Source organism: Bacteroides sp. 3_1_13 (genome assembly GCF_001185845.1).
Lineage (GTDB): Bacteria > Bacteroidota > Bacteroidia > Bacteroidales > Bacteroidaceae > Bacteroides > Bacteroides xylanisolvens.
Window position 1 is genome coordinate 2,421,490 of sequence record NZ_KQ236955.1, and the last position, 57,671, is coordinate 2,479,160.

Below are 57,671 nucleotides of genomic sequence, written 5' to 3' on the forward strand. Positions count from 1 at the left end.
GGGTATTTCAGCCTCAATTTATCTGCTAATTCAGTGATGAGAGGACGTTTAGACGCAAGAAGGACGCTGAAGAGCTTAGTTGCGGATTTGAGGGTGAATAATTTTTATAAGCCGGGGCCTGCCACTCCTACTGGCACTTCTAAACGTGGACGTATTATTGCCATTGACAAAAAAGTGAGTGATTCGGATAAGAAATCATATCCGGCCATTTTTGACACTTGGGGAGATTTCTTTATCCAAGGAAATGTGGTGGATGATGGGCAAATTAATGGTGCGGCTGATTACGATCGTTGTATGAAGGCTACAAAGGATAACTGGGAGTACGGAGTTTATAATCAGTTTGATAAAAAGTATGGAACGTTGGATGAAAGTACAAAAAAAGCTCTTAAACGTACTACTCCTGTAGAAACAGGTACTGTTACCACTCATGATGCCCGTATGGCTTTTGAGCGTGTTATGGATTATGCAGGTTGTTCTTTGCACAGGGATAGAGTGGATGAACGTATTGTTCAGGAGACTCGTACCGGGACTGCGAACTATCAGGGAATGAACGAGCACAATGGTCAGGGAGTTGTTGAAGGTATTGATTGGAAAAGCGTGGGGTATCCAAAGAAAGGTATCATTGATAGTCAGGATGATGTGATTCCTGTTGGAGAATCTTCAGCATGGCCTGAATTGGTACAAGGTGTTATTCTGAAGGATTCGGATAATGATGGTATGCCTGATGAATGGGAAAAAAAGTATGGTTTGAATCCGAATGATGCTTCTGACCGAAATGGTAAAACAGTAGATGAGGAAGGAACATATACAAATCTGGAGATGTATATGAATAGCTTGGTACAAAAGATTGTTGAGGAACAGAATAAAGGAGGAGTACAATAAATAAATTTGGTGTATTTTTGTATTATTCCATAAATAAAAATATGAATATGAATTTGATCTTTCGTTGTTTAACCGTTTTATTAACTCTGATCGGAAATGAGGCTGTTTTTGCCTTTTCTGGTATTGGTAACACTCTTGATTTTGGAGAGTTGGCTGCTTTTCCCGGAGCAGAAGGATATGGACGTATGACTACAGGCGGACGTGGAGGTGAAGTGTATATTGTTACTTCTTTAGCAGATGATGGGATGCCTGGCACTTTACGTTATGGTATAGAAAAGTTGGATGGTCCTCGTACTATCATTTTTCAAGTGTCCGGTACAATATTTCTGCATAAAGACCTAAAAATACGGAAAGGGAATTTGACTATTGCGGGACAAACTGCACCGGGAAACGGTATTTGCATAGCGGGTTATCCGGTGACAAATTATGCTAGTAATGTAATTCTCCGTTTTTTACGTTTCCGTATGGGTAATAAAGAATGTGTGCATCCTGACGGTGCAGATGCTTTAGGAGGAAAAGGGGCAAGGAATGTGATTATAGACCATTGCTCTATCAGCTGGTGTACAGATGAATGTGCCTCTTTTTATGAAAATGATGATTTTACTATGCAGTGGTGCATTATTTCTGAAAGTCTTAGATTAGGTGGACATACCAAAGGTCCTCATGGATATGGAGGAATTTGGGGAGGTGAACACTCTTCTTATCACCATAATTTATTAGCCCATCATGATAGCCGGAATCCCCGTTTCGGATTAGGAGCTAAGGTACGTAAGAATGGAGAATGTGATGGTGATTATGTAGATTTTCGCAATAATGTGATCTATAATTGGGGTATGAACAGTTCGTATGGTGGTGAAAGGATGAATATTAATATAGTGAACAATTATTATAAACCTGGTCCTGCAACGGTGACAGGCTCTAAACGTGGACGGATTTTTGCTATAGATGCAACAGAAAATAGGAATGGGGGGTATCTGTGGGGAAAGTATTATATTGATGGTAACGTTGTAGATGGAGGGGCAGATGATAAAAACAGCCAAAAGGCTACAGCTAATAATTGGGAATATGGAGTTTACAATCAATTTTCGAATAATTATAAGAAAGTAGTTACGCAAAAAACTAAAGACTCGATTCGATTGGACAAACCTCATGAATTTGCATCGGTAACGACACATTCTGCTTTCAATGCTTATAAACAAGTGTTGGATTATGCGGGGTGTTCATTGCATCGAGATGATGTGGATGCACGTATTGTGAAGGAAACACGTACGAGAACAGCTGGATATAAAGGTTTGAATATTCATAATGGAGAAGGAGGTATTTGGAAAAGTGAAGGATATCCGAAACCAGGATTGATAGATAGTCAGGATGATTTGCTCTCGTTAAATACTTCGGAAAATGTTTCCGCATGGCCAGTTCTTTTACAGAGAAGTACCTTGATTGATTCTGATAATGATGGTATGCCTGATGCATGGGAGAGAAAATTCGGATTAGATCCTCATGATGCTTCTGATGGCAATGGAAAAACGATAGATAAATATGGCCAGTATACAAATCTGGAAATGTATATGAATAGTTTGGTGCATGACATTATTGAAAAACAAAATAGCGGTGGAAAGAAGTAATCTGCAAACATCGTATTAAGAATTATCTTTATCAGGTAAGATACTTTATAGTCAGTTTCACCGGTTTTTATCCGGTATTCATCGGAATTTATACCGGAAATCAACAGAAAAGGCTGTAGAAGCAGTGGGAAATGATGTATCTTTGAACCATTAATCAATTAATAATAGAGACAATGGAAGAGAAACAAAAATTTCCCACTGCTACAGGCTTTTCCGGTAAAATACTGATAGCTTCGCTTTTTATCCTTTCCGGGATTCTGCTGTTTGCCCGTAATATGGGATGGATTACATCTGAAGTCTTCGATATGATCGTATCCTGGCATTCACTCCTTATTATATTAGGTATATATTCTATGATTCGCCGCCATTTCATCGGTGGAATCATCCTTTTGTTGATAGGTGTGTATTTTTTGATTGGAGGGCTTTCATGGTTGCCTGAAAATTCGCAGGCAATGGTATGGCCTGTCGCTCTGATAACAGCAGGTGTCTTATTCTTTTTTAAATCCGGCAAGAACAGGCGGGGGCACTGGGCGCACCATCATGCCATGCAGCACCGTCAGAAGTGGATGAAGATGCATCAGGGACAACCCGGCATGAACTTTGAAAGTGAACAACAGCAGTCAGAGTCAGTAGATGGTTTTCTGCGTGCCGAGAATGTTTGGGGAGCTGCCCGTCACGTGGTACTTGACGAATTGTTTAAAGGAGCTGTCATTCGCACATCTTTCGGAGGAACAACGATTGATTTGCGCCATACCCATATTGCACCCGGAGAAACATACATAGATTTGGATTGCAGTTGGGGAGGAGTTGAGATATATGTCCCTTCTGACTGGAAAGTTGTGTTTAAATGCAATGCTTTCTTTGGAGGATGTGATGATAAACGTTGGCAGAATGGAAATATAAATAAGGAGAGTGTATTAGTAATTCGGGGAACACTTTCTTTCGGAGGCTTGGAGGTTAAAGGCTAGCGTATGAAAGCACATCCGATTATAGAATCTCCTTTTCGTTGGATTCCGATGCTGGTGCTGGCATTGATTCTGGTTGCATTCCAGGTAGCTTTGGTCTGTGGATACACCGGAAACGATTATCTTCCCGCTTTGGTAGATGGAATAGTAACGATCGGTTGGCTGGCGGCTATCGCCTATCTGGCATGGTTTGTGGTCGGTCTTGTCTCGTTGTTCCAGACGGATGTAATTATGATTATCGTTGGAAGTCTGCTTTGGCTGGCAGGAAGTTTTATGGTCTGTGACATAATGGTGAGAATTGTAGGAGTGTCCTATGTTCCTTTTGCGCAGACAATCCCTTTCCGGTTATTGTTCGGACTACCGGTTTTAATTGCTATTACTCTATGGTACCGCTTGATAGTCACAAAAGAAGAAGTACAAAATCAGGAACTGGAAAAAGAACTGGCTGTACATCAGGTGAATGTGGCTGAACAGCAGGAAGAATCACCCATTGAATGGATAGATCGTATTACAGTGAAAGACGGCTCCCGGATTCATTTGGTGAAGGCAGACGAATTGATTTACATACAAGCATGTGGAGATTATGTGATGCTGATAACCCCCACAGGCGAATACCTGAAAGAGCAGACCATGAAGTATTTTGAAACTCATCTCTCTCCGGATACATTTGTTCGGGTGCATCGTTCTACGATTGTGAATGTTACGCAGATTTCCCGGGTCGAGCTTTTCGGAAAAGAAACCTATCAGTTACTATTGAAGAATGGAGTGAAACTTCGGGTTAGCCTTTCCGGCTACCGGTTGCTGAAAGAACGATTGGGGATATAGATAGAATCTACCTGATGACTGGATATTAATTTCTAAATGGTTTGATGGAAAAGATAGACTCACAAGACAAATAGTAACTGGATAACTTTCGTTTAATAGGATTATTTTTGTACTTATACTCCCTGAATGTTAGATGATAACATTCAGGGAGTAGGACGTTTATATGTATCTGTATAGGTAATGTGTATTATTTGAACCAAGTCCGTTTTTTACTCCTTTTCTACTAAATCTTACTCTTTGTTTCTCATCTATTTTCTCAAATTTGCACTCGTGAAAGACTAGAGAATTTACTTTAGTGAGAATAGAACCATAAATGTATAATGAAAATCTAATCAAATGAGAAACATGAATTTATTGCGCCTGATAGCAAAGCCTCCTTAGAATTTTATTTTCCTTTTATAAAAAGGCAATAGAATTATCACTTATAATTATATTTTTAAAACTATACAAACTAATATTTATGAAACATCTAATTAATACATTTCTTGTATTGTGTCTGTTTCTTGTCTCTTGTTCGCAGAACTCGGATGAGGAATGGAATTCTGATACTTCAAATGTACCTGAAGTTCAAACCGTTGGTTTCCGTTTTACAAGAGCAAGCCTTGAAACGTTTGCTGCTCATGGAATAACCGAAATTGGTATTTATGTGTATTTGTCAGATTCTCTGGTTTATGGAGAGAATCTTCCTTTGAATGACGGTAATTTGGAAGTGGACGTTCCTTTAGGAGAAAGACTTCAAACATTTGCCGTGGCTAATGCAGACCGTTTGGAAAGAACAGACAGTCTTTCTAAAGTGATTCTTTACCAAGATTTACAGGCTCAAAAAGAAATTTATCTTTCGGAAGTGACCGAGTTCATGTCAGATCGGACGGTCAGCCGGGTAAACTTGGAATTAAAAAGAATTGTGGGGCAAGCTACTTTTCAACCAGCCGAAAGCGGAGAAGATATTGCGGCTATTACTCAATTTGACAGGCTGAACATGGTATTTACCAATGTTGGCATCGGTTATATGGTGAACACTGGGGAGTGTATACAAGAAGATGTGGAAGTCAGTGCAGATCTTGCATCAGGTTTCAGTGCATCCGTTTATTCTTTTCCGACTACCGGTCAGAATTCTACCGGACTAGATCTTATTTATATAAAGGATGGGCAAGAAGTGAATCGTACAAAGCGTGTATTAGATACGAATATTACATTTGAAACTTCTAAACATACGGTAGTCAGCATACCGGTTCTGGACGAAAGTTATTTGCAGGAGTCTTTTACTCGTAATCGTATATTAAAGACTGCTATTAATCAAGGATTGACTATCAAGGAATATAATTTTTAATTGAAAGCTTTATGAAGAAAAATATACTATATTCTTTAGTGGGATTAGCCGTCCTGTTTGGTATGTCTGCCTGTTCGGAAGACAGATATGAAACTTCTGTCGTGAAGCAGATCGAGTTGTTTTTGAATGATGATGAATGGTTTGTGAATGTGGGAATTAATACAAAGCCGCTTTTCATCTATAATGCCGGTAGCGGAGAGTATGTGGCGAATTATACTTCTCATTATCGTTTTCCGTTGGAGAATGGCACTTATAAGGTGGTGGCTACTCCTTCTCCTGAACAGTTGATTCCCTCGCCTGTCAATTTGAATGAACTGGTTATCGAGCAAGACCCCGAAGCTAGAAGAAAGGTGGAAATCTCCTCTCCGGTAGAGTACAGTTCGCCTTTCGATACTCCTTTGAGTATCCGTATGTATAGCCGTACCGGTGTACTCCGGTTGAGAGCGACGGATAAAAAGTCCGACAAGAGTTATTCGACGGTACGTGCCATTGTTTCTGCTCCTATATCGGGCTATCGTGTGGCGGATGCCTCTTTCATAGAGTCACCGGTCGAATTGGTACGCGACAGAGCTACCTCCACTGGTGGTGTAAACTATACGGATGATTTTGTCACTTTTGAAACCTCTACTATCGGGCAGGCAGTAAATGTCCGTATCGATTATTTGGACAATCAGGGAAATGTCATTCAATCCAAGCCGATGGACGGTTCTTTCCCTATTCATCCTAATGATACGACACAAATTGATTTCCCGTTAAATGATACGGAACACCCGATTATTCAAGATTACACAGTAACTATACTTTCTGAAGGCTGGAATGAAGAAACAGTAGTTCCGGAGGTGCCGATTATTGTACCGGAAGGATATACTTATGCAGCTCCCGGCACTAATTTGCGCAACCTTTGCAATGAAATGTTCGATAATGAGGAAGTGACAGAAGTACGACTTTTCCTGAAAGCAGGAACTACCTATGAACTTGGCCGTTTGGAAATAAAGAAGCCGCTTTCAATACTAGGACAAGAGCCTTCAACAGGCGAAACACGGACCGTTATGAACATGGGTAATGCTTCTATCAATGGAGAGTTGGATTATTTACGTTTCGAAGGCATGGACATTAATGTCACGGACGACTATATGTTCAGACTGGCACAACTTTCTTTCCATGTAAAAGAACTGACAGTTAAGAGTTGTGATATAAACGGCCTGCGACGTAGTATGTGGTATGCCGAGATTTCAACAGACGACCAGCAAATAGTGGATCATTTTGTATTGGATGACTGCCGGTTACTGAACTTCAATGCAGGTGACAGGAATTATTCGATGATAAGTCTGGGAACCAATAATCCGATTTATAATATTACTATACGAAATTCTACGGTTCATACAGCGACACAGGGCTTGAGAAACACGTTAATCGGCGGAACCAGAAACCAAAAAGAGAATATGAATATTACGTTAGAGAATAGTACATTCGTCCGTTTAGGTCCTGCCAATATGACTTTCTTTGATTTGCGTACAGGTAGTGCAATGACGGAATTGAAATTGACAGTTAAGAATTGTCTCTTCTCGGGAACCACAGAATCGGGACAAGGAAGATGGATGTATCTTGACGGAAAAGCGGTGAAAGATTTTTCTGATAACTATCGCACCAGTGATTTTGTCCTAAGTAACTGGGGAGTTGATACAACTGAAGTACCTGTTGCTACGGTAACTAAAAACGAATTGTTCGAAGATGCCGCAACCGGAAATCTGATTGTCAAAGATAAGAGTTCGGAGATATATACGAAACGTATCGGAGATCCGCATTGGCTTGAGTAATATAAAAAACAGATAAAGAATTAGCACATGAAATCATTTATATTCATATTACTATTATCTTGTGTATTTGGGGCATGTAGTTCCTCGGATGAGGCTGATGAAGCATTGATTGCCAATTCATTGGAACTATCCAAAGAGAGTGTAAAACTTTCTAATATACAAGGATCATATACTGTCTCTGTGACGGCCACCGGTGAATGGAGTGCTTCCGTGACAAGTGGCGGAGATTGGTTGAGCATTTCCCGCTCAAACGGTAACGGCAGTGCCGACTTGCGTCTGTTTTTTACAGACAATACGCAAGGAGAGAAACGCGAAGGCATGATTAAAGTCGTGCAGGAGTCGGGAAACACTACCATTGAAAAAGAAATTGCCGTAGAGCAATTAGGAGGAGACCCGGATATATTACTTGATTATTCAAAAGAAAAACTCTCCTTCAGAGGAGGAGAGTTCTCTGTTACGGTAGTGGCTAATGTAGACTGGGAGGTATCGATTGACGAAGAATACGCTTCTTGGATACGGCCTGTAGAAGAAGATGCTTTGGGAAGAACACGTGCTTTTACAAGTAATGAACGCATTTTTTCCATATCACCGAATAACGGATTGGAAAGAGTAGGAAAAATTGTTTTCAAGACTACCGGTGATTATGTACTTGATAGAACCGTTGAGTTGACTCAAGAAGTATCGCAAGCCTTTCTTGAACTGACGACAAAAGAATTTGTCCTGCCTTATCGTTACCATACGCTGTCGATTCCCGTTGATTTAGGAGAATTTGACGGTGCCGAATACACGATTGAAACAGGAGAATCCTGGATTACTTGGGATCGGGAAGCTTCTACCTCTTCACAGATTGTATTGCAAATAGGAGATAATGAAACGGACTTTCCCCGAAAAGCTAAAGTAACAGTGAAAAATGTCACATTGGAAGAAACTGTTGATATTCTCCAGTATGGTAAAGCCAATATGACTATCGGTGACGATGCGGCTACGGTATTGGCATTTCCCGGAGCGGAAGGCTTTGGACGTGTCACTACCGGTGGACGTGGCGGAAAAGTGTATCATGTGACCACTTTGGAAGACGGTGAGCAGGAAGGAACCTTACGCTATGCCATCAATCAGCGGGACGCCCGTACCATTGTGTTCGATGTGGCGGGTACGATTTTCCTGAAAAGTGATTTGAGGATTCGATATGGTAATCTGACTATTGCCGGGCAAACAGCCCCCGGACAAGGAATTTGTATTGCCAGCTATCCGGTAGTTCTGGCAGCGGATAATATCATTCTTCGTTATTTGCGTTTTCGTGTCGGTAATGAGAGTGGCGGTGAGCCTGACGGACTGGGAGGCATGGAAAACACCAACGTTATTGTAGACCATTGCTCCATTAGTTGGAGTGTTGACGAGTGCTTATCAGTATATGGTGGAGAAAACCTGACTATTCAATGGTGTATTGCTTCGGAAAGTCTCCGTACAGCAGGACACGGCAAAGGTACGCATGGTTACGGTGGAAACTGGGGAGGTACGAATGTGTCTTATCATCATAATTTATTGGCACATCATGGAAGCCGTGTGCCCCGTCTTGGCCCTCGTCCTAAAACACAGGAGAACGAATATATGGATATGCGTAACAATGTGTTCTACAATTGGGGTGGCAACGGTTGTTATGGCGGTGAAGGTATGAACGTGAACATAGTGAACAACTATTATAAGCCGGGACCGGCAACTCCGAACAATTATGTCCGTTATCGGATTGCCGGAATTGGAGTCCGCACTTACGATTATTGTCATGAGGAAGATGGAACACCGAACACATGGTTCCCGATGATGCACAAATGGGGTACGTTCTATGTAGATGGCAACGTGGTAGAAGGCAATGCCGAGGTGACAGCGGACAATTGGACGCAAGGTATCTATGGGCAAATTGATAACTCGAGATGTGATGACACGTTTAATGACCAGGTAAAAGCAGAAATGCATCTCACTACTCCTTTGGCAACCGGTAGAGTAACCACTCATTCTGCACAGCAGGCCTTTGATCTTGTCGTTGATTATGCAGGATGTTCGAAAGGACGTGATCTGATTGACGACCGGATTGCCATGGAAACCCGGAACGGAACAGCAACCTACATCGGTAGTGTGACTCCCAATGCGGGAGATTCACCGGGGCTGATCGATCTTCCGGATGATGTAAAACCTGCGGGTGCGGTGAGTGCCTGGCCGGAGCTATCGGGTAACGGTATATCATCTGCAAACTTGAAAGATACGGATGGAGACGGAATACCTGATATTTGGGAAGATGCGTATGGGCTGGATAAAGAGAATTCGGCAGACGCTTCCGGTTTCACGCTTAATTCCCGCTATTCAAATCTGGAGGTTTATCTCCACAATCTGGTACAGCACATTGTTCATGCCCAAATTCAGGGAGGAACAGTGGAATAAAAGCTGTCTACTTAAATATGTAACTAAAAACTTATACTGTAATGAATAAAATTATCATAAGTATTTTTACTCTCCTACTGGTGGCGGTAGGCACTTCCGCCCAGGTTGTGACCGGTACGGTGACAGATGATTTGGGACCTGTTATCGGAGCTGCAGTGATGGTAGAAGGAACAACCATTGGAGCTACGACAGATCTTGACGGGAATTTTTCTATCAATGTTCCCGATGCGAAAACCGCTGTACTGGTGGTTCGCTACGTCGGGATGAATGAAATAAAGGAGCCATTGAAAGGGCGTACATCAGGTATTCTTATTAAGATGACAGAAGCAGTCGGACAGTTGGACGATGTGGTTGTGATAGGCTATGGCACTCAAAAGAGGGGAAATTTGACCGGTGCAATTGCCAGTGTGTCAGGAAAGGTATTGGAGAAGGTTCCGACAGCTTCAGTGGCTGAAGCCATGGTCGGAAAACTTCCGGGTGTACAGATTACTTCCGTAGACGGTTCGCCGGATGCAGAAATAAAGATTCTTGTTCGTGGTGGAGGATCTATTACGCAGGATAACACTCCGCTTATTTTGGTGGATGGTTTTGAAGTTGGAAGCCTGAATGATATTCCTCCCACTGATGTGGAGTCTATCGAAGTATTGAAAGATGCTGCTTCAACAGCAATCTATGGTGCCCGTGGTGCGAACGGCGTTATTCTTGTTACCACTAAAAAGCCAATGGAAGGACGGGTGAGCATCAATGTAAATGCTTACCTGCAAACCAAGACTTTGTCGAACAAACTGGATGTCATGGACCCGTATGAGTTCGTACTGATGCAGTATGAATACGAGCGTCAGAGAAGTTCTAATCCTACCGGCTTTTTTGATAGGTATGGCAGGGCTAATGAACTGTATATTTATCAGGGTGATGAAGGTACGGATTGGCAAGATGAAGTGTTCGGTACCAATCCGGTGGCTAAGTATGTAGATATCAGCCTGAATGGAGGTACGGAGAAAACGAAATATAAATTCTCTTTTATCCATCAGGATCAGCCAAGTGTAATGGTGAACAACGGACTGAAGCAGAACAACCTGAATATGACGTTGAATACTAAGATTCTTGATAAACTGACCTTTGAATATCGTACGCGTGTGGTACATAAAGTGGTGGATGGTTCCGGAACGGAAGGAGTGAGCTTGCTTTCTGCACTCCGTCAAGCTCCTACAAGGGGATTGGACGAATACATGACCTTGCCGGAAGATAATACCTATTTCGATCCGGAGTCCTACGATGAAGAGGTACGTTTTAATCCGATAGAGGAATCGGAGAGAAACTACCGGAAACGAATTTCAAAAACGTTCAATACGATGGGAGCATTGACTTGGGATATTTTGAAAGGACTGACTTTCCGTTCGGAATTCGGTTATGAATATAGTACAACAGAGAATCGTCGTTTTTGGGGAATAGATACCAGCACGGCCCGGAGCCATAACAATCAGCCATTTGTAGAATGGGGCATGAGTCAGAATTCCAAATGGCAATTAAGCAATGTGTTGAATTACAACTTCATGTTGAATGATGTACATGACTTCCGCTTAATGATCGGACAGGAAATGAAACATAATGTTACAAAAGGCAAGACATATACTACCCGTTATTTCCCAGCCAATACTACAGCGGAGAAGGCGTTTGATAACTTGGCGTTGGGTACGCCTTATGAGAATTCTTCTTCAGCGGGATCTCCTTCGCGTATCGCTTCTTTCTTTGGTCGCATCAACTATGGGTATGAAGATAAGTATCTGGCAACATTGACGTTGCGTGCCGATGGCTCTACAAAATTTGCTTCCGGCAATCGTTGGGGATTTTTCCCGGCAGCTGCTATTGCCTGGCGTATGTCTAATGAGGATTTTCTGAAAGACAGCCCGATTGTTTCCAACTTGAAATTGAGGTTGAGCTACGGTACGTCCGGTAACGACCGGATTCCTGCCGACCTGTATGCCAAATATTATGGGGTAAGCAGCAACCGTCCGGCGGGATGGGGAGAAATTTCCCGTTACTATTATCGTTTCTACAATACCAGTTATCTTTATAATCCGGATGTGAAGTGGGAAACAACGATCACTCGAAACTTGGGTGTGGACTTCGGTTTCTTCAAAGAAAGATTGAGCGGTTCGCTTGATATTTACTGGAATACAGTAAAAGATTTGCTCGTTCCTTCGGATATTCCCGGCTATACTGGTTATACGAGTCTCATGAGCAACGTAGGGCAGACCTCCAACAAAGGTATTGAACTTTCATTGACAGGATATATTATTGAAACCAACGATTTTAGTTTAAATGCAACTTTTAATATCGGTCATAATAAGAACAAAATCGATAAACTGTCGAGTGGAGAAAATGAATGGATTCTGTCTTCCGGATGGGCAGGGACACAGTTACTCAATACCGATGATTACCGGGCACGCGTAGGCGGAACCAGCGGTCTTATCTACGGATTTGTGAATGACGGCTTTTATACAATGAATGATTTCGAGTCATTTGATTCTACAGCCAGAACATGGAAGCTAAAAGACGGAGTAGTGGACTCCAGCCCGTTGTCGGGAACGCCACGTCCGGGTAATGCTAAATTCAAGAAGTTGACTCCGGTGGATGAGAATAGTGCTAATCCTTATCAGATTACGGATGACGACCGTACTGTCATTGGTGAAACGACTCCTAAGTTCTCGGGAGGATTCGGACTGAACGCTACCTATAAAGGTTTTGATTTGAGTATGTTTTTTAACTTCATGTATGGTTTTGATGTGTATAATGCAAATAAAATCATGATGACTACTTGGTATGATAATAGTGGCAATAATCTTAGTATGGATGTTGCTTCCGACAAGCGTTGGCGTAATTTTGATGATATGGGAAATGAAATCCGTTATAATCCGGAAGCATTGGCGAAGTTCAACGAGAATGCAACGATGTGGAATCCTACCTCTATCGGACGTCCCATTGCGATGTCGTATGCTATTGAAGACGGTTCATTCTTACGTTTGAATACTCTTACACTAGGATATACTCTCCCACAGGCATGGACTCGTAAAGCCGGATTGAACAAAGTGCGTTTTTATATGTCGGGCTATAATCTTTGGACAATCACAGGTTATTCCGGCTACGATCCTGAAGTAAATATCGCTACCGGATTAACACCGAATATCGATCATGATGCTTATCCGAGAAGCCGTACTTACACTTTTGGCGTGCAACTGACATTTTAACAATTAATACAGAAGAACTATGAATAAGAAATTAATATATTCGGCTATTGTTTGCCTGGGACTGTCGATGTCTTCCTGCAATGACTTTCTGGATGTGGAACCTCCGGCAGGATTTACTCCCGAGTATCTTTTCGAGTCGGAAGATGAAATCAATTCTTTGATTACTAATGTTTATTCGGCAATGACCAGAGATCAGATATATGGAGGAGCATTTGCCTATAATTTAAATACGAATACAGATGTAGAGATGTCTTCTTTCAGCAATAATACGGTCAACTCTGCCGGATCGGACATCGGTTGTTTTGATGTGAAGCCTTATTGGAGCACTCTGAACGATACATGGAATGCTGTTTATTCTGCCATTAATGTGTCTAATGACATCATTGAGGGAATTGAAAACTCTCCTTTGTATTTGCAAGGCAGAGCCAGCGAACAGTTGAAACACATGTACGGAGAGATTAAAACCCTCCGGGCTACGCTTTATCTGGATTTGATCCGTACGTTTGGAGATGTGGTATTTGTTACAAAACCGTCAGAGTCTACTGATCACTTTCAGGTAGGAGTGACAGACCGCAACGAGATTCTGGAGTTTCTGATTGAAGATCTAATCAGTGTGGAGCCGGGTATGAAATATGCTGCCGATCTGGATTACGGTGTGGAACGTGCTTCCAGAGAATATTGCCAGGGATTGATCGGGCTGCTGGCTATGAATCGTGGCGGATGGACTTTACGCCCTGATAAAGAGATTCCGTCCAGTATCGGCTATATGGAACGCGGAGAGAATTTCGAGCATTATTATGATATTGCTATTGAATATCTGGGTAAGGTGATTGATGAAGGAAAACACGATCTGAAGCAGAGCTATGAACAAGTATGGGCGAATGAATGTAAGTGGACAACGGTCAGCAATGACGATATCATTTTCGCCGTGCCGATGTTGAAAGGTACTACCGGACGCTATGCTTTTAATATCGGGGTGACAATAGCGGAGGGAACCCATGAATATGGGCGTGCCAGAAACTATGTAACGTTCTGTGGGACGTATATCTTCTCTTTTGATAAGAATGATTTGCGTCGTGACGTGACCTGTGCTCCTTATAAATATGATGAAGATTTGAATCAGGAACTGGATATGGGGATTGCCGGTATGGGCGTAGGAAAATGGTCTAAGCTAAAAATGGATGCGCCTATGGGTTCTTCCAGCCAGGGTAATACAGGTATCAATGCTGTTCGAATGAGATTTGCAGATGTATTATTGCTTTATGCGGAAGCTGTGAATGAACGTTTCGGACCTCGCGAAGATGCGAAAGAGGCATTGAAGCGCGTAAGAAGAAGGGCTTTTGACGCTTCGTTGTGGACAGACAAGGTGGAATCGTATGTAGAAAGCCTTGGCAGCGAAGAAACTTTCTTTGAAGCGTTGATGAATGAACGGAAATGGGAATTCGGAGGCGAAAGTATTCGCAAATATGATTTGGCGCGTTGGAACAAGTATGGAGAAGTGATATACAATTTATACAACGAAATGGTAAATTGGGGGCTTGTGGCTAACGGACAGTACATAGAAGGAATTGATGATGTGCCGACTAATATTTATTATAAAGATATACCGGATCCGGTGAATACCGGTCGTACAATTCTTGATATTCAGGGAATTGATGAATATATGCATGCTCGTCCGGCTGGATATGAAGATCAGGAATATGCTATCAGTTGGCGGGTGCTCGATAGGGAGACACAGGCTTATAAGACAGCCGATGCCATATCCTGGAGTTTCAGAGGATTTATCAACATGAATAATGACCGGATAGTGAAACCCACCGATCCATTAAGATACTTGTGTCCTTATCCGACGAAAGTAGTCACCGATCATCGCGGATTGATACAGAACTACTACGGTTTTTAATTCAATAATTCAAAAGTAAATTGAAAGAACTATGATGAGATTAAAATATATATGGTCGGCAATGACCATGTCCGTGTTGCTTTCCGGTGTACTTTTCACCGCTTGTAAGGAGGATGAATATCATAAGATAGACGACCTGTTCCAGCCTCGTTATGTGTTGGAAGAACCGGAAGTGAAGAGCAACTCCATTGCCTTGGTGTGGTATAAAGTGAATGAAGCAGTTTCTTATACGGTAGAATATCATTTGGATAACTATTACAGAAATCTTTTTGCCTCGGTGGAAACAACAGAGCCTTATATTTTCATGGACGATATACCGTATGGGACTACCTTTTATATTCGTGTGCGTGCCAATGCTGCGAATGCTATCAATAATTCACAGTGGGCTTATGCCTCGGCTACCACCGAACCTCGTCCCGACTATGCTAAGATTGTGGAGGACGTCTCCAGAGGAGAGATTACTGAAAACACAGCGGTTATCCGTTGGGCGATCGATCCGGAGAATCCGGTAGACAGTATCAGCGTGAAGCCAAGTATGGACGCTACGCTGGAGGAGGTGACGCGTTATTTGACAGCGGAGGAAATAGCACAGGGTTATGCGGAAATAGACGGATTGACTAGAAATACGTTGTATGCAGCTAATTTGTATGATACGGGTAAACCCCGTAAGTATGACAAACCGTACAATCAGGTAACTTTCCGTACGGCAGGTCCGTCTATGGAAACGATTATAATAGGATGGGATGATAATCTGTCTGAAATACTAAATACGAACAACGATAATGCAGATATTCCGGAGGGAACGGAATATTTCTTGCCGGCGGGTTCTTCTTATACGGTGACTCCGTTTGAGATAAAGAAAGGCTTTAAATTGGTAGGTAGCACCGAAGGTGAAATGGCAGAGGTTGTATTGACAAGTTCGTGGAGAATTGCTTCCGGGTCTTATATTGCCAGTCTTGAATTTGAGAATATCAAATTCAAACAGGAAGTGCTTGACAATTACTTCTTTAATTGCGGTAATTCTTATACATTGGAAAATATTAGCTTCTTTAACTGCACATTCACCGGACTGAATCGTGGCTTCTGGCGCCATCAGGGCTCTAACCGGAAGTATATAATGGATTTCTCGATGGAAGATTGTACGTTGGATTTATGTGGAGCACGTGCCGGAGGTACGTATGGTACGATCTATTTAGGTTCGGGAGCAGGCAACGATACGATGGACAGAGCGATATTTAGAAATTGTACATTCAGCAGAGATCATCAGGGATTACCGGCAGGTACGGGAAGTTTCGGTAACTTATTCTGGGCGCGTGACATGAGTACGCCTATTCATCTGGAATATAAAAATGTGACTGTTTATGATTTCTGTATAAACAGCATGATGATTAATATGCCGGCTGCCGTGGGTTCAGAGCTGATTATGGAGAAATTCCTGTTGGCATCACCTTGTGGACAGGCTTACTCTCTTGGTGCAAACACGACAACTACTTTCTCTGACAATTATATTACTACCGATTACGCTTTGGGAGGTAGTAACCTTCGTGCGACGGAGTTGGGTGTCAGTGCTGCCGATTTGTTTGTCGATCCTGCGAATGGAGATTTGACAATCAAGGATGCTTCTTCACCAATTGTAATCAATCGTGTGGGGGACACCCGTTGGATTCCTTAATATAAATATTTATGTATCACCATTTTCCTTTTAGAAGTGAGCATCTTGCTTCTAAAGGAAAATGGAAATAGTTGTTACGTCATGCAACCATGTATTCGTAATTAAAATCAGGCTGAAAAAATGAATAGATTATTTGAAGAAAAAATGAGAACGCTTCTGATTATCCTTTTCTCTGTTGTGTTAGGACAGAGCTGTTCAAATTCTAAATGTGAGGGAAACAAGTGGGGGGATGTATATAAAGACCTTCCCTTCTCGATGCCTGAAGTAGAGCAACCTTCTTTTCCCGATTATCAGGTGAACATTTGCGATTTCGGAGCAAAAAGTGATGGCGTGACGTTGAATACGGAGGCTATTAATAATGCAATCAAAGCGGTGCATGATAAGGGAGGTGGCAAGGTAGTCATTCCGGAAGGCTTGTGGCTGACAGGACCTATTGTTTTGCAGAGTAACGTCAATTTGCATGCGGAAAAGAATGCGTTGATTGTATTTAGTAGTGATACTTCGTTATATCCGATCATTACCACTTCGTTTGAGGGACTGGATGCCAAACGTTGTCAGTCGCCTATCTCGGCAATGAATGTGGAGAACATAGCCATCACCGGTTATGGCGTTTTTGATGGGGCGGGGGATAGATGGCGTCCTGTGAAGAAGGATAAGATGACGGACAGGCAATGGAAGAATCTGGTGAACTCCGGCGGCAAGGTGGATGAGAACGGAAAGGTGTGGTATCCTAATGAAGGAGCGCTGAAAGCCTCTGTTCTCATGGCCGGCAGCGGAGATAAACGGACTGAAATCACGAGTGAAGAATGGGAAGATATGAAGAGTTGGTTACGTCCGGTACTGCTAAGTATCGTAAAGAGCAAAAAGATTCTTCTGGAAGGTGTGACCTTCAAAAACTCTCCGAGTTGGTGTCTGCATCCCTTGTCGTGCGAATCTTTGATATTGAATGATGTAAAGGTATTCAATCCCTGGTATTCGCAAAACGGTGACGCGCTGGATGTGGAATCATGCAAGAATGTATTGATTGCCAACTGTTTCTTTGATGCAGGGGATGATGCTATCTGTCTGAAGTCGGGCAAAGACGAGGATGGCCGCAGAAGGGGCGAACCTTGTGAGAATGTGATTGTGAGAAACAACACCGTTTTGCATGGTCATGGCGGATTCGTGATTGGCAGTGAGATGTCCGGTGGTGTGAAGAATGTGTATGTGTCCGAATGTTCTTTTATCGGTACGGATGTCGGCTTACGGTTTAAAAGTGCCCGTGGACGTGGTGGTGTCGTGGAGAATATTTATATCAATAATATAAATATGATTGATATTCCTAATGATGCCTTGATTGCCGACTTGTATTACGCGGCCAAAAGCGCTCCCGGTGAACCGGTTCCGAGTGTGAGTGAGGAGACGCCTGCTTTCAGAAACATCTATATCTCGGATGTATTTTGCAGGGGAGCAGGACGGGCAGCGTATCTGAACGGACTTCCCGAAATGCCGATTGAGAATATTTCCATCAAGAATATGGTGGTTACAGGTGCTAAAGAGGGTATTGTAGTGAATAAAGTGGCAAAGCTCAACATTGAGAATGTGGAAATTGACACTCCCGATCAATCTATGATACAGATAGAAAATACGACGGATATCACCATTAACGGAAAAGAGTTCGGAACGATTTCGGAGAAGCGGTTGCTGACCAAAAACTAACTATACTAGTTGTTTTTATACTGTTTTTATTGTCAATCTGTCAGGACGGCAGTTAAATATATGAATTACAGTATAATACATGCTGACAATAGAAGCTGACAATAGGCTGACAATAAGAATTGAGTATTCTATTGTCAGCCTGTTTTTTTATTGTTTGGCAAGTAAGGATACAAGTCTGTCCATTCGTACATTATAGTATTGATAGGCTGATGAGGCATATATCAATATGCCTATATCATTCATTGATACTCTCATATCATTTATTAATATACCGATATAGTTATGCGGACATCTTGGAATTATTGTTTCAAGGTTTTGATGTAGCTGCATTAATATGCCTGTACAGTTGAGCAAGTATGCCTGTATCGTTTGGTTAGTGTGCCTGTATAGTTGGGCAAAGGTGCCGCTATCTTTACCTTCCCACGGTCGTGGTAATATCTTCTCACGGCTGTGGGAAGATCCTACCACAGCCGTGGAAAGATCTCGTCACGGCCGTGGAGAATTAACAATATCGGTGCTTTAGGAGAACAATAGCGGCACCCTGGTTGAACAATAACGGTGTCTTAGCGGAATAATGCAGGCTTGGTAAATAAGGGATAATAGCTGCATTGTGTAGTTTTAAACAATAATAGGCTGACAATAAAAGACAGAAATCTTTATTGTCAGCCTATTGTCAGCTTCTATTGTCAGTAGGTAATAGCTTGAAAACGATTACTTTATGAAGCCATAACTCTTGGCCTGACAATAAAAGCCATTTTTTATAAATTCTCAATGTAGCCTAAGTTCAACTTAGCCTCAAATTATATATGGAATGGTATTACCTATTGAATCTGAATACTGCACGTTTGCAAGTCATTTTCATTTGAACTGTTTCCGTAAAGTATCTTATATGTTCCGCTTAAAGGGCGTATGGTATTGGTCGCTGTATCAAACCATTCGAAAGAATCGTATGGAAGCTCTATATTGACATTCTGCGTCTTACCTTTAGCAATGTTGACCCGTTGGAAACCACGAAGAGTTTTTTGTGGACCTCCTTTGTCGTCAGGACGGCAGATATACACTTGCACCACTTCTTCACCGTCTCTCTGTCCGACATTACTTACCGGGATAGTAAGGATCGCTTTTTCGCCTTTGGCTAGCTTCGATTGGTTCAGGGTAGCTTTTCCATAAGAGAAACGGGTATAACTTAAACCGTAGCCGAATGGATAAAGGGGAGTTTCTGTCATAAAACGATAAGTACGTCCTTTCATCGAATAATCTTCATAATCCGGTAATTGTTGTATGCTTTTATAGAAGGTGATAGGTAGACGTCCGGCAGGATTGTAATCTCCGAAAAGAACATCGGCAACGGCTGTTCCACCTGCCTGTCCGGGATACCATGCTTGTAGAATCGCATCACAGTTCTGTGTTTCGGGTACGATAGCCATCGCCGAACCGGAGAAATTGACAAATACCGTTTTCTTTCCATTCTTTTTCAATAGAGCGAGCACTTCGCGCTGGATGGCGGGCAATTCGATTTCCGTACGGTCGCCACCTTTGAATCCGGGATCAGATACCCGCATCGATTCTCCTTCCAACAGGGGAGAGATACCTCCGGCGAAGATAACTACATCTGCATTTTTCAACTTGTTTAGAATATCGCGCGCATCCATTGGAGTCTGTTTAGCCAGATCGAAATGAAGTGTAGGGTTGTCTTTTACTTGAATAAAATGCAATTTAATGTCATAACTTTTTCCAGCTTCATAATTGAACGAATACAAGTTGGTGTGATTTTTGATATTGGTTGCTTCCGCTATCTGCTTGCCGTTGAGGAATAAAGTAACTCCTCCGTTCGTCATCACCCGGAAAGTGGCGGCGCCGGAATCCGTTGGACGGAAAGTAGAACGATAGATGGCGGTGAAATTCTTCAGTCCCACACCCGGAGCAAATACGGTAGAACCTTCTGCGCTGAAATGGAAAGGAGTAGTCAGACGGTCGGTTGCGGCAATCTTACCTTTATATTCGCGGTTATTCCAGTAAGTGGCGCTGAATCCGGCCTTTCCGTCGATGCTGCACTGGTTGAACAAGCTATGCAAAGTAGTGTCGTTTGTATATCCGCACACAGGTTCGTAGATGATTTGTGCGTCGGGAAGTTTGGCGCGTATTCCTTCCAGTAAAGTTACGGTGTGTGAAGGGAAACCGTTGTAATTACCCCATTGCATCACCGAGTCGTTGGCGTTGGGGCCGATCACTGCGACTTTCATTTGACGGTTTAATGGAAGGATATTGTTCTTGTTTTGAAGCAATACCAGACTTTCATGCGCCATTTTTAGTGCCAGTTCTTTATGCTTGGGGCAGTCGATAACAGAATAAGGAATGTTACTCCACGGATGAGTCGGATTCATTTCTCCCAGTTCGAAGCGGGCTTTCAGCAATCTTTTGACTGATGTGTTGATTTTTTCTTCCGAAATCAGACCTTTTTTCACGGCATCAGTGATACTTTTGAAGTTACCGCCACATTCGAGGTCTGTTCCGTTTAAAACAGCGTCGGCAGAAGCGTGGGCGGCATCGGGATGCGTTTCATGTTTTTTGCGTTGGAAGAAATCTCCGATTGCTCCGCAGTCGGTTACTACGATTCCCTTGAATCCCCAATCGTTACGGAGAATTTGGGTTAACAGGCGATTGCTGCCACAACAGGGATCGCCCTCAAAACGGTTGTAAGCGCACATCACTTCTTTTACTCCTGCCTTTTGTACCAGTTCTTTGAAAGCTGGAAGGTAAGTTTCCCATAAATCTCTGGGAGCGATGTTCTCTGCATTGAAGCTGTGGCGGTTCCATTCCGGTCCCGAGTGGACGGCAAAGTGTTTGGCACAGGCGTGAAGTTTGTCATATTCGGCATCTTCCGGTCCTTGCAGACCTCTGACGACTGCCATTCCCATGCGTCCGCTCAAATAAGGGTCTTCGCCGTATGTTTCCTGTCCCCGTCCCCAGCGAGGGTCGCGGAATATATTGACGTTGGGAGTCCACATGGTCAGTCCCTGATAACGTTTATACTGTCCTCTTTCATTGAACCGACGGTTCTTGGCACGTGCTTCGTCGGATACGGCATCAAAGACTTCATATAGTAATTCGTCGTTGAAAGAAGCTGCCATACCTATGGCTTGCGGAAAAACAGTAGCCAGTCCGGCACGGGCAACGCCATGAAGGGCCTCGTTCCACCATTCATACGGCTTAATGCCAAGCCGGGGAATAGCCGGCGAATTGTTTTGCATCAACGCTACTTTTTCTTCTAATGTGAGGCGTTGAAGTAAATCGTCCGCCCGTTGTTCCGCAGTTAATTTCGTGTCCTGATAGGGATACTTGCTGGGTTGTTGTGCCTGTACATTTACCCCTTGAATTCCGATAAGACAGGCAATGATCCATTGCTTTTTCATTTTCTAGTTCTTTTGGTTTTTAGATTTGAGACTGCAATAGTACGCGCTTTTCATTATTTTTGTGGGGATTATCCGGTAGAAAAGGAGGAATTCTTCACTTTTTCCTCTCTTTGTATTCTGATGGCGTAATTCCTATCACTTTCTTGAAGCATTTGCTGAAATACTTCGGATCGTTGAACCCCGTCATATATGCTACCTGCGAGAAGTTGTATTCGTCGCTGTCAATCAATTGGACGGCACGCTTGATACGTATTTCCCGTATAAAGTCCACAGGCGTCAGTCCGACGATTGATTTTAATTTCCGGTAGAAGATGGTACGGCTAAGCATCAGTTGTTCTGCAAACTGGTCAATGGTTAGTTCGGCATTGTCCATCTGCTCTTCCATGTATGCCATTACTTTCTCCATAAATTGCTCGTCGTACGGAGTAATTTGTGGTTGCGAAGGAGTGAGAAGATCTGGAGAAGAGGCAGTCTTTCCTTCCATCAGCCTGTTCATATAAATTTCCTGCAATGCTTTGCGCTGGCGTAGCAGGGAAGCGATACGGGTTTTTAGATAAGTGGCACTGAAAGGTTTGGTGATGTAATCGTCAATACCTTGTTCCAATCCGGCGATGCGATCGTCCAAAGATGCTTTCGCAGATAACACAATGATAGGGATATGGCAAATATTATTGTTCTCTTTGATTTGCCTTATCATCTCTAAACCATCCATCACAGGCATCATGACATCACTGATAATCAGGTCCGGCAAATCGTCAACAGCATGCTGCAATCCTTCTTCACCGTTGGAAGCGGTTATCACTGTGTAGTTCTCCGATAGAATGTTCTTCAGAAATGCTTTCAACTCTTCATTATCTTCTACTACCAATATGGAGAAACCATCCGAATGATTCTCAAGGTCTTCTTTTTCCTCCATTTCTTCCGGTGCTTTCATGCTGTCAACCGGATGAGGCGTTGAACTTTGGCTGTCGTTCAGAATAAATTCTACCTGCACATCTTCTTCGAAAACCTCCCGTTGTAAAGGCAAACTTACCGTGAAACGACTGCCTACTCCCGGCTGACTGTCCACTGTAATAGTGCCATGATGCATTTCCACCATCTCTTTCACCAAAGATAATCCGATGCCGGAAGAAGGTTGCAGAATATTCTGTTTGACCAATGATTCGAAACGTTGGAACAAAGAATGTTGCTTTTCTACTGCAATTCCGATTCCTTCGTCTGCCACCTCTATCTCTATCGTCTTTTCTTTCGTCGTCATATTGACCGTTATTGATTTATCGGCAGGTGTATACTTGAACGCATTGGAAAGCAGATTGAAGAATATCTTTTCAAATTTATCTCTGTCCACCCAGCTATACACTGATTGGATGGTAGAGGTCAACTGATAGTTTATATTCTTTTCTTCGGCTATCGATTTAAAACTACTCATCACCTTTTGCAAAAGTGGAATCAAATCGGTCTCTTCAATCAATAGTTTCATCTTTTGATTCTGAATCTTGCGAAAATCCAGAATCTGATTCATCAGCCGGAGCATGCGTTCTGTATTCTGATGTACCAGAGTCAAGTGTTCACGGGCGGAAGGAGAGAGGGGCTCATTCTCCAACACCTCTGTCACAGGACTGCTGATTAATGTCAGCGGAGTGCGTAACTCATGAGATATGTCAGTAAAGAACCGCAGTTTGATATTTGCCAATTGTTGCTCCATATCTACTCTGTGGCGTAACCGGTAGATGTAAAACAACACATATACGATACTTGCCGTGAAAAGTATAAACAGAATGAAATAGAGTAACCATGCCCAATATGTTTCCCAAAAGGTGGGGAGTACATGTATTTGCAGAGTCCGTACATTGTCTACCCAAACTCCCTCACTGTTTGTAGATTTTATCTGCAACTGGTACTTGCCGGCAGGCAAATTGATGTAACTTGCAGAACGGTTATTGTCAGCTTCATTCCATTCATCCTCTAGCCCTTGCAGGCGATAGGCATATAGAATTCCTTTCGGATTGACGTAATCAAGCGCAGCAAACTGGAAAGTAACATTCCTTTGCGATGGCTTCAATTCCAGTTCTTTCAGATTGTCGATGGAATGAGCGGTGGAATGTCCTTGAATCTTAAGTCCGGTAAAAACAATAGGAGGGACATAGTCACTCTTCCGCATCTTCTCCGGAGAAACTTCTAGAAAACCTTTGTCAGTTCCCAACACAATTTGATTGCGGGCATTGATAATAGGAAGAGCTTCGGAGAAGTTGAACTCCTGGTAGATGGAACTCAATTCATAATTCTCAAATGTTTCTTTGACAGGATTGAATTTGGAAAGAGCAATTTCCGAAACAACCCATAATTGATTCTGCGCATCTTCAATCATCGATAGTGCCAAGTCGGAAGCCAATCCGTCGTTCTTGTCATAGTTCTTGAATTGGATATTCTCGCTAAGCAAGTTGGGAGATATCACTTTGTTTACGCCTCCGGTAAAACTGATTACATAAGTGGTTTTATTTTTGTCTGTATAAATGTGCATGATATCGTTGGCATTAAGACTGTTTTTATCTCCCGGTCTGCGGATATTCCGGTAGAATTTAATCTCTTCCAGCCGTTCGAAGTTGTTCGAGAATGTAAGCAATCCATTAGTCGTTCCCACTAGAATGACTCCTCCCGGAGCTTCGGTGATATTACGTACTTTCATTCCGTAAGCTATGGGGTAGTTTCTTAATTCATTATTGCTATGGATAAATGAGGTTTTTCCATCTTTTGTTTGTGTCAGCAAATTTAATCCGCCTCCATAACATCCCACCCAGATATTATTGCGACTATCCTGAAAGATTGTATAAATGCTGTTGCTGCTTAAACTGTAAGGATCATTGGGCTGGTGCTCAAAATGGTGAATAGAGTAATGATTTTCTCTTGCTTTTTGGTTTACTCCTATCTTTGGGGAAACTCCTGTGCTTTTTAGTTGGAAGAGACCGATATCTTTTGTCCCCAACCAGATATTTCCTTCTTTATCTTCCAGAATAGAATATACCCCATTAAAGAAAGCTTGCTTTTCTTTTGTGATATTCCCTTGTTTGGATAAATATCCCACCAAGCTGCCATCCGGTGCAAATATTTGAATATAATTAGACTTCGATGCGGTCCAAAGGCGATTATGACTGTCTTGCAGGAATGCCCGTGTTTCCGCCTCGTAATCAGTCAAATTGAATTGATAACTTTGTGGAAAGAAACATAACTTTTCTACGCCGCGTGCTGTTGCAAACCAGCAGTTTCCCTGATTATCCAATGTATAATACCTGACTAACGGGCTGAAAATGGATTTGGGATTATTGATGTCTGTAAGAAGCGGTTTGAGAGTTTTTTCTTTTCTGTCGTAATAGCAGAAGTTTCCTTCCGTGGGGAGTAGCCATAGGTTGTTGGCATTATCTTCAAATATAAGTTTGCGACTTTTGCGTCCATGTTTGATAATTTCATCTTTGGGAGTGAACAGATGTTCTTTCTCATTGGTCGCTAGATTAAGACGGACGATACCAGGATCTTTTGAAAAGATCCAGATCTCTCCTTGACGGTCTTGATAGACGGATTCTACAAAGTTAGAAGTCTGTGTAGCGGTACGGATATCGATTTGCTGGAAGCTGTTTTGGAGAATAGAATACAATATCAGTCCATTGTCTGTTCCCAATGCCAACATATCTTTCCCTATCGTAGTAACATTGTTTATCTTATCGTGCGGATAAGGAATATCTACGAATTTCAGCTTTTTAGTATGAAAATCATACCTGGCTAACTTATCATTCTCTGCGATCAGATAGATACTTTCTTTTATTTGAGTGATAAATTGAAAAGGAAAGTCGGTATCCAACGTTTTCTTTCCTATGATGGAAACGCCTTTGTCCGTCAATATCCATTCGTCTTCTTCAGAGTCTTGGTATACGTTAAATATCTGGTCACCTTTCAAGTTGTGATTCGAAGATGCATAAAGGGTGATACCTTCTCCTTTTTTACATAATTGCTCGTCTACTCTGAATGCATATCCGTTTTCACAGAGAATCCAGGCAATCCCTTTCTTTAATGAATAGATACGTGTAACATAATTAGTTTGTTTCGTGGAAAGTTCGATAGGTTGAAGCACATCAATAAACTTCTCGGACTCTACATCAAAAAGGCAAGCTTGCCCATCGTAAGTGGGGCACCATATATCTCCGTATTTGCTTTCAGAAATAGTTCCCATACGATTACTTCCGAATGCGTATTTGCTCTCTTGTGAAGTTTTGTAAGTCTTAAACGTGTAGCCGTCAAACTTGTTAAGCCCATTCCAGGTACTAAACCAGATGAGTCCTTTCTGATCTTGCAATATGTTCATTACTACTCCTTGGGCAAGACCGTCACTCACCGAAAAATGTTTCACCTGGCAGATCGGTTGAGCAATTAAAGTGATCGCTATTGTTAGAAAAAGAAATAAAGTATGGAGCCGTTTCATAGTAGTTGCTTTAATGTTTATAGCAAAAATAGATAAAACAATGCAGAATAGAAAGTTCGATAAGTGGTTTGAACAAATTATACTCGTTTTTGCTTATTTTTTCCTCTTCTTACTATATAATATTGGTCTCTCTTCTTTGTTTTGGAAAAGTGAAATGAATAATATTCGTTAAAAAAATCCTCTTTATAATCTTATTCAGAATATAAAGAGGATAATTTTATTGACAAGAGTTGCATGGGGTATGGTGAGATGAAATCATAATTGGGGAATAATTGCACAAGACTTTCACAAGTATCCTCCTGCCAATGCCTAAAATCATTACAAAGCTAATTAAATAGTTTTTTGAATAGCAATGTTTATTAATTTATCTTATGGAATTTATGAAATTTTTAATATATTGAAGATATTTTGTGTCAACTTTCCATAACTCGCTGATTTTGCTTATGTTTGTAGGTAAAATAAAGAAAGAAGTGAATGAACATGTCTACACAGCTATTATATAATGATTTTCCTACTTTTTTGCGGAAATATTTTCCTTACAAGGTACAAAAGATTTCATTGAACGCAGGTTTCACTTGTCCTAATCGTGACGGAACAAAAGGATGGGGCGGATGTACATATTGCAATAACCAGACTTTTAATCCGGATTACTGCCGGACAGAGAAGTCTATCACTACCCAATTGGAAGAAGGGAAATGCTTTTTTGCCCATAAATATCCGGAAATGAAATATTTGGCTTACTTTCAGGCCTATACCAATACGTATGCCGAACTGGAAGGCTTAAAGCGTAAATATGAAGAAGCGTTGACGGTAGACGGGGTGGTCGGGCTGGTAATAGGTACACGCCCCGATTGTATGCCGGAGAGTTTGTTGCGTTACTTGGAAGAATTGAATAAACATACTTTCCTTATGGTTGAATATGGGATCGAGAGCACTTGCGACGAAACCTTAAAACGCATTAACCGGGGGCATACTTATGCCGATACGGTGGAAGCCGTCCGGCGGACAGCCGCCTGTGGTATCCTGACAGGCGGACATATCATCCTCGGACTTCCGGGAGAAACGCATGATACGATGGTGGCACAAGCGGAAATACTTTCCGATCTGCCTTTAGCTACACTCAAGATCCATCAGTTACAATTGATTCGTGGTACACGAATGGCGCATGAGTATGATGAAGCTCCTGATGGTTTTCATTTGTTTAACGAGGTGGAGGAATACATTGATCTGGTGATTGATTATGTAGAACATCTTCGTCCCGATATAGTTGTGGAGCGTTTTGTTTCCCAATCTCCTAAAGATTTATTAATAGCTCCGGACTGGGGATTGAAAAATTATGAATTTGTAGCGCGTTTACAAAAAAGAATGAAAGAAAGAGGTGCTTATCAAGGTAAGAAGTATAGGGATTCGGAAAAAAGGATTATTTTTGCAGACGATAAACTTACCACTGAATAAATAGCTGTTTGAGCGGAATATAGATGGTGGAAGAAATATAAATGGATTTGAAGAATGGAACATAAAACAAGAATTAAAGGAAATGTCCACTATGTGGGAGTGAATGACCGTAACAAGCACAGATTTGAAGGGATGTGGCCATTGCCCTATGGAGTTTCATATAACTCTTATCTGATTGATGATGAAATGGTGGCATTGGTGGATACGGTAGATATTTGTTATTTTGAAGTCTACTTGCGCAAGATCAAGCAAGTGATTGGAGAACGTCCTATTAATTATTTGATTATAAACCACATGGAACCGGATCATTCGGGATCTATCCGACTGATTAAGCAACATTATCCGGAAATTATTATCGTGGGTAACAAGCAGACATTCGGTATGATTGAAGGTTTCTACGGTGTAACCGGCGAACAGTATCTGGTAAAGGAAGGTGATTTCTTAGCTTTGGGACATCATAAACTGCGTTTTTATATGACTCCGATGGTGCATTGGCCGGAAACGATGATGACTTTTGATGAAACGGACGGCGTTCTTTTCTCCGGCGACGGATTCGGATGCTTTGGCACTGTAGATGGCGGATTCCTAGATACGCGGATCAATGTGGATAAGTATTGGGGGGAAATGGTTCGTTACTACTCTAACATCGTAGGCAAATACGGAAGCCCCGTGCAAAAAGCTTTGCAAAAATTGGGAGGACTACCTATTTCTGCCATCTGTTCTACACATGGTCCGGTATGGACAGAGAATATTGCCAAGGTAATTGGTATCTATGACCGTTTGAGTCGTTATGATGCAGACGAAGGTGTTGTTATTGCTTATGGAAGCATGTATGGAAATACGGAGCAAATGGCGGAAGCTATTGCAGAAGAGCTTTCGGCACAGGGTGTTAAGAACATTGTCATGCATAATGTGACAAAGAGCCATCCTTCTTATATTATAGCGGATATTTTCCGTTACAAGGGATTGATTATCGGTTCTCCCACTTATAGTAATCAGATATTCCCGGAAGTGGAAGCGCTGCTCTCAAAGATTCTGCTGCGTGAGGTGAAGGGACGCTATTTGGGTTATTTCGGTTCTTTCACATGGGCAGGTGCTGCTGTGAAACGTCTGGCAGAGTTTGCGGAAAAGAGCAAATTCGAATTGGTCGGTGATCCGGTGGAGATGAAACAGGCAATGAAAGACCTGACTTATACTCAATGTGAAAACCTGGCACGTGCCATGGCGGATCGTTTGAAGAAAGATCGTTAAAACTGTGAATGAGATAATAATTTATTAACTAACCTATAAAACAATCGACTTATGAGACTTATTATTCAGCCGGACTATCAGTCCGTATCTCTGTGGGCTGCACATTATGTTGCTGCTAAAATAAAAGCTGCCAATCCAACCCCCGAAAAACCATTTGTATTGGGCTGCCCCACCGGATCTTCTCCTCTGGGTATGTATAAAGCTTTGATCGACCTGAATAAGAAAGGAATCGTTTCTTTCCAGAATGTGGTAACATTCAACATGGACGAATATGTAGGATTGCCGAAAGAACATCCGGAAAGCTATTATTCTTTCATGTGGAATAACTTTTTCGGTCATATCGACATCAAACCGGAGAATACGAATATTCTGAATGGTAATGCTCCGGATTTGGATGCAGAGTGTGCACGTTATGAAGAAAAGATCAAGTCATACGGTGGTATCGACCTGTTCATGGGCGGTATCGGTCCTGACGGACATATTGCGTTCAACGAACCGGGATCTTCATTGACTTCACGCACTCGTCAGAAAACATTGACGATGGATACCATCATTGCTAACTCCCGTTTCTTCGATAATGACATCAACAAAGTTCCCAAGACTTCTTTGACAGTGGGAGTAGGTACTGTGCTTTCTGCAAAGGAAGTGATGATTATTGTAAACGGTCATAACAAAGCTCGTGCTTTGTATCATGCAGTAGAAGGTGCTATCACACAGATGTGGACAATCAGTGCATTGCAAATGCATGAAAAAGGTATTATTGTTTGTGATGATGCTGCTACGGCGGAATTGAAAGTAGGTACTTACCGTTACTTCAAAGATATCGAGTCTGCTCATTTAGATCCGGAATCTTTGATTAAGTAAGCATAAAATTGATTCTATAAAAAGAGAATGGGCTGCATCAGTGTTGAATTGATTGCAGCCCATTTTGTATGTTAGAGATAGCTGTCAGCGGAATTAATTCTCTTCCAGCCAGCCTTTTCCCTGTCGGACGATTTCCAGTTCGTTGTCCGTGCATTTCACAACCGTTGAAGGTTCTATACCTCCGATACCACCGTCAATGACCAGATCGACGATGTCGCCGAACTTTTCATCTATAAGTTCGGGATCAGTCATATATTCCAAGTCCTCGTGCTCTTCGTATGGCAGTGTGGTGGTCATAATGGGAGCGTCCAGCAGGCGTGCGATTTCACGGATGATGTTGTTGTCCGGCATACGGATACCTACTTCTTTCCGGTTGCGGAAGATTTTCGGTAACCGGTTGGTGCCGTTCAAAATAAAGGTAAATGGTCCCGGAAGATTATGCTTCATCAGTTTGAATACGTTATTGTCTACTTTTGCGTATTCGCTGATACTACTTAAGTCATAACAGATGATAGACAGATTGTTTTTTCGAGGGTCTATTTCTTTAATCCGGCAGATCCGTTCTATGGCACGTTCCTTCAGACCATGGCAGCCGATGGCGTACATCGTATCGGTAGGATAGATGATAAGTCCGCCGTCATTCAGGATATCGATGATTCGTTGTAAATCCTGCGGGTTATTGTTTTTATCATATAGTTTCAGTAGCATATTAAAAGCTTCATCCCTTCCCTCTCGCAAAGGAGAAGGAGGAGGGACGAGTGGGTTAAATGGTTATTATTTTCTCTTTTTATTTGAGTTTCTTTTTTAAGAAATCCAGTGCCTTTTCCGCAGCTTTCTCTGTGACTTTCTGTTTGATTGAGTCTTTGTTGGCGGTAGCGGCAGAGTCCAGTCCAAGTTTCTGTCCGAGTTTGCTGATTGCTTCATCGGCTACGGCTTCGACAGCTTGGTTGGCCATGCTTTTAGTATCTACACTGACTTTCGGAGAGGTGAACGAACCTCCGATTTTCAAGTCAAGAGTCATTAACTTAGAGATATTGCCTACGGATGCGGGCAGTTTCACTTTACCGGAATAGTCGATGGTTTGATCGAGTCCTGTGCTGCCGGAAAGATTCAGTGTGTAGTCTCCCATCTTGATATCAAACGGTTTGGTTTCTACGCGGCCGTCTTTGATGGTGAAATCCAATGTCATGTCTTTCACTTTCATGTCTTTCAGGCTGGGTTGCTTCACGGCATCGGCTATCTGGTCGATTGCTTTTACTCCGCTTAAACTAAGGTCGCGGGTGGAAAGACTACCGTCACCCTGCATCGTATTCAGTACGGGGCTCATGGCTGCATCCAAATCTGTTAGGATATTGATGCTTCCGGAGAAATTACCTTTCAGGTTTTCGAAGATAGGAGCCATTTTCTGCACCATATCCAGTTCTTTGTATGCTTGTGCAAAACCGATATTGGAGAGTTTGAATCCGGCTTTCATTTCCGGCGTCTTTATGTTGGCGGTGGAGTAGTAGCCGTTCATCACTACATTACCACCCATGGTGTTCATGGAAAGGTTTTTCATATCCACTTTGCCATCTTTTACAACAAGTTTGCCATTCATATTATTGAAAGACATCTTGTCGAATAACACCTGTTTCAGGTTAGCGTCCATTTGGAAGTCGATGTTACGGGGAACTTCAACAATACCTGTGGCGGCTGTAGCTACAGAGTCGGTAGACGCAGCTTCTGATGTGGAGGCTTCATCGGCAGAAGCGGTGATGAAGTCGTTCAGATTGAAGTAGTTGGAACGAATATTCAGGTTTCCTTTCAATGTGCTACCTTTCAATACATAACCGATGTAGTTTTCAAACCGGCTGTCGGCGGTGATATCGTTCTTTCCGATGTTGACAGTTGTTTCACTCAACTGGAGGTATTTCGGAGTGAAGGTGAAGAGAGACTTTTTAATTTCTACATCCGGCATATCTTTCATTTTGAGTTTCATGCCCGTCAGTCCGATAGTACCCGAAGCTTGTATACGTTCGTATTCTTCTTTTTCGATAGATGAGAGGCGTCCCGACATTTGCATATCGGCATCGATGGTACCGTTCAACTCCATGTCTCCAAGCGGGTAGACTTGTTTGATCATACCTAAGTTGAGCACTCCTTTCGCTTCTGCTTTAAAATCCGGATCACTGATCGGCGTTTTCACAGTAGCTGTCAGGCTAAACGGATTTCCGGCAAGGCGGAAACTGAACGGATGGATGTTGACCGTAGTCAGGTCTATATTTCCTCCGGGATTTTGAACGTTGGCACTGATGTTGATTTGATCTACTCCTGCCGGTAGAGCCGGATAGCGGAACATAGCATCCTTGACTTGCATGTCAATATTGAATGCCGGAACGGTGTCTCCTTGCAGGATACCTTTGGCCGTTGCGGTAAGCGTTGCAGTTCCGTCTGTTTTCAGACTGGAGAATTCTGTGGCGTAAATGGCGGGAATTAATGACAAAATTTCCTTGAAGCCTATATCATTCGTGTTAAGTTTCAAGTCCATGTCGATAGCCGGGTCTTTCAAGGCTACCCAACCGTCGATGCCTGCCTGAATGGCGTTGAGACGGATGGTATTGTCTTTTAATGTGTATTTGTTATTGGCAAGGTCAGCATCTACGTCCATTTTGGCGGAGATATTGGCATTTGCCAGGAAAGGGATTCCATTCATCTTGTAGGTGAGTGATTTGGTTTCCGCTTCCAGTTTCAGAGTGGTACGTTCGCTTCCTAAGTCTCCGGCACAAATAGCGTTGAAGTCGCGGATATCAGCATACATCTTTCCTTGTTGATCGTCATAAATCAGATTCATGTTTTTGATAACAAAGCGTTGCAGTTTGACTTTGAAAGGAGAAGAGGCTTCTTCTTCTGCAACAGGTGTTTCGGCTGTTGCTATTGTATCCGGTTTCATGATATCCCAGTTGGCACGTCCGTCCGGCAAGATAATGGCATGTAACTTCGTGTCTTCAATAAATATTTTAGAAATATCGTAACCGCTATCTCCGAAAAGGGAGAATAAGTTGACTGCGGCGGTAACTTCTCCGGCTTGTACAAGGGTGTCATTGGCAAATTCACCCGTACCTTTCAGCCAGAAATCTTCGAGAGTGACAGAAGCCTGTGGAAAATTGCGGAACAGACTAATGTTAAGGTTCTTAAAGTCAAATTGTGCGTTAAGCATCTTGTTGCCTTCTGTTTTTACAATGTCGGCTATCTTTCCTTGGAAGGCGAAAGGAAGAAGGAACATCAGAATGATAATTACTCCTACGGTGATAGCTGCGATTTTCAAACCTTTTTTCATTTGCTTCTATTTTAAGAGTTTGAGATATAATGAAGAGCAAAACTAATAAAACTTTTTGATAATAAGAGATAAAAGAGAAATTTTTAGGGATTCTTATTTTTAAATTAAGCGGAATCCAAAGGACTGGCTTCTGGCTTAATCCGAACTTCCGGTTTTAGTTCAAATCGGTGCAGAAATGAGATAAATGATCATTTTGCGGAGTGCCCTGAAAGAGCTTAATTATATAGCGTAGGGCAACGCCCTACGTAAAAACGACAATCTGAATTTGCGCCCTGAAAGGGCATAATTGTATACGGTTCCGCCCTTTCAGGGCTTGTGGCTGGTGTGTTTTTTTCGTAGGGCGTTGCCCTACGCTATATAATTAAGCCCTTTCAGGGCATCCCAATAAATATATAATTGTAAGGCTTTCAGCCTAACCGATAAATTCTCATTTAACTGCAAAATTCCCATTTAACCGATAAATTCCCATTTAACTAATAACCTGTACCGTGATGGATGAAAAAGAATTTACCACAGATCTACAGGTTATACAGAATTTGAGAATTACCTGCAAAGCAATCGTTTTTTCGGATTGATCCTATTTTAGTCTGTAAATATATTTGTGTATGATTCGCCAAAGGAGACAATGGTTCTACAAGGGGTTGTAGGTGGGGGATCCGTTCCTCGGTGAGCAATGCTCTCTTTCTCGGTGAGGAACAGGTCTTTCCTCGGTGAGGAACGGGGTGTTGGTCGGTGAGGAAGAAAACGGACGGTTTCCGTCTTCTTCTTTTATGTAGATTTATTACTTCTTCTTTTTTTTCAGTTCCTCTGCAATTCTCCATTGTAACGCAGCTTCCACTTCTTTTCCGGCTTTTAACAAGGCATCTCCGAAAAGTTCGTGTGCACCGGCGTGTTCGGGTTTCAGGCTGGTGGCTTTGTCCAGGTCGGCGATGGCGCCTTCTGTGTTTTCTGTTTTTAGTCGGAGCTTTCCACGGTTATAGACTGCTTTAAAGTTTGCAGGATGGAGGCTGACTGCGATGTTGAAACAGTTATCAGCGTCGAAGTACTCTTTGCTGTTGAAGAGTGTGATTCCTTTTCTTATCCAGGCATCTATGTAGTTGGGGTCGAGGCTAAGGGCTTTGTCGTAGTTGGCGAGGGCGGCACGTACGTCGTGGGCTTGGGTGATACATTCGTTTCCCATTAACAGGTACTCGTGGGCGTATTGTCGTATACGTTCCTGTTGTTCGCGCATCTGTTCTTTGAGCTTCTTGTTCTGTTCTTTCAGTGTATTGATAATGCCGAGTTTACGGCGGATCAAACGACGGGGAACAGGTTTCTCAATATCGTAGCGTGAATGGATGGCACGGAAAAACTGTTCCAGACATTCTTCCATATCCCCTTTGTCGAAGGCACGTGAGGCAGCGGCATATTGCACATCGGCTTGTGCTTGTTTCAGGGCTTTGTCGATGGCTTGGCGGTTGTTGAAGCGTCCGGCAAAGTTGACGATTTCGGGACGGACGAAGACATCGGCACGGTTAACAGGCTTTTTGAGCTGGATGCCGTCCAGTGAGGTACAACGGCTAAGTGCTACGTATGCTTGTCCTCCGGCAAATACACCGCCGGTGAAGTCGATGACTACACGGCTGAAGGTCAGTCCCTGACTTTTATGGACAGTGATGGCCCATGCTAACCGGATGGGGTATTGAGTGAAGCTGCCTAATACTTCTTCTTCTATTTCTTTTGTTTTTTCGTTGTAGTGGTAGCGGATATTTCGCCATGATTCCAGTTTTACGTCACATTCTTTTCCATCGTCGGTGATGACGTAGATCGTTTCTTCTTCCTCATCAATTCCGGCAATGACACCAATCGTACCGTTTACCCACCTACGATCGAAATCATTTTTGATGAAGATGATTTGTGCACCGGGTTTGAGTACAAGCTCTTGTGAAGTAGGCAGACTGCTTTCCGGAAAATCTCCTTCGATAACTCCTTCAAAAGTAATGGGTTCTCCGGGGAGCTCTGCTAATTTCTTCTCATTAATGGAGTCGACCGTATCTCTTCGGGTGGCGAGTGTGATGTACATATCCGCTTCAGATTCTTCAATCTGGCTTCCGTAGCGGGTGTTGAGTAGTTGCAGGTCTGCAGCTCCGGCTGTATTGGTGCGGATATGGTCGAGGACACTGACGAATACAGGGTCTGTCTGTCGATATACTTTTTGAAGTTCGATAGAGACGAGGTCTATTTGTCCGAACACTCTGGCAGAGAAAAAGTAAGGAGTGGGATAGAAGCGGTTCAAAATTTCCCGCTCATCGTTCTTTACAACGGGTTCCAGTTGGAAGACGTCTCCTACCAATAAGAGTTGTTTTCCACCGAAAGGTTCGCGAAGATTATGTGAATAAACTCGTAAGATACGGTCGATGGCATCGATGATGTCTGCCCGTACCATGGAGATTTCGTCGATAATGACCAGTTCTATTTGTTCCAGCAACTTACGATGTGGCTTGGTGTATTTGAAGAACTCGTGAATACGGCCACGTTGGAGACTTAAATTAGGATCATCCGGCAATAACGGATAAAAAGGTAGTTTGAAGAAGCTGTGCATGGTACTTCCACCGGCATTGATTGCGGCAATTCCGGTCGGTGCAAGTACAACATGCTTTTTCTTGGTATGCTCGCAGACATAACGCAGGAATGTAGATTTTCCCGTACCGGCTTTTCCTGTCAGAAAAACCGATTGACGGGTATATTGAATCAGATCCAGTGCATCTTGAAACTCGGCGTTGTTAGTGTCTACGCTCATAATATAATAATATGCAAATTTGTTGATGTGTTAATTTGCCAATACGTTGTGTCATGAAATCGCGGGATAATAGTTTTTTTGGCGCATTGGTAAATCGGCACATTATTAAATAATTCCGAAATGTTTCATTGCCTTACTTATTCCGTCCTCGTCAATGGGAGCCGTAACGTAATCGGCAGCGGCTTTCACGTCTTCCTTAGCCTGTCCCATAGCAACTCCGATGGCTGCGTGGCGAAGCATACTGATGTCGTTTCCTCCGTCTCCGAATGACATCGTTTCTTCCAGTTTAATATCGAAGTAACGGATTATTTCATCAATCCCTTTTTGCTTGGTATCTCCTTTAGCCGTGACGTCAGCAAAGGCAGGATACCAGCGTCCGATTTCGCAGGTAGGGATGGACGGTCGGATTTCTTTTTCTTCTTCCTCTGTGATAAAAGGAGTCATCTGTATAATTTCCTTGCTTGTTGCTTCTTCAAAAGATACAGTAGGAATTACATTCACATGCAGAAAATCGTAGAATATCTTTTTCACCATATCATCAGGTTGGCAGACAGAAATATGATGTTCCTCTACGAAAATGCAGGGAACACCTTTCTTCTCGCAAAAAGCTGCCATTGCTTTCACTTCTTCCTGTGGTATGGCACTTTTATAAATAACCTGTTCACCGACAAAACAATAGGCTCCGTTCATGGTTATATATCCATCGATAAGGTTCCGGTCCTGTAATTCGGAAAGGTTGTTGATAATGGCTTTCGGGCGTCCGGTAGCGATAAATATCTTCAGCCCTTTTGCGTGGGCAGCTTCCAACGCCTCGATGGTGGAAGACGGTATACGGTGAGTTTTAAAACTGACCAGCGTTCCGTCTATATCAAAAAATAAAGCTTTCGTCATAAATTCCTTTTTGAATTGAGTACAAATGTACTACTTTTGTCTCACATAACATAAAAACATCATGCTGTATGAACTATAATTTTGATGAAATAATAAACCGTAACGGTACAGATTCCGTAAAATGGGATGCTGTAGAAAGCCGTTGGGGACGCAATGACTTGATTCCAATGTGGGTAGCTGATATGGATTTCCGTACGGCTCCTTTTGTAATAGAGGCTTTGAGAAAACGGCTGGAACATGAAGTGCTCGGATATACTTTTGCTTGCAAAGAATGGTCGGAGTCTATTGTTAATTGGGTGAAAGAGCGTCATGGCTGGACGATCCGTGAAGAGATGTTGACTTTCACTCCCGGTATTGTCCGCGGATTGGCTTTTGTTATTCAATGTTTTACGCAAAAAGGTGATAAAGTAATGGTCATGCCTCCTGTTTATCATCCTTTCTTTTTGGTAACGCAGAAGAATGAGCGTGAAGTGGTATACAGTCCGTTGGTATTGAAAGATGAACAATATTATATTGATTTTGACCGTTTTCGCCAAGATGTGCAAGGATGCAAATTGCTGATTTTAAGTAATCCTCATAATCCGGGTGGACGCGTATGGACGAAAGAGGAACTTTCTCAAATAGCTGATATCTGTTATGAAAGCGGTACTCTGGTGATCTCTGACGAAATTCATGCCGACTTGACCTTACCTCCTTATAAACATCCTACTTTTGCTTTGATTTCGGAAAAAGCACGGATGAATTCACTTGTCTTTATGTCTCCGAGCAAAGCGTTCAATATGCCGGGGCTGGCCAGTTCTTATGCAATCATTGAAAATGATGAACTTCGTCACCGTTTCCAGAAGTATATGGAAGCAAGTGAATTCAGTGAAGGGCATCTGTTTGCTTATCTTAGCGTAGCGGCTGCTTACAGTCATGGAACAGAATGGCTGGATCAAGTGGTAGGCTATATTAAAGGAAATGTAGACTTCACGGAAACTTATTTGAAGGAGCATATTCCCGCCATTAAAATGATTCGTCCGCAAGCCTCTTATCTTATTTTCCTGGATTGTCGTGAGTTGGGACTCAATCAGGACCAGCTGAACCGCCTTTTCGTAGAAGATGCACATCTTGCATTGAATGACGGAACAACGTTTGGCAAAGAAGGCGAAGGATTTATGCGGCTGAATATCGCTTGTCCGCGTGCTGTGCTGGAACAGGCATTGAAACAACTTGAACAGGCTGTAAGAAATTTAAAGTAGCACTGGCAAGAAATAATCTGTCGCTATACTATATTTAATTGTTTTCTTTGAAGACAATATCTTTTTCATTCCCTAATGAGTTTTCGTTTGACTTAAGTCAAACGATAGAATAACTTAAGTCAAACTATCGCTTAACTTAAGTCAAACGAAAACTGGAATGCAAGTCCGATCACTTTTTTTAGAAAGAAAGATATAAAAGTTATTAGTGAAAGAAATTATCTTTCACTAATAAAGTAGAAGATCCATCTGTTTAGTTTATATCCGGACCGTTTTCACCTCTGCGTCCTTTGTGTCCTCTGTGGTGACCTGTGTAAAATCTACTGGAATCAATCGTACTTCACTATTCAAACCGGAAGGCATAGGAGCCCAATGCCCATAATTAGCCGGACGATATCTTAAATCTACAATATTGATTTCCTTGAATTTGCGCCACTGCACTCCCTGTCTGTCCAATTCTGCAATCCGATTCGCAGGGAGGTTAGTGACTTCTATCTCGATGTGGTTTTTTCCAGGTTTCAGGAATTGTCCTACCTTAAGCTGATAAGGTACTGCCCATACACAGCCTGCTTCCTGTCCGTTGATTCGAACACGGGCACTTTCGCGTACGTCTCCCAAGTCAAGGATCCAGTTATCAGCTTTCAGAGCCGGCAACTCAATATCCAAAGAATACACGCCAGTTCCCATATTTGTTTGGGCTGCCGGATGATCTATGTTTGTCCATGAACATGGACGGTCTATATCAAATGTACCCTGAATATCCGGTGTGCTTTCAGCAAAGTGCAATTTCCAGCCATGGTCCAGGCGAAGACTAAAGGGTTGTTCTTTTACATATTTCCACGGCTTGGATGCTTGTAAAGGTTGTCGGTACGTTTGCAGGATGATAGATTCGCCCGATTTTAATTGCAGATAGACTTGTGTCTTTCCGTCTACCTGACGCACTTTCGCTTCTCCACATTCTCCGTTCATGGGGTTAAAGAGAGCGGCTGTTTCGGCATTTGTACCTAAAGTAATCCAACCATCTACTCCTTTGTTCTGCAATGAAGAGATGAAGTAATGATGTCCTGTGTCATTAACTCTTCGAATGGTCTGTAACCCGAATTTTGTTTTCATTTCTTCCGCAGGGATATTGCAACTGGCTAATGTACGTGCATAATCCGTTCCGGTGATAATCTTACCTTTCCCAATCGGAGTAACGGTTGTTTCTGAAAACGATACGGCAGGCAGATTCTTCAAAGTCTGTTGATAACTTTTTCGTTTCTGTTCCAGCTGACCATATCCCGGTACATCTGTCGGATAGTTTTCGAGGAATACAATGGTAGCTCCTTGCTTGGCTAGTTCATAAAGATGTGCCAGCACATCACTCGGCATCAAGTGCGCAGCAGGTACTACCAGGGCTTTATAACCAGTGCCGCCTGATGTAACTAACTGGCCGTTCTTGAAACGGGTACTGCGAATAAAGTTGTCAGAGATATAATCCCCGTCATATCCGCTGTTATTAATACGATGGATAGCATTGATAAATTTGGGAGCGAGTTTATCCATGTGGTGGATGGTGAACAGTAACAATCGTCCCGGTTGCTCGTTCCACATGTCATATACCGGAAGATAAATCAGGAAATCATTATCCGGCCGTCCCATTTGCAGAAAACTCTGACAGCGGGTAATGTAATGGAAGAAAGAAGGAGCATCACGCCAAATACTGTTCGTCGGGCTCATATTGATAGAAGCATAGAACAGCCATCCGGGCCATTCGGCTTCTTTCGGAGAATAAGGAGTACCGTGGAAAAACATGTGATTGACTCCGGAAACAAACATCAAATCCATATCCGGTTTACATTGCGATAGGGAAGTACGGAAATGCTCCGTCAGCCATGTAAATGTCTCGGAAGAAGTATACGTTTTTCCTGCAATATGAGCTGCCGAGGAGGCATATTTCAGCATAGACAGGTCCGAATCATTCTTTTTGGTCAATGTGTCCTGACGCAATCCTTCGATATGGAACTGCGACAGTCCAAAACCTTCACATTCGGGAATATCCACGGAAGCATAGATATCAATCAAATTGCCGGGCGAACCGTGTGCTTGATTACGGGTGATACTACCGTTTTTGTGTGCCCAGTCTGTCCATTGATGACTGAAGTTCTCCAATAAGAGGTCGGAAATGGTTTCCCGGTAATCCGACACGATACGTCTGCTAACTTCCGGACGATTTTCATCCAGAAACTCGGAGAAATGTTCTTCCAGTTTATACCCCCGTCTACGAGCGAACTGTTCCAGGAAATCATCCGTCCAGTCAGCTTGATAAACCTCGTATGAATCGTTGAAGAAAGTATGCGGATAACTTGTCTTGCTACTTTTGAAAGCACGGTCAAAGCGGGAAAGATAATTTTTTACCGCCTTTTTTGAGAGGTGATTCATCACATAGCCTTCTCCTCCCGGAGCTGCCCGTTTCACTTTCTGCCTTGTTTTTCCGATGTAAAGAGCGATCACTTTCCATTTGCCGGCAGGCGCTTTCCATTGCAGTTTGTCTTTTTTGACGTGAGCAGTCAGGTTGATACATTTGCCTTTTTCATCGTATGCCATCACCCGGCTTAGTACGGAAAATGGTTGTTGTTTGGGATCGGTCACATTGATATCCTGTTCAATCTCTTTGCCGCCCTCTATTTCGTATGTCTGGAAGATAGCCTTGGTAGCCGCATCTTCGATACTGACTTCAGGTCCGCCAAAAGGCCATCCTGTTCCAGTATTCATATCAATCTCGATACCCGTACGTTTTCCTTCCGCCTGTGTATGTTTAAGCATTTCCATCCAGCGGGGAGAAAGAAACTGAATTTCATTCGCGTCATTGCCTTGCACCCCATAGATAGGAGTAATTTCTACTGCTCCCATTCCGGTGCGTGCGTATTCTTCCAGATTATACGTCAGATTCTTTTCGTCTACGGCACTTCCCAGCCACCACCATCTGGCACCGGGACGTGTTTCCACCGGAGTGTTCGGCCATTGTTGTGCTTGCATTACTCCACCTGCGGCGAGCAGGCAAAGAACTATCAATTGTCTTTTATTCATTATTCTTTCGGTGTATTATAGTATTCTATGTTTTCTGCGTCATCAGTTACAAAAAGCGGTCGTCCGTCCGGTTGTTCAAAGTGGAAGCGGATGCCGTCGAAGGTAATATTCCGTGCATGGCGGATATAAAACCCTTTAGCGGGAATAGTGCCGAACATCCAGGGCTCGGGATATACTTTCTCCTGTTCGGGCGGAATACGTTTGCCATCCTCTTCGCTATATCCTCCTTTATAATAGAGGTGAATATTCCGAAAAGTGACGTCCTCAATACATGCACCCGGCACTCCGCTGATGATGGAGGCATAACGGCTGTCGGCATTCCAAACGTTGATGTTGCTGATGAGAATACGTTTCATGGTGCCTACAGGCGTACCTTCGGGGCTACGCATACGTGCGCCTAACCGGAGAAAGATAGGAGCGTTGACAATATTCCTCATCGTTATATTGTTGATAACAATATCTTCCAGATGTCCTCCGTCTACCGTTTCCAATGCCAGTCCCCTGCAATGTTCAAAGATACAATTAGTAATCGCAATATTGCGGAAACCTCCGCTGCTTTCTGTTCCCAGTTTGATGCGTCCGGTGCGGTAACCATGATCGGGGGCTTGCGGTTCGTCCAGTTGCCAGGTGCCATCCAATACACTTCCTTTATCATAACCACTTACATAACAATCACTGATCGTCACATTTTCCGTATCCTGAAAGCGTCCTAAACCGTAGGATGCTTTCAATACAATGGCATCATCCCAGGGCGAGTTCACCGTGCACTGGCTGATACGCACATTCCGGCAACAATCAATATCGAATCCATCCCGGTTTGTATCTACTTTCAGATTCAGAATAGTCAGATGATCTACTCCTGTAGCCAACAGGGCAAAATGTCCGCAATGTAGCATGGATAAATCTTTCAGAGTCACATTTCTACACTCCTTCAAGCTGATAGCTTTATTGCCTACACCCGGCAGACGGCTTTCTTCGCGAGTCAGCCCTTTACCGTAGATAAGTCCGGGCCCACTGATCGTTATGTTCTCCAGCCCGATTCCCCAAATTAAGGAATTCTTCCAATGGCTGTGTCCGAAATCCTGATATTTGTTATGTTCATTCGGTTCGGCACTATCGTATCCTTCCTCTTTTTCGGGGAAAGCGGCAAGAATACACGTACCTTGCTCCAGATACAAATGAATGTTACTTTTTAACCGGATAGAATAACAGGCATATTCTCCGGCTGGTAGGTAAACCGTACCTCCTCCCGCTTCTGCAGCTGCTTCAATCGCACGATTGATAGCAGGAGAATCGATGGTTTTTCCATCCGCTTTGGCTCCAAAGTCCTTAACGTTATAAATGGCTGCATGTATATGGATGCAACCAATTAACAGAGTGAATAATAAATAAGCTCTTTTCATTTTTTGTCGATTTTGGCAAAAATATCCGGTAACATATAATAGTTGTAATCCGCTTTTTCATTCTGTTCGTAGAAGCAGAAGTAAAGTCGGAGTGGCTTGGTGTACTTTTCTTGAGAGGGGGGTGGAGAGAGATTGCAACGTCCGGCCAATACCGGTCGGTCGGTCCGTTTGCCCGATTCGTAAAGCATCAGGGGAGTTTCATCTTTATGTCCGTTGCTCAAGCGAATATCATCGCTGGGAGTGACAGCCTGTAAAGTACGTAATTTCATACTTTCTCCATAATAGCAAGTGAAAGCTTGTCCTTCCACACTGAAGACATTGATATCCGAATCCGGCTGGCAATCGCCGAAGCTCCAAAAGAGCTTATCCGCCTTTGATGTGGAAGTCACTTCTACTTCCAGAATAAATCCATGACTATCGGGCAGGGCTTTCCATTGGAAATGGATCCCTTCTACTTTTTCTTTAGGCTTCAGCCAGTGACTTTCATTTCCCTTCGATATTCCCAGCCGGAAAGTACCGGCAGGCGGAGTCAGGGATTGTGCTTGCGCATCAATGAGCAAGATTCCCAGCAGTACGGTGGTCAGGAGTTGTTTCAGCATAGTTGAAGTGGATATTACTTTGTTCATTTTCCTTTAGTTCAATAGCGTTTTTGTCTTTCATATCCAATGTTATTTCAGACAAATTGAAGTTTTTTGTATAGCAGATTTTTCCCGGTTTATTGGTCTGCGCTTCGATGGCATAAAGATAGAAATTTTCCAGACGTAACGAGTCATTCCAGCCGGAAGCAGAGATAAATTCATCTACATTTTCTGCTTTGATTTTCGATACATACACATTGCGGAAGTGCGGATAGCCTTTTTCGAGAGGTGTTACCGGAGTCAGCATTACTCTCCAATGTTCCGGAATATCTTTCCCTTCATACTCTTTGGGTAATACACTGTAACTATAACTGGGATTCCAGTTCTGATCCGCAGCCAGTACGTGGCGGACGTTTTCTGCTTTTACGTCGGTCATATAGATATTTTCGATCGTTCCTCCGCGGTTCATGGCACTCTTTAACCGGAGTACAGCCGAGGTGCCGACTGCTTGAAGATTGTATCCCAATATATTCCGTATGCTGCCGGAGGTTTCACTGCCACAGGTGATGAGGCCTGCGCCTTTGCGGGCTATACAGTTGCGTATTACTACATTCTCCGTGGGGAGATTGACACGCAATCCGTCTGCGTCGCGTCCCGATTTGATACAAATATTATCATCATTGCAATCGACGTCGCAGTTTTCAATCAGAATATTAGTAGACGAGTCAATGTCGATACCATCCGTACTAGGGCCGTGTCCTCCCAAGTTATTATTAATGACCAGTCCGTCTATGGTGCAGTAATTGGAATAAAGAACCTGGCATCCCCAAAAGCCTGTCCGCATCAGAGTGAATCCTTTGAGGGTAACGTCCGAACTGCGTTCCACGAGAATACCCCGTACACGTTTGCAGTCGTAATCTACAATCCAGCGTAATCCTTTCGCTTCATATTCTTTCCGCATTTCCCAATATTTATCCCAAAATACTTTGCCCCGGCAATCCAGCGTTCCCTCTCCACTGACGGCAGCATTTTTTTCGTTGACAATGTTGATTACTGCCGCCGGCCATGTCATCTCAATACCTGCAACTCGCGAGTGGAATTCAGGATAGTGATGAATGTGAGGACTAGCCAGTAGAGTCACTCCTTTATCCAGTTGCAGGTTGACACCGCTTTTTACGAACAATGCCCCTGTCTGATAATATCCCGGTTGAAGGGTGACCGTGCCTCCACCGGAGACGGAACAACTGTCGATTGCTTTCTGGATAGCCTCTGTGCTAAGCACCGTGCTGTCTGCTACTGCGCCAAAAGAATTGGCGGATAAAATAAGACTGTTTCCGGGCATTTGCCGGCTTCCTACACTGTCAGCCCATGACAAATCCGGTTGTTGCGGTACTTGCCCCCATTCGAAGCTGTTGCTTCCTGCCTGTTTGGCCGTTGGGGTGACGCAAGCTGCTGTCAAAAGTGTGCCTGCCAATAGGAACAGGGGAAAGATGCTTTTGGTTTTCATATTTATCTAATGCCTGATACTTAATACTTGATACTTAATACCTAATACTTATCTCTTAATTTCCGTCCGGCTTCTCTATTTCTGTGAAAGGTGATTCGTTCCAGTGGAAAGTATTCACATCATCCGGGTGTGCCGGGTTATATGCCGGGTCTATTTTCAAGTGTTTGGCTAACTCGGGTACGGCTTTCTTCATACCTTCAATCACACACAGGGCTATCTGATAAGCACCGTAGGGGTTAAAGTGGGTATTGTCTTCAAAAGCCTTGGTCTGTCCGGGATAAGTTCCTGCCGGATAGTGTACGAAGGCGCGTTTGGATGTTTCCGTGCCTAACGCTTCATATAGTGTCCGAGTCATTTCGTTGAGGTCAATCAAAGGAATATTTTCTTTGGCGGCCAGCCAGCGCATGGCCTCCGGATAATCTTCGTGTGTATCGCGGATATGTCCGGTTGAGTCAAAGCTCCGGCGTTGGGTGGGAGTAACCAGTACGGGATATGCTCCACGTGCTCGTGCTTCGTCGATGAATGTTTTCAGGCTGGTCATAAAAGAGTAGTAAGCTCCTTTTCCGGGACCTTTCTGCTTCTGATCGTTATGTCCGAACTCCATGAAGAGATAATCGCCTTTCTTCATCTGGCTCAATGCTTTTTTCAAACGTCCTGCTCCGATAAAAGTATTGGCCGATTCACCGGATTCCGCATAATTGGCGATGCAAACATCTGTTCCGAAGAAGTGAGGGATCATTTGTCCCCAGCTAGCCCAAGGTTCGTTGTCCTGATCGACTACCGTACTGTTTCCGCACAGAAAAACAGTGATGACTGACGGATTGGCAGGCTCGATACGGATACTTTGGCACACAGGTGCATCTCCATTAAATTCCAATGTCAGTTTATCATCCCAGTTCAGTTTCGCTTTCTCACGGGGCTTGATTCGTACATATTCTTTTTCGGAGATACGAGGGGTACGTTTATTGATGATAAATGTTTCGTCTACGAATTGTCCTTTTTTAGTTGGCAGGTTCTCAACAAATAGCCGGCGTGACTCACCTCTTACGGTGGTCACTCCTGCCTGTTTTTTACTTCCCAGGCGTACTGTAACTTTGTAATTCCCGTCCGGAACACGGACAGAGAAGAAGAAAGGTGATTTACTCCCTTTCTCGGGTGTGGCGGTGAGGTCGTATCCGTATCTCGTCTCCTCGCTATATCGGGGTGCGTCCGACAGTTGGTAGGTTCGGACTTTTTCTTGGGCATTGACGGTTATTGTAGCCAAGAGTAGTAAGCCTATGATAGTAGTTTTCATTATAAATAATATGAATGTATATTGGTTTATGTAATCCGTGCCTGATAATTTCCCATTTAGTTAATTTTCGGTTTGAGCTCGTCCGGCGAATCTTTGGTATAAGATTTTACATCTCCTGCCACTTTGGTGAACAATGCTTGTATCAGTTCCGGGGCAATGGTTGCTGACGGGCGGAAAGCGTCTGAATTCATATAATCCAGGATTGCCTTATGCATTTGTCGGGCAACGATTCGTTTCTCCGGTTGAGAAGTGATATCCATACTGGTCATCATCAGTTTACCGTTCAATACGTTTGCTTCAAACAACATTCCGATTTTCCGGCTGATGAACCAGGTGTCGATGCTTTGAACGGTTGGCTGGAATTCTGCCGGAAAGTCGGTAAATTGCATCACCTGGGCTTTATTTAATAATTCCCACCATTGCAGGTTACTATGAAATTCCGTAGGAAATTCACGGAAAAGAGGATGATATTCATTCAGGAAAATACCAGTTGTGTGCGGCGGGCGCATCTTGAACCAGGAAGTATTCCAGAATACCGGAGTAAAGTATTGTTTAACTTCTTTTCCGTATTGTATTTTGCCGGCTGCCGTAATCAAGACATTTCCCCCTTCTTTCAGTACGGAAACGGCTTTTTCATCCAGTGTGTCGGTAGTATATACACTTCCCTGTGTCAGTTCCACTTGTGCAGGATATACCCAGAAATCCCAGTCATTGACGGCATCGCTGCCTTCAATACATACTTCCAGATTTAGTTTCTGCGGAGTATCGATCCCTTTCAGATTCATATCCACGCTGCCTAGTGCACAAAGGTTTCCAATAGGAATCGTTTGTGTGCCGACAGTTCCTTTGGCATACACCTTTCCGAACTTGTCTTTGATGGTATAGCTAGTTTTTGCTCCTTGCAGAGGGGCTGCACCAAAGTGAGAAACTTCGATGTCGGCATGGAATGTTTCATCATTGGCATATACAAACTTCGGAATACGGGCTAAGGGGACAGTCGGGCTGCAAAAACGTCTGAATTGCTCCGCGTTGATATATCCTTTCTCTTCAAAAAATACATCCAGTACGCCGACCAATGCCGTTCCCTGACCCGAGTAATCGTTGAGAGCCAGCAATTGGAAACCTGCATAATCGGGGGTACGCAATGTCTTTTCAATCTCATGCTTATAACAAAGTGCCTGCAATTTGCCCGAAGCCATCATAAAATCATAACTTTGGCCTCCCATGTGATTATCATTCAGAATATCCCTGAAAATCTCAAAGTTCTTCGCTTTGTTGACTCCGGTATATTTGCGGATTTCGTTGAAATTCGGGAATACGCACCATTGACCTGTTTCATGTGATACATACGGTTGTTTCACGGTGTCTATCCTTGCGCGATAATCCGATTCGCTTTCCGGTTGTGCACCTGCCCAACTCAAACCGCGTGCTCCGGCTTTCACATGGTATTCATTGTGAGGTTGCCACTGCCAGCTGTTTCCTACGGAAGCTCCCGTATATACACGACGCGGATCTGTCGCTTTCCAATAATCGACAAACTTGCTCACCCATGCTACCCAGCGTCCGGAAGGTTCGTTACCACAAGCCAGCATACAGTAAGATGCATAGTTTCCGTATTCTTTAGTCAGGGCAATTGTTTCGTCCATCAGATATTTGTCAATTGGCTGACCGTTACCCAATCTTGGTCCGTGATTCGGCCAACTCGGACCTTCCGGTTGCAGATAGAAACCGACTAGATCGGCTGCGATAAAAGCAGCTTCCGGCGGGCAGAAAGAATGAAAACGCATGTGATTCAAACCATAGTTGCGGCAAATGCGGAACACCCGCTCCCAGGAAGCTACGTCCATTGGAGCATAACCGGTCAATGGGAAATCACAGTTTTCCACTGTGCCGCGAAGCATTGTTTTGCGACCATTGACGTAGAACCATTTTCCTTCTATCTTGAAATCGCGCATACCAAATTGTACCTGTTTGATGTCGGACTGTTTACCGTTGGTCAATTTTGCCGTCAGTTTATACAGTGCAGGATTGAACTCATCCCATGTGAGGAAATTTTTTCCCATAGGAAGTTCCATCTCTATTGCATTGTCTCCCGGACGGATATGGAAGCTTTGCTGAACAGGAGCTACTTTGTGTTGAGTGTCCGTATTGAAACTTTCGGCAGAAAGTGTAATATCTCCTTTGGTGGAAGAGGCAGACTGTATGTTCATGCGTACCAGTGCTTTCTGATTGTTTAAATCAGGGTATATCTGAATGTCTTCAAAATGAACTTTAGGAGTGGCCTGTAATTCGATTCGTCCTACGATCCCGTTCCAGTTACCTTGGGTCTGGTCGGTGATGCTGTGAGAGTCGGGACCTACATTGATTTCTTTGATGCGGTTGTCGATGCGGATAGTAATCAGGCAGGTTTTGCCGGGAGTAACAGCAGAAGTCAGATCATACACATGAGGGACACAAAGACTGTTCTGCATACCGAGTTCCTGTTGATTGACCCATACGGTCGTTTCGATGTGCGGGCGTTCCAGGAAAAGAGTGATTCTTTCTCCTTTCCAGTTGGAAGGTATTGTAACTTTCTTTTGATACCAGGCTACCCCTACATAATGTTTGTCGGGAGTCAGGAAAAAGGGAAGTTTCACTTGTCCTTCTATTCTGTATTTCTCCATGTATGGATTGAAATAGTAAGAGCTGTCATACAAGCTTCCGGTCCACCGGGTGCGGGCGGTTACTTCATCTCCTTTCAGCTTTTCGGGCATGGAGCCGGGGAGATTAATCTGATCATCAAGGCTTTTTTTGAACCATTGTTCCTTGGTGCCGATATCTTCCCGGTCTATCTGGAAATTCCATTTGCCGGATAAACTGAAAGAATGATTTTGCCCCGTTACGGTCAGTATAGAGGCAAATACGATGGCAATACTTACTAAAAGTTGTTTCATGATATATAGAATTGATATGTTTTTCATCTCTATTTTAAAATCTGCCGCTAAAGTAGAGCTTTTTAAGGGTTTAGTAAATAGAAAGATGTACAGATACATAGAATATTGTATCAAAATGCACTTATAGGACGGATGGTGTACAAAACTACATGGATTTGAAATATTGTCCATGCTCTTTATCTTTGAGGAGGTTGGGAGATACCTTATCTTTGCGGGGTAAACTTTTTAATCTTAAAAGGAACCATGAAAAAAGTAGTTGTTTGGATGGCTCTAAGTCTTTGCTCGGTAATGACAATCTTCGCCGGTAAGACTGCTTATCTCTTTTCTTATTTCATCAATGACAGTAAAGATGGATTGCATTTAGCTTATAGTTATGACGGGTTGAACTGGATGCCTTTGAATGGCGGACGGTCTTATCTGACACCTTCCGTTGGTAAAGATAAATTAATGCGAGATCCGAGTATTTGCCAGGCTCCGGACGGAACTTTCCACATGGTCTGGACTTCCAGTTGGACTGATCGGATTATCGGCCATGCTTCTTCTCGTGATTTAATTCATTGGAGTGAACAACAGGCTATTCCGGTGATGATGCACGAGCCGACTGCCCATAATTGTTGGGCACCTGAACTCTTTTATGACGAACCTTCGCAAACTTACTATATCTTTTGGGCAACTACCATCCCCGGTCGTCACAAGGAAATACCTACCAGCGAAAGCGAGAAGGGATTGAATCATCGTATTTATTATGCGACAACAAAGGATTTCCGCACTTTCTCAAAGACAAAGATGTTTTTCAACCCTGATTTCAGTGTGATTGACGCTGCTATTGTGAAAGATCCGAAGCTGGGAGACCTGATAATGATAGTCAAGAATGAAAACTCCAATCCGCCGGAAAAGAATTTGCGCGTTACGCGTACAAAAAAGGTCGAAAAAGGATTTCCGACCAAAGTATCGGCGCCTATTACAGGAAAGTATTGGGCGGAAGGACCTGCTCCTCTTTTTGTCGGTGATACGCTTTATGTTTATTTCGATAAATACCGCGATCATCGTTATGGTGCCGTTCGCTCTTTAGATCATGGCGAAACATGGGAAGACGTGTCCGATCAAGTTTCTTTTCCGAGAGGCATCCGTCATGGAACGGCGTTTGCGGTAGATGCTTCCGTGGTGGAGGCATTGATAGCCAATCGTACTTATAATCCTTTAATCCCCGATAATGTGGCGGATCCTTCCGTTTCTAAGTTTGGTGATACCTATTATCTCTACGGAACCACTGATTTGGATTATGGTCTTGAACGTGCCGGAACACCTGTTGTGTGGAAGTCGAAAGATTTTGTAAACTGGAGCTTTGAGGGTTCTCATATTAGTGGTTTCGACTGGTCGAAAGGATATGAATATACGAATGATAAAGGTGAAAAGAAAAAAGGATATTTCCGGTATTGGGCTCCCGGGAGAGTGATTGAACACGATGGAAAGTTTTATTTATATGTCACTTTTGTCAAGCCCGGTGATAAGATGGGGACTTATGTGCTTGTTGCAGATCGTCCGGAGGGTCCTTTCCGGTTTACCGAAGGAAAAGGGCTTTTTGTTTCCGGAGAAGAAGTAGATAGCCCCGCCATTATTAATGATATCGACGGAGAGCCTTTTATTGATGATGACGGTACGGGATATATCTTTTGGCGTCGTCGGAATGCGGCACGTCTTTCTGCTGACCGGCTTCATCTGGATGGGGAACCGGTGACATTGAAAACAGCCCGTCAGGGATATTCAGAGGGTCCCGTAATGTTTAAACGTAAAGGTATCTATTATTATATTTATACATTGAGCGGTCATCAGAATTATGCAAATGCATACATGATGAGCCGCGAATCTCCTCTTACAGGTTTTGTGAAACCGGAGGGCAACGATATCTTTTTGTTTTCTTCTCCCGAAAATCAAGTGTGGGGACCGGGGCATGGCAATGTATTTTACGATGAAAGAACAGATGAGTATATCTTTCTTTATCTCGAATACGGAGATGGTGGAACCACCCGGCAGATATATGCCAACTGGATGGAATTTAATGATGACGGAACAATTAAGACTTTAGTTCCCGATAAGCGTGGAGTGGGGTACTTGGCAGCTCCACAAGAGAAACGGACGAATTTGTCTTTGCAGTCACATTTTTATGCTTCCAGCGAGAAAGAACCGCGCACTTCTGTGGTTAGCATTGAAACACAGCCTAACCAGCCTCTACCGGAGAAAGCCTCCGTGAAGAATTATACTCGAACGCATACTTATCAGGCTGCTCATGTAGCCGATGAATCGAATGGAACTCGTTGGATGGCAGCCGATACGGATAGCAGTTCATTCATTACGGTGGATTTAAAAGGGATTCGCAATGTCAACGAATGTCAGTTTTACTTTACCCGCCCTACTGAAGGACATACGTGGCGGTTAGAAAAATCGATGGATGGAAAAAACTGGCGGACATGTGCCGAACAAGCTAAAGTAGAAGTGCGCTCCCCGCATTTGGCGAAGGAGATAGGGGAGGCACGTTATCTTCGTCTTCATATCCGAAGGGGAGATGCAGGATTGTGGGAATGGAAAATCTATGATAAATGATAATTTTGCGGAGTGCCCTGAAAGGGCTTAATTATATAGCGTAGGGCAACGCCCTACGTAAAAACGACAATCTGAATTTGCGCCCTGAAAGGGCATAATTGTATACAGTTCCGCCCTTTCAGGGCTTGTGGCTGGTGTGTTTTTTTCGTAGGGCGTTGCCCTACGCTATATAATTAAGCCCTTTCAGGGCACCCCAATAAATATATAATTGTAAGGCTTTCAGCCTAACTGCAAAATTCCCATTTAACCGATAAATTCTCATTTAACTGATAAATTCCCATTTATAAAACGAATGATAAACAATAGCTAACATTAATAATCAATTGAATTTATGAAGTATATGATAAAAAGTAAAATATTAGCGATTCTTTGTGTCAGTCTGCTGACCCTTTCAACCACAGCACACCCCTCTTCTTGGTTTAATGACAAAGATCTGACACTGACAGGTGTCTACTATTATCCTGAACACTGGGATGAAAACCAGTGGGAACGTGACTTCAAGAAAATGCATGAACTGGGATTTGAATTTACTCATTTTGCCGAGTTTGCCTGGGCGCAGTTGGAGCCGGAAGAAGGACGTTATGATTTTGCCTGGCTTGACAGAGCGGTAGCTTTAGCTGCCAAATATGATTTAAAAGTGATAATGTGTACGTCTACTGCCACTCCTCCTGTATGGATGAGCCGGAAATATCCTGAAATTCTGTTGAAGAATGAAGATGGAACGGTACTTGACCACGGTGCCCGTCAGCATGCTTCATTTGCTTCTCCTCTTTACAGAGAGTTATCTTATAAGATGATTGAAAAACTGGCGCAGCACTATGGTAACGATCCTCGTATTATCGGATGGCAACTCGATAACGAACCTGCCGTACAGTTTGACTATAATCCGAAAGCGGAACTTGCCTTCCGTGATTTTCTTCGTGCCAAATACAATAATGACATTCAACTTTTAAATAATGCCTGGGGAACTGCTTTTTGGAGTGAGTCTTATTCTTCTTTTGATGAAATAACGCTTCCCAAGCGTGTACAGATGTTTATGAATCATCATCAGATTTTGGATTACCGTCGTTTTGCAGCAATGCAAACCAATGATTTTCTGAATGAGCAATGCTTGTTAATCAAGAAATATGCAAAGAACCAATGGGTAACAACCAATTATATACCGAACTATGATGAAGGACATATTGGTGGTAGTCCTGCGTTGGATTTCCAAAGCTATACCCGTTACATGGTATATGGAGATAATGAGGGAATCGGTCGTCGGGGCTATCGTGTAGGTAATCCATTGCGTATTGCTTGGGCGAATGATTTTTTCCGTCCGATACAGGGAACGTATGGTGTAATGGAACTGCAACCGGGACAAGTGAACTGGGGCAGTATCAATCCCCAGCCTCTTCCGGGAGCTGTCCGTCTATGGATGTGGAGTGTATTTGCCGGTGGAAGTGATTTTATTTGTACCTACCGCTATCGCCAACCGCTCTATGGTACAGAACAGTATCATTATGGAATAGTAGGAACAGACGGAGTGACTGTTACCCCCGGTGGAAAAGAGTATGAAACTTTTATAAAAGAGATTCGTGAACTTCGTAAGCATTATGCTCCCCGTGAGGCGAAGCCTGCTGATTACCTGGCACGTCGTACAGCTATTCTTTTCAATCCTGAAAACTCCTGGAGCATTGAGCGACAGAAGCAAAACCGGACCTGGGATACTTTTGCGCATATTGAAAAGTATTACCGTACCTTAAAATCATTCGGAGCACCCGTCGATTTTATTTCAGAAGCCAAGAACTTATCTGATTATCCGGTCGTCATTGCGCCGGCTTATCAATTAGCTGATAAAGAACTGGTGGACAAATGGATTTCTTATGTGAAGAATGGCGGAAACCTCATTCTTACTTGTCGTACGGCGCAGAAGGATCGTTATGGTCGTCTCCCGGAGGCTCCTTTTGGCTCTATGATTACTCCGCTGACCGGAAATGAAATGAACTTTTATGATTTGCTTCTTCCCGAAGATCCCGGTACTGTTGTTATGAACGGAAAAGAGTATGCCTGGAATACATGGGGAGAGATTCTGAATCCTCCGGCAGATGCTCAAATATGGGCTACTTATAAAAACGAATTCTACGCAGGAAGTCCGGCTGTGACTTTCCGCAAACTGGGGAAAGGTACGATTACTTATGTTGGAGTGGACAGCCACAACGGAGCATTGGAAAAAGATATATTGAAAAAACTATATGCACAGCTGAATATCCCGGTAATGGATTTGCCTTATGGCGTGACAATGGAATACCGGAATGGCTTGGGAATTGTTTTGAACTATTCAGACCAGCCCTATGCCTTCAACTTGCCGAAAGGAGCCAAAGCATTGATTGGAACTACAAATATTCCTACAGCGGGTGTATTGGTGTTTTCAATGTGACCGGCTATAAATTAATATTCTTATCTTTGATGTGTTTGAAGAATTAAAAAAATGATATTGTAATGAAGACTTACTTACTGAAACCGATGGTAGTTGTCTGCCTTTGCTTATTGACAGCTTCCTTTACTTTTGCCGCTGATAATTATAAAATGGTAAAGGTGAAAGCTCCTTTCCCTATGCAACCTATTAAAGTATTTATCTATCCGGACAAAGACTTTTTGATAACAGATTACGGAGCAAAAAACGGAGGTGAAGTAAACAATACAAAAGCAATTGCTGCCGCTATTGAAGCGTGTCATAAATCAGGTGGCGGACGTGTTGTTGTTCCGGCAGGTATATGGTTAACTGGGCCAATTCATTTTAAAAGTAATGTAAATCTTTATTTGGAGGAGAATGCAATTCTGAATTTTACGGATAATCCTTCTGATTATCTTCCGGCAGTGATGACTTCATGGGAAGGTTTGGAATGTTATAATTATTCTCCATTACTCTATGCTTTTGAATGTGAGAATGTGGCAATTACAGGTAAAGGGACTCTTCAGCCGAAGATGGATACTTGGAAAGTATGGTTCAAACGTCCTCAACCTCATTTGGAGGCATTGAAAGAGTTATATACGAAAGCTTCGACCGATGTTCCTGTTATTGAACGTCAAATGGCGGTAGGAGAGAACCACCTTCGTCCGCACTTGATTCATTTCAATCGCTGCAAGAATGTTTTATTGGATGGGTTTAAGATTCGTGAAAGTCCGTTCTGGACCATTCATCTTTATATGTGTGACGGAGGACTGGTACGTAATCTGGATGTAAAAGCACATGGACATAATAATGACGGTATTGATTTCGAAATGAGCCGTAATTTTCTGGTAGAAGATTGTTCTTTCGATCAGGGTGATGATGCAGTAGTGATTAAAGCCGGACGTAATCAAGATGCCTGGCGATTGAATACTCCTTGCGAAAATATTGTTATCCGTAATTGCCAGATTCTTAAAGGACATACTTTGCTTGGTATTGGAAGTGAAATTTCCGGAGGAATACGGAATATTTATATGCATGATTGCACAGCTCCGAATTCAGTAATGCGTCTTTTTTTCGTAAAAACCAATCATCGTAGAGGTGGGTTTATAGAAAACGTTTATATGAAGAATGTACAGGCAGGAATGGCTCAACGTGTACTTGAAATAGATACCGAAGTGCTATACCAGTGGAAGGATCTGGTACCTACTTATGAAGAACGGATTACCCGTATTGATGGCATTTATATGGATAAAGTCACTTGTGAGTCGGCAGACGCTATTTACGAATTGAAAGGAGATGCAAAACTTCCGGTGAAGAATGTAACAATCAAGAATGTGAAGGTAGGGGAAGTGAAGAAGTTCGTGAAGAAAGTGAATAATGTGGAGAATGTAGTAGAGAAGAATGTGACCTATGAAAGGGAGGTAAAATAATCATTTTCTGAAATTGGCAGAAAAAATCGTACTGTCATATTAGCATAATGTAGTATATTAGCGGCAAAATTGAAAACTTTATTCTAGTATGAAGAAATCCTGTTTTTTGCTGCTACTTACTATTTTATGTAGCAGTATAAGTTTTGCTCAAAGCCTGAAATCTATTTCTATTTTAGGCGACTCGTATTCAACGTTTGAAGGATATCTACAACCAGATACGAATAGTATTTGGTATTATGTCTCTCCACGACAACAAACAGATGTGACTTCAGTAAAACAGACGTGGTGGCATAAATTCATTAAAGAGAATAATTACCGCCTTTGTGTCAATAATTCATTTTCGGGTGCAACGATTTGTAATACGGGTTATCGCAACGAAGATTACTCGGATCGTTCTTTTATAACCCGTATGGATCAACTGGGTTGCCCGAATGTGATTTTTGTTTTTGGCGCAACCAATGATTGTTGGGCTGGTTCTCCGCTTGGGGAGTATCAGTATGTGGGATGGACTAAAGATGATTTGTATAAATTCCGTCCGGCTATGGCTTATATGCTCGATCACATGATTGATCGCTATCCTAATGTTGAAATCTATTTTCTATTGAATTCCGGTTTAAAGGAAGAGTTTAATGAATCAGTCAGAACTATCTGCAGGCATTATAATATTGATTGCATAGAATTGCATGACATTGACAAAAAGAGTGGGCATCCTTCAATAAAGGGAATGGAGCAGATTAGTGAACAGATTAAAGAGTTCATGGTGAAGAAGACGAAGTGAAAGGAGCATTAAAAAATATTGCCACTTGTTCTTCTTTGATTAGAAATTCTATTTCAAAGAGTGACAAGTGGCAATAGGATTAGTTGTTTACCTTAATATCCCGGGTTTTGCATTGCTTTCTTTTCCTCATTACTTAATGCAGAACCATTTGAATTGGTGATACCGTCTAAGAAGGCTTGGGGGATCGGACGATAGTAATGTTTCTCCGATTTGAATTCGCCAAGACCTCTGCTGGCACCATCGTTGAATTTATGCCAACGGGCGTCTAACGTCTTGGTACGTGCCAGATCTTCCCAGCGTTGCAATTCGCCACAAAGTTCTCTTGTACGTTCATTCAACAGGAAGCACATCATTTTGTCAGCATTGGATGTGCAGCCCAGTTCGTTGTAAATAGGGACATCTACTGTAGAATTATATACATCTGATACACTATTTAATTTCATTGTTGTTTTGGTAGAAGCAGTGGTTTCCTGTTCTATATTGTTTGACTCGTAATAAGTATTTTCTTCCCAATAAATAGCACCTTCAGAAGAATGACCGCCCCCCTTTCCCGAACAATAAGGATTGTTCTTATAGGCTTGTCCGCCATCTACATTCTTACTACGATCCTCACCTGTTTTATAACCGGCACGTTCACGTAATTTATTCATCCACTCGATAGCTTTGTCATAGTTGGCTTCCCCCTTACGAATATATGCCTCGGCAACCATTAGTACATCATCTGCCGAACGGGCGATAATAGCATCACGAGTACCGAATTGAGACGCAATAGAAACACGGTAACCATCACGGAATTTAGATAAAGCTACCGAACGTTTGTGGGGTATGATATCGTAATAATTACCTGTTTTTTCATTTACATTCCAACTGTGTTCCTGCCCTTTGAAATAGCGTACATATGTATACGTGTTACACATTTTTCCATCTTTCAAAACAGTATATGCCGGAGCATTGGGATATTTCTCATAGCGGTTGTCTCCCGGGTCATTAACGATGTATTTCATACCGAGTTCACCTCCACTAAAACGTTTGTCACCTTCTTTTACACCTGCCGGAGCGTATGGCATATCTTCTGCTGTCCAGGTAGGAGCGCTTTTGGTTTCGTTGGCTCCATAACAGGTGATGAATGATTTCCAGAAACGAGAGTCATTGACACGGTCAAATACCTGCATGGTATATTCTGTAGCACTTACGTATGAGAATTCACGTCCTCCTGAGATGTCACGTTTACATCCACCTATATCATTGCCTTGATATACGGCCGGATAATAAAGATGCATCTGATTTCCAAAGCGTCCCCATGTTGATTCATCATTAGAGAATTGAGCCGCTAGAATCACTTCGCTTACTTTTTCATTGGCTCCGTTTGGCTGTTCATAGTCCCAAAGTTCTACATAATCACTACACAACGGATGTGCATCTACAACTTCCGAACCATATTGAATAACAGCATCGAGGTCGGATGCTACATAATTACTGTTCCAATCGCTGTACAATTCAGATGCACGGAATAAATGTGCTTTTGCAAGGAAATGTGCGGCAGCATATTTGTTAATCCGTCCGATTGA

The 57,671-nt window shown here is 42.8% G+C and carries 32 protein-coding genes (1 of these 32 running past the window's edge); 19 read left to right on the plus strand and 13 right to left on the minus strand.

Going from position 1 to position 57,671, the window contains the following annotated elements:
* The 11 genes from HMPREF9009_RS08670 to HMPREF9009_RS08720 all read left to right on the plus strand — a co-directional run.
* The coding region (locus HMPREF9009_RS08670) for a thrombospondin type 3 repeat-containing protein (RefSeq protein ID WP_232313576.1) at window positions 1-882 on the plus strand (882 nt) is incomplete at its 5' end.
* Between the two features lie 47 nt (window positions 883-929).
* Window positions 930-2,507 (plus strand): pectate lyase, encoded by a 1,578-nt coding sequence (locus HMPREF9009_RS08675; RefSeq protein ID WP_049702319.1) that lies wholly within the window; start codon window positions 930-932, stop codon window positions 2,505-2,507.
* Between the two features lie 173 nt (window positions 2,508-2,680).
* Window positions 2,681-3,475: a LiaF transmembrane domain-containing protein gene (locus HMPREF9009_RS08680; RefSeq protein WP_049701921.1), complete on the plus strand. Its 795-nt coding sequence runs from the start codon at window positions 2,681-2,683 to the stop codon at window positions 3,473-3,475.
* 3 nt (window positions 3,476-3,478) lie between these two features.
* On the plus strand, window positions 3,479-4,297 hold the full coding sequence (locus HMPREF9009_RS08685; RefSeq protein WP_049701922.1) for a LytTR family DNA-binding domain-containing protein: 819 nt from the start codon (window positions 3,479-3,481) through the stop codon (window positions 4,295-4,297).
* 460 nt (window positions 4,298-4,757) lie between these two features.
* The gene (locus tag HMPREF9009_RS08690; RefSeq protein ID WP_009039072.1) at window positions 4,758-5,627 is read left to right on the plus strand and encodes a hypothetical protein; all 870 of its coding nucleotides are present in this window, start codon (window positions 4,758-4,760) and stop codon (window positions 5,625-5,627) included.
* Between the two features lie 11 nt (window positions 5,628-5,638).
* Entirely contained in the window at window positions 5,639-7,444 is a 1,806-nt protein-coding gene (locus HMPREF9009_RS08695) for a DUF5123 domain-containing protein (RefSeq protein WP_049701923.1), read from the plus strand.
* Window positions 7,445-7,471: 27 nt separating this feature from the next.
* The gene (locus tag HMPREF9009_RS26375) at window positions 7,472-9,877 is read left to right on the plus strand and encodes a BACON domain-containing protein (RefSeq protein ID WP_083444164.1); all 2,406 of its coding nucleotides are present in this window, start codon (window positions 7,472-7,474) and stop codon (window positions 9,875-9,877) included.
* A 41-nt stretch (window positions 9,878-9,918) separates the two neighbouring features.
* Window positions 9,919-13,125, plus strand: a complete 3,207-nt coding sequence (locus HMPREF9009_RS08705) for a SusC/RagA family TonB-linked outer membrane protein (protein ID WP_049701924.1) — start codon at window positions 9,919-9,921, stop codon at window positions 13,123-13,125.
* A 19-nt stretch (window positions 13,126-13,144) separates the two neighbouring features.
* The gene (locus HMPREF9009_RS08710) at window positions 13,145-15,028 is read left to right on the plus strand and encodes a RagB/SusD family nutrient uptake outer membrane protein (RefSeq protein ID WP_049701925.1); all 1,884 of its coding nucleotides are present in this window, start codon (window positions 13,145-13,147) and stop codon (window positions 15,026-15,028) included.
* A 31-nt stretch (window positions 15,029-15,059) separates the two neighbouring features.
* Window positions 15,060-16,700, plus strand: coding sequence for a DUF5123 domain-containing protein (locus tag HMPREF9009_RS08715; protein WP_049701926.1), 1,641 nt, complete (start codon window positions 15,060-15,062; stop codon window positions 16,698-16,700).
* A 120-nt stretch (window positions 16,701-16,820) separates the two neighbouring features.
* Window positions 16,821-18,398, plus strand: a complete 1,578-nt coding sequence (locus HMPREF9009_RS08720) for a glycoside hydrolase family 28 protein (RefSeq protein ID WP_049701927.1) — start codon at window positions 16,821-16,823, stop codon at window positions 18,396-18,398.
* 821 nt (window positions 18,399-19,219) lie between these two features.
* On the opposite strand, the gene xyl3A is transcribed toward HMPREF9009_RS08720, so the two are convergent.
* The gene (gene xyl3A / locus HMPREF9009_RS08725) at window positions 19,220-21,811 is read right to left on the minus strand and encodes a xylan 1,4-beta-xylosidase (RefSeq protein WP_049701928.1); all 2,592 of its coding nucleotides are present in this window, start codon (window positions 21,809-21,811) and stop codon (window positions 19,220-19,222) included.
* A gap of 94 nt (window positions 21,812-21,905) precedes the next feature.
* Window positions 21,906-26,282 carry a hybrid sensor histidine kinase/response regulator transcription factor gene (locus tag HMPREF9009_RS08730; RefSeq protein ID WP_049701929.1) on the minus strand — a complete coding sequence of 1,459 codons (4,377 nt, stop codon included), beginning with the start codon at window positions 26,280-26,282 and terminating at the stop codon, window positions 21,906-21,908.
* Window positions 26,283-26,756: 474 nt separating this feature from the next.
* Here HMPREF9009_RS08730 and HMPREF9009_RS08735 point away from each other — a divergent pair, with 474 nt between their 5' ends.
* Genes HMPREF9009_RS08735 through nagB form a run of 3 tightly spaced genes read left to right on the plus strand, consistent with a single transcriptional unit; the run spans window position 26,757 to window position 29,852 of the window.
* The gene (locus HMPREF9009_RS08735) at window positions 26,757-27,737 is read left to right on the plus strand and encodes a tRNA modification radical SAM protein MnmL/YtqA (RefSeq protein ID WP_009040076.1); all 981 of its coding nucleotides are present in this window, start codon (window positions 26,757-26,759) and stop codon (window positions 27,735-27,737) included.
* 54 nt (window positions 27,738-27,791) lie between these two features.
* A complete protein-coding gene (locus HMPREF9009_RS08740; RefSeq protein ID WP_008020770.1) occupies window positions 27,792-28,988 on the plus strand; it encodes an FprA family A-type flavoprotein in 1,197 nt (398 codons plus the stop codon).
* Between the two features lie 51 nt (window positions 28,989-29,039).
* Window positions 29,040-29,852, plus strand: a complete 813-nt coding sequence (gene nagB, locus HMPREF9009_RS08745) for a glucosamine-6-phosphate deaminase (protein ID WP_004301540.1) — start codon at window positions 29,040-29,042, stop codon at window positions 29,850-29,852.
* Between the two features lie 93 nt (window positions 29,853-29,945).
* Here the strand turns inward: nagB and HMPREF9009_RS08750 are convergent, their stop codons facing one another.
* The 4 genes from HMPREF9009_RS08750 to HMPREF9009_RS08765 form a co-directional block, all read right to left on the minus strand.
* Entirely contained in the window at window positions 29,946-30,560 is a 615-nt protein-coding gene (locus HMPREF9009_RS08750) for an L-threonylcarbamoyladenylate synthase (RefSeq protein WP_015532391.1), read from the minus strand.
* Window positions 30,561-30,639: 79 nt separating this feature from the next.
* Complete coding sequence (locus HMPREF9009_RS08755) at window positions 30,640-33,168, minus strand: AsmA family protein (protein ID WP_049701930.1); 2,529 nt, start codon at window positions 33,166-33,168, stop codon at window positions 30,640-30,642.
* A 781-nt stretch (window positions 33,169-33,949) separates the two neighbouring features.
* Entirely contained in the window at window positions 33,950-35,947 is a 1,998-nt protein-coding gene (locus tag HMPREF9009_RS08760; RefSeq protein WP_049701931.1) for an AAA family ATPase, read from the minus strand.
* A gap of 105 nt (window positions 35,948-36,052) precedes the next feature.
* Window positions 36,053-36,838: a Cof-type HAD-IIB family hydrolase gene (locus HMPREF9009_RS08765; protein ID WP_049701932.1), complete on the minus strand. Its 786-nt coding sequence runs from the start codon at window positions 36,836-36,838 to the stop codon at window positions 36,053-36,055.
* Between the two features lie 68 nt (window positions 36,839-36,906).
* On the opposite strand from HMPREF9009_RS08765, the gene HMPREF9009_RS08770 reads away from it, so the two are divergent.
* Window positions 36,907-38,079 (plus strand): MalY/PatB family protein, encoded by a 1,173-nt coding sequence (locus tag HMPREF9009_RS08770; protein ID WP_049701933.1) that lies wholly within the window; start codon window positions 36,907-36,909, stop codon window positions 38,077-38,079.
* Window positions 38,080-38,334: 255 nt separating this feature from the next.
* Here the strand turns inward: HMPREF9009_RS08770 and HMPREF9009_RS08775 are convergent, their stop codons facing one another.
* From HMPREF9009_RS08775 to HMPREF9009_RS08800, 6 genes are read right to left on the minus strand one after another with little or no spacing between them, the layout of a single operon-like run.
* Window positions 38,335-41,145: an alpha-L-rhamnosidase gene (locus HMPREF9009_RS08775; RefSeq protein ID WP_049701934.1), complete on the minus strand. Its 2,811-nt coding sequence runs from the start codon at window positions 41,143-41,145 to the stop codon at window positions 38,335-38,337.
* On the minus strand, window positions 41,145-42,548 hold the full coding sequence (locus HMPREF9009_RS08780) for a rhamnogalacturonidase (RefSeq protein ID WP_049701935.1): 1,404 nt from the start codon (window positions 42,546-42,548) through the stop codon (window positions 41,145-41,147). Before HMPREF9009_RS08780 ends, HMPREF9009_RS08775 begins: the two co-directional genes overlap by 1 nt.
* Entirely contained in the window at window positions 42,545-43,147 is a 603-nt protein-coding gene (locus HMPREF9009_RS08785) for a DUF4450 domain-containing protein (RefSeq protein ID WP_049701936.1), read from the minus strand. Before HMPREF9009_RS08785 ends, HMPREF9009_RS08780 begins: the two co-directional genes overlap by 4 nt.
* Complete coding sequence (locus tag HMPREF9009_RS08790) at window positions 43,098-44,633, minus strand: glycoside hydrolase family 28 protein (RefSeq protein ID WP_049701937.1); 1,536 nt, start codon at window positions 44,631-44,633, stop codon at window positions 43,098-43,100. The genes HMPREF9009_RS08785 and HMPREF9009_RS08790 overlap by 50 nt, the downstream gene beginning before the upstream one ends.
* A 55-nt stretch (window positions 44,634-44,688) precedes the next feature.
* Window positions 44,689-45,927 (minus strand): rhamnogalacturonan acetylesterase, encoded by a 1,239-nt coding sequence (locus tag HMPREF9009_RS08795; protein WP_049701938.1) that lies wholly within the window; start codon window positions 45,925-45,927, stop codon window positions 44,689-44,691.
* 56 nt (window positions 45,928-45,983) lie between these two features.
* Window positions 45,984-48,860 carry an exo-beta-1,4-galactosidase gene (locus HMPREF9009_RS08800; RefSeq protein WP_049701939.1) on the minus strand — a complete coding sequence of 959 codons (2,877 nt, stop codon included), beginning with the start codon at window positions 48,858-48,860 and terminating at the stop codon, window positions 45,984-45,986.
* 243 nt (window positions 48,861-49,103) lie between these two features.
* Here HMPREF9009_RS08800 and HMPREF9009_RS08805 point away from each other — a divergent pair, with 243 nt between their 5' ends.
* From HMPREF9009_RS08805 to HMPREF9009_RS08820, 4 genes are all read left to right on the plus strand, one after another.
* A complete protein-coding gene (locus tag HMPREF9009_RS08805; protein ID WP_049701940.1) occupies window positions 49,104-51,461 on the plus strand; it encodes a family 43 glycosylhydrolase in 2,358 nt (785 codons plus the stop codon).
* Between the two features lie 331 nt (window positions 51,462-51,792).
* Window positions 51,793-53,880 (plus strand): beta-galactosidase, encoded by a 2,088-nt coding sequence (locus HMPREF9009_RS08810; RefSeq protein WP_049701941.1) that lies wholly within the window; start codon window positions 51,793-51,795, stop codon window positions 53,878-53,880.
* 62 nt (window positions 53,881-53,942) lie between these two features.
* A complete protein-coding gene (locus HMPREF9009_RS08815) occupies window positions 53,943-55,325 on the plus strand; it encodes an alpha-d-galacturonidase (RefSeq protein ID WP_083444165.1) in 1,383 nt (460 codons plus the stop codon).
* A gap of 88 nt (window positions 55,326-55,413) precedes the next feature.
* On the plus strand, window positions 55,414-56,103 hold the full coding sequence (locus HMPREF9009_RS08820; protein WP_049701942.1) for an SGNH/GDSL hydrolase family protein: 690 nt from the start codon (window positions 55,414-55,416) through the stop codon (window positions 56,101-56,103).
* A 92-nt stretch (window positions 56,104-56,195) separates the two neighbouring features.
* Here the strand turns inward: HMPREF9009_RS08820 and HMPREF9009_RS08825 are convergent, their stop codons facing one another.
* Window positions 56,196-57,671, minus strand: the 3' portion of a protein-coding gene (locus tag HMPREF9009_RS08825) for a RagB/SusD family nutrient uptake outer membrane protein (protein ID WP_004315618.1). The gene runs 606 nt beyond the window's last position; 1,476 of the gene's 2,082 nt are visible here — the last part of the coding sequence; its start codon lies beyond the right edge, outside the window — the gene reads right to left on this strand; its stop codon occupies window positions 56,196-56,198.

Excerpts from the sequence above, each read along its gene's own strand:
- HMPREF9009_RS08680 (WP_049701921.1), top strand. The coding sequence starts at position 2,681 with ATGGAAGAGAAACAAAAATTTCCCACTGCTACAGGCTTTTCCGGTAAA.
- HMPREF9009_RS08755 (WP_049701930.1), bottom strand. The coding sequence starts at position 33,168 with ATGAAAAAAGGTTTGAAAATCGCAGCTATCACCGTAGGAGTAATTATC.
- xyl3A (WP_049701928.1), bottom strand. The coding sequence starts at position 21,811 with ATGAAAAAGCAATGGATCATTGCCTGTCTTATCGGAATTCAAGGGGTA.
- HMPREF9009_RS08695 (WP_049701923.1), top strand. The coding sequence starts at position 5,639 with ATGAAGAAAAATATACTATATTCTTTAGTGGGATTAGCCGTCCTGTTT.
- HMPREF9009_RS08720 (WP_049701927.1), top strand. The coding sequence starts at position 16,821 with ATGAATAGATTATTTGAAGAAAAAATGAGAACGCTTCTGATTATCCTT.
- nagB (WP_004301540.1), top strand. The coding sequence starts at position 29,040 with ATGAGACTTATTATTCAGCCGGACTATCAGTCCGTATCTCTGTGGGCT.
- HMPREF9009_RS08730 (WP_049701929.1), bottom strand. The coding sequence starts at position 26,282 with ATGAAACGGCTCCATACTTTATTTCTTTTTCTAACAATAGCGATCACT.
- HMPREF9009_RS08715 (WP_049701926.1), top strand. The coding sequence starts at position 15,060 with ATGATGAGATTAAAATATATATGGTCGGCAATGACCATGTCCGTGTTG.
- HMPREF9009_RS08800 (WP_049701939.1), bottom strand. The coding sequence starts at position 48,860 with ATGAAACAACTTTTAGTAAGTATTGCCATCGTATTTGCCTCTATACTG.
- HMPREF9009_RS26375 (WP_083444164.1), top strand. The coding sequence starts at position 7,472 with ATGAAATCATTTATATTCATATTACTATTATCTTGTGTATTTGGGGCA.
- HMPREF9009_RS08735 (WP_009040076.1), top strand. The coding sequence starts at position 26,757 with ATGAACATGTCTACACAGCTATTATATAATGATTTTCCTACTTTTTTG.
- HMPREF9009_RS08795 (WP_049701938.1), bottom strand. The coding sequence starts at position 45,927 with ATGAAAACTACTATCATAGGCTTACTACTCTTGGCTACAATAACCGTC.
- HMPREF9009_RS08810 (WP_049701941.1), top strand. The coding sequence starts at position 51,793 with ATGAAGTATATGATAAAAAGTAAAATATTAGCGATTCTTTGTGTCAGT.
- HMPREF9009_RS08805 (WP_049701940.1), top strand. The coding sequence starts at position 49,104 with ATGAAAAAAGTAGTTGTTTGGATGGCTCTAAGTCTTTGCTCGGTAATG.
- HMPREF9009_RS08775 (WP_049701934.1), bottom strand. The coding sequence starts at position 41,145 with ATGAATAAAAGACAATTGATAGTTCTTTGCCTGCTCGCCGCAGGTGGA.
- HMPREF9009_RS08710 (WP_049701925.1), top strand. The coding sequence starts at position 13,145 with ATGAATAAGAAATTAATATATTCGGCTATTGTTTGCCTGGGACTGTCG.
- HMPREF9009_RS08820 (WP_049701942.1), top strand. The coding sequence starts at position 55,414 with ATGAAGAAATCCTGTTTTTTGCTGCTACTTACTATTTTATGTAGCAGT.
- HMPREF9009_RS08740 (WP_008020770.1), top strand. The coding sequence starts at position 27,792 with ATGGAACATAAAACAAGAATTAAAGGAAATGTCCACTATGTGGGAGTG.
- HMPREF9009_RS08770 (WP_049701933.1), top strand. The coding sequence starts at position 36,907 with ATGAACTATAATTTTGATGAAATAATAAACCGTAACGGTACAGATTCC.
- HMPREF9009_RS08815 (WP_083444165.1), top strand. The coding sequence starts at position 53,943 with ATGAAGACTTACTTACTGAAACCGATGGTAGTTGTCTGCCTTTGCTTA.
- HMPREF9009_RS08765 (WP_049701932.1), bottom strand. The coding sequence starts at position 36,838 with ATGACGAAAGCTTTATTTTTTGATATAGACGGAACGCTGGTCAGTTTT.
- HMPREF9009_RS08705 (WP_049701924.1), top strand. The coding sequence starts at position 9,919 with ATGAATAAAATTATCATAAGTATTTTTACTCTCCTACTGGTGGCGGTA.
- HMPREF9009_RS08675 (WP_049702319.1), top strand. The coding sequence starts at position 930 with ATGAATTTGATCTTTCGTTGTTTAACCGTTTTATTAACTCTGATCGGA.
- HMPREF9009_RS08780 (WP_049701935.1), bottom strand. The coding sequence starts at position 42,548 with ATGAAAAGAGCTTATTTATTATTCACTCTGTTAATTGGTTGCATCCAT.
- HMPREF9009_RS08760 (WP_049701931.1), bottom strand. The coding sequence starts at position 35,947 with ATGAGCGTAGACACTAACAACGCCGAGTTTCAAGATGCACTGGATCTG.
- HMPREF9009_RS08685 (WP_049701922.1), top strand. The coding sequence starts at position 3,479 with ATGAAAGCACATCCGATTATAGAATCTCCTTTTCGTTGGATTCCGATG.
- HMPREF9009_RS08750 (WP_015532391.1), bottom strand. The coding sequence starts at position 30,560 with ATGCTACTGAAACTATATGATAAAAACAATAACCCGCAGGATTTACAA.
- HMPREF9009_RS08690 (WP_009039072.1), top strand. The coding sequence starts at position 4,758 with ATGAAACATCTAATTAATACATTTCTTGTATTGTGTCTGTTTCTTGTC.
- HMPREF9009_RS08790 (WP_049701937.1), bottom strand. The coding sequence starts at position 44,633 with ATGAAAACCAAAAGCATCTTTCCCCTGTTCCTATTGGCAGGCACACTT.
- HMPREF9009_RS08785 (WP_049701936.1), bottom strand. The coding sequence starts at position 43,147 with ATGCTGAAACAACTCCTGACCACCGTACTGCTGGGAATCTTGCTCATT.